Annotated in this window: 72 protein-coding genes and 1 pseudogene (2 of these 73 only partly in view); 52 read left to right on the top strand and 21 right to left on the bottom strand. The window is 32.4% G+C overall.

Going from position 1 to position 57,132, the window contains the following annotated elements:
* From F0362_RS14425 to F0362_RS30950, 9 genes are all read left to right on the top strand, one after another.
* On the top strand, window positions 1–273 hold the 3' end of the coding sequence (locus F0362_RS14425; RefSeq protein WP_000676697.1) for a phosphopantothenoylcysteine decarboxylase domain-containing protein. 417 nt of this gene lie to the left of the window's left edge; the window shows 273 of its 690 coding nt (coding positions 418–690); the start codon falls outside the window, past its left edge; the stop codon is at window positions 271–273.
* Window positions 274–415: 142 nt separating this feature from the next.
* Window positions 416–889: a tetratricopeptide repeat protein gene (locus tag F0362_RS14420; RefSeq protein WP_000400640.1), complete on the top strand. Its 474-nt coding sequence runs from the start codon at window positions 416–418 to the stop codon at window positions 887–889.
* Window positions 890–901: 12 nt separating this feature from the next.
* Window positions 902–1,966 (top strand): hypothetical protein, encoded by a 1,065-nt coding sequence (locus tag F0362_RS14415; protein WP_000117463.1) that lies wholly within the window; start codon window positions 902–904, stop codon window positions 1,964–1,966.
* 134 nt (window positions 1,967–2,100) lie between these two features.
* Complete coding sequence (locus F0362_RS14410; protein ID WP_149889843.1) at window positions 2,101–2,613, top strand: ribonuclease FAU-1 family protein; 513 nt, start codon at window positions 2,101–2,103, stop codon at window positions 2,611–2,613.
* Window positions 2,614–2,799: 186 nt separating this feature from the next.
* A complete protein-coding gene (locus tag F0362_RS14405; RefSeq protein ID WP_149889842.1) occupies window positions 2,800–3,555 on the top strand; it encodes an ABC transporter ATP-binding protein in 756 nt (251 codons plus the stop codon).
* A 17-nt stretch (window positions 3,556–3,572) separates the two neighbouring features.
* Window positions 3,573–4,559 carry an aliphatic sulfonate ABC transporter substrate-binding protein gene (locus F0362_RS14400; RefSeq protein WP_000276900.1) on the top strand — a complete coding sequence of 329 codons (987 nt, stop codon included), beginning with the start codon at window positions 3,573–3,575 and terminating at the stop codon, window positions 4,557–4,559.
* A gap of 16 nt (window positions 4,560–4,575) precedes the next feature.
* Complete coding sequence (locus F0362_RS14395; protein WP_000432143.1) at window positions 4,576–5,424, top strand: ABC transporter permease; 849 nt, start codon at window positions 4,576–4,578, stop codon at window positions 5,422–5,424.
* Window positions 5,425–5,500: 76 nt separating this feature from the next.
* Window positions 5,501–6,613: an FMNH2-dependent alkanesulfonate monooxygenase gene (ssuD, locus tag F0362_RS14390; protein WP_000404867.1), complete on the top strand. Its 1,113-nt coding sequence runs from the start codon at window positions 5,501–5,503 to the stop codon at window positions 6,611–6,613.
* Window positions 6,614–6,751: 138 nt separating this feature from the next.
* On the top strand, window positions 6,752–6,844 hold the full coding sequence (locus tag F0362_RS30950; RefSeq protein WP_001289320.1) for a putative holin-like toxin: 93 nt from the start codon (window positions 6,752–6,754) through the stop codon (window positions 6,842–6,844).
* A 228-nt stretch (window positions 6,845–7,072) separates the two neighbouring features.
* Here the strand turns inward: F0362_RS30950 and F0362_RS14385 are convergent, their stop codons facing one another.
* Window positions 7,073–7,894, bottom strand: coding sequence for an HNH endonuclease (locus tag F0362_RS14385; protein WP_000189690.1), 822 nt, complete (start codon window positions 7,892–7,894; stop codon window positions 7,073–7,075).
* A 149-nt stretch (window positions 7,895–8,043) separates the two neighbouring features.
* Here F0362_RS14385 and F0362_RS14380 point away from each other — a divergent pair, with 149 nt between their 5' ends.
* Entirely contained in the window at window positions 8,044–9,129 is a 1,086-nt protein-coding gene (locus tag F0362_RS14380; protein ID WP_000837897.1) for an AI-2E family transporter, read from the top strand.
* Window positions 9,130–9,366: 237 nt separating this feature from the next.
* On the opposite strand, the gene F0362_RS14375 is transcribed toward F0362_RS14380, so the two are convergent.
* From F0362_RS14375 to F0362_RS14350, 6 genes are read right to left on the bottom strand one after another with little or no spacing between them, the layout of a single operon-like run.
* Window positions 9,367–9,507, bottom strand: coding sequence for a YrzI family small protein (locus F0362_RS14375; protein WP_000668494.1), 141 nt, complete (start codon window positions 9,505–9,507; stop codon window positions 9,367–9,369).
* 27 nt (window positions 9,508–9,534) lie between these two features.
* The gene (locus F0362_RS14370) at window positions 9,535–9,675 is read right to left on the bottom strand and encodes a YrzI family small protein (protein ID WP_000669820.1); all 141 of its coding nucleotides are present in this window, start codon (window positions 9,673–9,675) and stop codon (window positions 9,535–9,537) included.
* 26 nt (window positions 9,676–9,701) lie between these two features.
* Window positions 9,702–9,845 carry a YrzI family small protein gene (locus F0362_RS14365; RefSeq protein WP_000668979.1) on the bottom strand — a complete coding sequence of 48 codons (144 nt, stop codon included), beginning with the start codon at window positions 9,843–9,845 and terminating at the stop codon, window positions 9,702–9,704.
* A gap of 26 nt (window positions 9,846–9,871) precedes the next feature.
* The gene (locus F0362_RS14360) at window positions 9,872–10,015 is read right to left on the bottom strand and encodes a YrzI family small protein (protein WP_000668979.1); all 144 of its coding nucleotides are present in this window, start codon (window positions 10,013–10,015) and stop codon (window positions 9,872–9,874) included.
* A gap of 28 nt (window positions 10,016–10,043) precedes the next feature.
* Window positions 10,044–10,187, bottom strand: coding sequence for a YrzI family small protein (locus tag F0362_RS14355; protein WP_000142746.1), 144 nt, complete (start codon window positions 10,185–10,187; stop codon window positions 10,044–10,046).
* 27 nt (window positions 10,188–10,214) lie between these two features.
* Window positions 10,215–10,355 carry a YrzI family small protein gene (locus tag F0362_RS14350; protein ID WP_000156182.1) on the bottom strand — a complete coding sequence of 47 codons (141 nt, stop codon included), beginning with the start codon at window positions 10,353–10,355 and terminating at the stop codon, window positions 10,215–10,217.
* A 440-nt stretch (window positions 10,356–10,795) separates the two neighbouring features.
* Here F0362_RS14350 and F0362_RS14345 point away from each other — a divergent pair, with 440 nt between their 5' ends.
* The 6 genes from F0362_RS14345 (at window position 10,796) to F0362_RS14320 (ending at window position 14,601) form a co-directional block, all read left to right on the top strand.
* Window positions 10,796–11,389, top strand: coding sequence for a DUF4825 domain-containing protein (locus F0362_RS14345; protein WP_000876550.1), 594 nt, complete (start codon window positions 10,796–10,798; stop codon window positions 11,387–11,389).
* 145 nt (window positions 11,390–11,534) lie between these two features.
* Window positions 11,535–11,912 carry a GntR family transcriptional regulator gene (locus F0362_RS14340; protein WP_000805198.1) on the top strand — a complete coding sequence of 126 codons (378 nt, stop codon included), beginning with the start codon at window positions 11,535–11,537 and terminating at the stop codon, window positions 11,910–11,912.
* Complete coding sequence (locus F0362_RS14335) at window positions 11,912–12,784, top strand: ATP-binding cassette domain-containing protein (RefSeq protein ID WP_000457684.1); 873 nt, start codon at window positions 11,912–11,914, stop codon at window positions 12,782–12,784. Before F0362_RS14340 ends, F0362_RS14335 begins: the two co-directional genes overlap by 1 nt.
* Entirely contained in the window at window positions 12,781–13,452 is a 672-nt protein-coding gene (locus tag F0362_RS14330) for a DUF4052 family protein (RefSeq protein ID WP_000177830.1), read from the top strand. Before F0362_RS14335 ends, F0362_RS14330 begins: the two co-directional genes overlap by 4 nt.
* 41 nt (window positions 13,453–13,493) lie before the next feature.
* Window positions 13,494–13,973 carry a CcdC family protein gene (locus F0362_RS14325; protein WP_149889841.1) on the top strand — a complete coding sequence of 160 codons (480 nt, stop codon included), beginning with the start codon at window positions 13,494–13,496 and terminating at the stop codon, window positions 13,971–13,973.
* A gap of 118 nt (window positions 13,974–14,091) precedes the next feature.
* Complete coding sequence (locus F0362_RS14320) at window positions 14,092–14,601, top strand: 2'-5' RNA ligase family protein (RefSeq protein WP_001259265.1); 510 nt, start codon at window positions 14,092–14,094, stop codon at window positions 14,599–14,601.
* 15 nt (window positions 14,602–14,616) lie between these two features.
* On the opposite strand, the gene coaW is transcribed toward F0362_RS14320, so the two are convergent.
* The 8 genes from coaW to F0362_RS14280 all read right to left on the bottom strand — a co-directional run bounded on the left by coaW (window position 14,617) and on the right by F0362_RS14280 (window position 20,806).
* A complete protein-coding gene (coaW, locus tag F0362_RS14315) occupies window positions 14,617–15,438 on the bottom strand; it encodes a type II pantothenate kinase (protein WP_000442513.1) in 822 nt (273 codons plus the stop codon).
* Window positions 15,439–15,521: 83 nt separating this feature from the next.
* Entirely contained in the window at window positions 15,522–15,920 is a 399-nt protein-coding gene (locus tag F0362_RS14310; protein WP_097979495.1) for a 3-hydroxyacyl-ACP dehydratase FabZ family protein, read from the bottom strand.
* 56 nt (window positions 15,921–15,976) lie between these two features.
* Window positions 15,977–17,176 carry an LL-diaminopimelate aminotransferase gene (locus F0362_RS14305; protein ID WP_149889840.1) on the bottom strand — a complete coding sequence of 400 codons (1,200 nt, stop codon included), beginning with the start codon at window positions 17,174–17,176 and terminating at the stop codon, window positions 15,977–15,979.
* 395 nt (window positions 17,177–17,571) lie between these two features.
* Entirely contained in the window at window positions 17,572–17,937 is a 366-nt protein-coding gene (locus tag F0362_RS14300) for a hypothetical protein (protein WP_000760383.1), read from the bottom strand.
* A gap of 185 nt (window positions 17,938–18,122) precedes the next feature.
* Window positions 18,123–18,416 carry a hypothetical protein gene (locus F0362_RS14295; protein ID WP_002093668.1) on the bottom strand — a complete coding sequence of 98 codons (294 nt, stop codon included), beginning with the start codon at window positions 18,414–18,416 and terminating at the stop codon, window positions 18,123–18,125.
* A 154-nt stretch (window positions 18,417–18,570) separates the two neighbouring features.
* A complete protein-coding gene (locus tag F0362_RS14290) occupies window positions 18,571–19,773 on the bottom strand; it encodes an MFS transporter (protein WP_000269231.1) in 1,203 nt (400 codons plus the stop codon).
* Window positions 19,774–20,055: 282 nt separating this feature from the next.
* Window positions 20,056–20,490, bottom strand: coding sequence for a hypothetical protein (locus F0362_RS14285; RefSeq protein ID WP_033657360.1), 435 nt, complete (start codon window positions 20,488–20,490; stop codon window positions 20,056–20,058).
* Between the two features lie 163 nt (window positions 20,491–20,653).
* Window positions 20,654–20,806, bottom strand: coding sequence for a YqbF domain-containing protein (locus tag F0362_RS14280; RefSeq protein ID WP_073990761.1), 153 nt, complete (start codon window positions 20,804–20,806; stop codon window positions 20,654–20,656).
* Between the two features lie 485 nt (window positions 20,807–21,291).
* Here F0362_RS14280 and F0362_RS14275 point away from each other — a divergent pair, with 485 nt between their 5' ends.
* From F0362_RS14275 to F0362_RS14235, 9 genes are all read left to right on the top strand, one after another.
* Window positions 21,292–21,660 (top strand): hypothetical protein, encoded by a 369-nt coding sequence (locus F0362_RS14275; protein ID WP_033657361.1) that lies wholly within the window; start codon window positions 21,292–21,294, stop codon window positions 21,658–21,660.
* A gap of 192 nt (window positions 21,661–21,852) precedes the next feature.
* Window positions 21,853–22,638: a class I SAM-dependent methyltransferase gene (locus tag F0362_RS14270; protein ID WP_000031294.1), complete on the top strand. Its 786-nt coding sequence runs from the start codon at window positions 21,853–21,855 to the stop codon at window positions 22,636–22,638.
* Window positions 22,639–22,707: 69 nt separating this feature from the next.
* Window positions 22,708–22,896: a DUF3970 family protein gene (locus F0362_RS14265; protein ID WP_000621879.1), complete on the top strand. Its 189-nt coding sequence runs from the start codon at window positions 22,708–22,710 to the stop codon at window positions 22,894–22,896.
* Window positions 22,897–22,973: 77 nt separating this feature from the next.
* Entirely contained in the window at window positions 22,974–23,939 is a 966-nt protein-coding gene (locus F0362_RS14260; protein ID WP_001223668.1) for a nucleoside hydrolase, read from the top strand.
* Between the two features lie 164 nt (window positions 23,940–24,103).
* Window positions 24,104–24,346, top strand: coding sequence for a GlsB/YeaQ/YmgE family stress response membrane protein (locus F0362_RS14255; protein ID WP_000638302.1), 243 nt, complete (start codon window positions 24,104–24,106; stop codon window positions 24,344–24,346).
* A gap of 92 nt (window positions 24,347–24,438) precedes the next feature.
* Window positions 24,439–24,834, top strand: coding sequence for a hypothetical protein (locus tag F0362_RS14250; protein ID WP_000844594.1), 396 nt, complete (start codon window positions 24,439–24,441; stop codon window positions 24,832–24,834).
* Window positions 24,835–25,018: 184 nt separating this feature from the next.
* Window positions 25,019–25,165: a hypothetical protein gene (locus F0362_RS14245; RefSeq protein WP_000959555.1), complete on the top strand. Its 147-nt coding sequence runs from the start codon at window positions 25,019–25,021 to the stop codon at window positions 25,163–25,165.
* A 169-nt stretch (window positions 25,166–25,334) separates the two neighbouring features.
* Entirely contained in the window at window positions 25,335–25,544 is a 210-nt protein-coding gene (locus tag F0362_RS14240) for a hypothetical protein (protein WP_000834516.1), read from the top strand.
* Window positions 25,545–25,807: 263 nt separating this feature from the next.
* A complete protein-coding gene (locus F0362_RS14235; RefSeq protein WP_000643632.1) occupies window positions 25,808–26,473 on the top strand; it encodes a YjgB family protein in 666 nt (221 codons plus the stop codon).
* A gap of 241 nt (window positions 26,474–26,714) precedes the next feature.
* Here F0362_RS14235 and F0362_RS14230 read toward each other — a convergent pair whose 3' ends face one another.
* Window positions 26,715–27,956, bottom strand: coding sequence for an MDR family MFS transporter (locus F0362_RS14230; RefSeq protein ID WP_001016147.1), 1,242 nt, complete (start codon window positions 27,954–27,956; stop codon window positions 26,715–26,717).
* A gap of 101 nt (window positions 27,957–28,057) precedes the next feature.
* On the opposite strand from F0362_RS14230, the gene F0362_RS14225 reads away from it, so the two are divergent.
* From F0362_RS14225 to F0362_RS14205, 5 genes are all read left to right on the top strand, one after another.
* Complete coding sequence (locus tag F0362_RS14225) at window positions 28,058–29,794, top strand: ABC transporter substrate-binding protein (protein ID WP_000470187.1); 1,737 nt, start codon at window positions 28,058–28,060, stop codon at window positions 29,792–29,794.
* Between the two features lie 159 nt (window positions 29,795–29,953).
* Window positions 29,954–30,577 carry a YhbD family protein gene (locus F0362_RS14220; RefSeq protein ID WP_000106212.1) on the top strand — a complete coding sequence of 208 codons (624 nt, stop codon included), beginning with the start codon at window positions 29,954–29,956 and terminating at the stop codon, window positions 30,575–30,577.
* A gap of 13 nt (window positions 30,578–30,590) precedes the next feature.
* Entirely contained in the window at window positions 30,591–31,301 is a 711-nt protein-coding gene (locus F0362_RS14215; protein ID WP_149889839.1) for a polymer-forming cytoskeletal protein, read from the top strand.
* Window positions 31,302–31,319: 18 nt separating this feature from the next.
* A complete protein-coding gene (locus F0362_RS14210; RefSeq protein WP_000401015.1) occupies window positions 31,320–32,027 on the top strand; it encodes a hypothetical protein in 708 nt (235 codons plus the stop codon).
* 24 nt (window positions 32,028–32,051) lie between these two features.
* On the top strand, window positions 32,052–33,587 hold the full coding sequence (locus F0362_RS14205) for an MDR family MFS transporter (protein ID WP_000229598.1): 1,536 nt from the start codon (window positions 32,052–32,054) through the stop codon (window positions 33,585–33,587).
* Between the two features lie 55 nt (window positions 33,588–33,642).
* Here F0362_RS14205 and F0362_RS14200 read toward each other — a convergent pair whose 3' ends face one another.
* A complete protein-coding gene (locus tag F0362_RS14200; protein ID WP_001062729.1) occupies window positions 33,643–33,963 on the bottom strand; it encodes a hypothetical protein in 321 nt (106 codons plus the stop codon).
* A gap of 255 nt (window positions 33,964–34,218) precedes the next feature.
* Here F0362_RS14200 and F0362_RS14195 point away from each other — a divergent pair, with 255 nt between their 5' ends.
* Window positions 34,219–34,998 (top strand): BC_2878 family exosporium-associated protein, encoded by a 780-nt coding sequence (locus F0362_RS14195; protein WP_000340387.1) that lies wholly within the window; start codon window positions 34,219–34,221, stop codon window positions 34,996–34,998.
* Between the two features lie 386 nt (window positions 34,999–35,384).
* Here the strand turns inward: F0362_RS14195 and F0362_RS14190 are convergent.
* Window positions 35,385–35,582: pseudogene (locus tag F0362_RS14190) on the bottom strand (isochorismatase hydrolase); the annotation flags it as partial.
* Window positions 35,583–35,922: 340 nt separating this feature from the next.
* On the opposite strand from F0362_RS14190, the gene F0362_RS14185 reads away from it, so the two are divergent.
* The 3 genes from F0362_RS14185 (at window position 35,923) to F0362_RS14170 (ending at window position 39,297) form a co-directional block, all read left to right on the top strand.
* Window positions 35,923–36,693 carry a GNAT family N-acetyltransferase gene (locus tag F0362_RS14185; protein WP_000638747.1) on the top strand — a complete coding sequence of 257 codons (771 nt, stop codon included), beginning with the start codon at window positions 35,923–35,925 and terminating at the stop codon, window positions 36,691–36,693.
* A gap of 548 nt (window positions 36,694–37,241) precedes the next feature.
* Window positions 37,242–37,937 (top strand): CsxC family protein, encoded by a 696-nt coding sequence (locus F0362_RS14180; protein WP_001295000.1) that lies wholly within the window; start codon window positions 37,242–37,244, stop codon window positions 37,935–37,937.
* 127 nt (window positions 37,938–38,064) lie between these two features.
* Entirely contained in the window at window positions 38,065–39,297 is a 1,233-nt protein-coding gene (locus F0362_RS14170; RefSeq protein WP_000795520.1) for a BC_2427 family protein, read from the top strand.
* 234 nt (window positions 39,298–39,531) lie between these two features.
* Here the strand turns inward: F0362_RS14170 and F0362_RS14160 are convergent, their stop codons facing one another.
* Window positions 39,532–39,963, bottom strand: a complete 432-nt coding sequence (locus F0362_RS14160) for a GNAT family N-acetyltransferase (protein ID WP_000027173.1) — start codon at window positions 39,961–39,963, stop codon at window positions 39,532–39,534.
* Between the two features lie 223 nt (window positions 39,964–40,186).
* Between F0362_RS14160 and F0362_RS14155 the strand changes: the two genes are divergently transcribed.
* The 6 genes from F0362_RS14155 (at window position 40,187) to F0362_RS14130 (ending at window position 45,713) form a co-directional block, all read left to right on the top strand.
* On the top strand, window positions 40,187–41,047 hold the full coding sequence (locus tag F0362_RS14155) for a DegV family protein (protein WP_000538271.1): 861 nt from the start codon (window positions 40,187–40,189) through the stop codon (window positions 41,045–41,047).
* Between the two features lie 304 nt (window positions 41,048–41,351).
* Window positions 41,352–41,912, top strand: a complete 561-nt coding sequence (locus tag F0362_RS14150; RefSeq protein ID WP_000282372.1) for a GNAT family N-acetyltransferase — start codon at window positions 41,352–41,354, stop codon at window positions 41,910–41,912.
* A 380-nt stretch (window positions 41,913–42,292) separates the two neighbouring features.
* Window positions 42,293–43,882 carry a M3 family metallopeptidase gene (locus F0362_RS14145; protein WP_000544325.1) on the top strand — a complete coding sequence of 530 codons (1,590 nt, stop codon included), beginning with the start codon at window positions 42,293–42,295 and terminating at the stop codon, window positions 43,880–43,882.
* A gap of 12 nt (window positions 43,883–43,894) precedes the next feature.
* Complete coding sequence (locus F0362_RS14140; RefSeq protein WP_000484700.1) at window positions 43,895–44,569, top strand: HAD family hydrolase; 675 nt, start codon at window positions 43,895–43,897, stop codon at window positions 44,567–44,569.
* Between the two features lie 83 nt (window positions 44,570–44,652).
* The gene (locus F0362_RS14135; RefSeq protein WP_000651690.1) at window positions 44,653–45,111 is read left to right on the top strand and encodes a GNAT family N-acetyltransferase; all 459 of its coding nucleotides are present in this window, start codon (window positions 44,653–44,655) and stop codon (window positions 45,109–45,111) included.
* 101 nt (window positions 45,112–45,212) lie between these two features.
* The gene (locus F0362_RS14130; RefSeq protein WP_000392137.1) at window positions 45,213–45,713 is read left to right on the top strand and encodes a DinB family protein; all 501 of its coding nucleotides are present in this window, start codon (window positions 45,213–45,215) and stop codon (window positions 45,711–45,713) included.
* 41 nt (window positions 45,714–45,754) lie between these two features.
* On the opposite strand, the gene F0362_RS14125 is transcribed toward F0362_RS14130, so the two are convergent.
* Window positions 45,755–46,171 (bottom strand): hypothetical protein, encoded by a 417-nt coding sequence (locus F0362_RS14125; RefSeq protein ID WP_000726753.1) that lies wholly within the window; start codon window positions 46,169–46,171, stop codon window positions 45,755–45,757.
* A 121-nt stretch (window positions 46,172–46,292) separates the two neighbouring features.
* Between F0362_RS14125 and F0362_RS14120 the strand changes: the two genes are divergently transcribed.
* The 3 genes from F0362_RS14120 (at window position 46,293) to F0362_RS14110 (ending at window position 50,310) form a co-directional block, all read left to right on the top strand.
* A complete protein-coding gene (locus F0362_RS14120; protein ID WP_000865955.1) occupies window positions 46,293–46,940 on the top strand; it encodes a response regulator transcription factor in 648 nt (215 codons plus the stop codon).
* Window positions 46,933–48,309: a HAMP domain-containing sensor histidine kinase gene (locus F0362_RS14115; protein WP_001037230.1), complete on the top strand. Its 1,377-nt coding sequence runs from the start codon at window positions 46,933–46,935 to the stop codon at window positions 48,307–48,309. The genes F0362_RS14120 and F0362_RS14115 overlap by 8 nt, the downstream gene beginning before the upstream one ends.
* 204 nt (window positions 48,310–48,513) lie before the next feature.
* A complete protein-coding gene (locus F0362_RS14110) occupies window positions 48,514–50,310 on the top strand; it encodes a Xaa-Pro dipeptidyl-peptidase (RefSeq protein ID WP_149889838.1) in 1,797 nt (598 codons plus the stop codon).
* A gap of 80 nt (window positions 50,311–50,390) precedes the next feature.
* Here the strand turns inward: F0362_RS14110 and F0362_RS14105 are convergent, their stop codons facing one another.
* On the bottom strand, window positions 50,391–50,660 hold the full coding sequence (locus F0362_RS14105; protein WP_001086637.1) for a hypothetical protein: 270 nt from the start codon (window positions 50,658–50,660) through the stop codon (window positions 50,391–50,393).
* Between the two features lie 204 nt (window positions 50,661–50,864).
* On the opposite strand from F0362_RS14105, the gene F0362_RS14100 reads away from it, so the two are divergent.
* From F0362_RS14100 to F0362_RS14060, 9 genes are all read left to right on the top strand, one after another.
* Window positions 50,865–51,626: a class I SAM-dependent methyltransferase gene (locus F0362_RS14100; RefSeq protein WP_000490896.1), complete on the top strand. Its 762-nt coding sequence runs from the start codon at window positions 50,865–50,867 to the stop codon at window positions 51,624–51,626.
* Between the two features lie 100 nt (window positions 51,627–51,726).
* Window positions 51,727–52,287 (top strand): AAA family ATPase, encoded by a 561-nt coding sequence (locus tag F0362_RS14095; protein WP_149889837.1) that lies wholly within the window; start codon window positions 51,727–51,729, stop codon window positions 52,285–52,287.
* A 143-nt stretch (window positions 52,288–52,430) separates the two neighbouring features.
* Window positions 52,431–52,694: a hypothetical protein gene (locus F0362_RS14090; protein ID WP_000426647.1), complete on the top strand. Its 264-nt coding sequence runs from the start codon at window positions 52,431–52,433 to the stop codon at window positions 52,692–52,694.
* 214 nt (window positions 52,695–52,908) lie between these two features.
* Window positions 52,909–53,409, top strand: coding sequence for a hypothetical protein (locus F0362_RS14085; RefSeq protein ID WP_002048324.1), 501 nt, complete (start codon window positions 52,909–52,911; stop codon window positions 53,407–53,409).
* A 161-nt stretch (window positions 53,410–53,570) separates the two neighbouring features.
* Window positions 53,571–53,801, top strand: a complete 231-nt coding sequence (locus F0362_RS14080) for a hypothetical protein (RefSeq protein ID WP_000789036.1) — start codon at window positions 53,571–53,573, stop codon at window positions 53,799–53,801.
* A 642-nt stretch (window positions 53,802–54,443) separates the two neighbouring features.
* Window positions 54,444–54,878, top strand: coding sequence for a DUF4279 domain-containing protein (locus F0362_RS14075; RefSeq protein WP_000344618.1), 435 nt, complete (start codon window positions 54,444–54,446; stop codon window positions 54,876–54,878).
* Window positions 54,879–55,114: 236 nt separating this feature from the next.
* On the top strand, window positions 55,115–55,471 hold the full coding sequence (locus F0362_RS14070) for an FtsB family cell division protein (protein ID WP_001228732.1): 357 nt from the start codon (window positions 55,115–55,117) through the stop codon (window positions 55,469–55,471).
* Between the two features lie 300 nt (window positions 55,472–55,771).
* Window positions 55,772–56,098: a DUF3870 domain-containing protein gene (locus F0362_RS14065; RefSeq protein WP_000271325.1), complete on the top strand. Its 327-nt coding sequence runs from the start codon at window positions 55,772–55,774 to the stop codon at window positions 56,096–56,098.
* Window positions 56,099–56,166: 68 nt separating this feature from the next.
* A protein-coding gene (locus F0362_RS14060) for a dipeptide epimerase (RefSeq protein WP_000704541.1) crosses the window boundary here: on the top strand, window positions 56,167–57,132 show its 5' portion. Its footprint extends 81 nt past the window's final position; the window shows 966 of its 1,047 coding nt (coding positions 1–966); its start codon is at window positions 56,167–56,169; the stop codon falls past the right edge of the window.

The following is a 57,132-nucleotide window of genomic DNA, read 5'->3' as shown; positions in this document are numbered from 1 at the left end:
AAACAATGGGATCCGGAAACAGTACTCGTTGGTTTTAAGCTTGAAAGTGATTTAAGTGAAGAAGAACTGTTTGAGAGAGCGAAAAATAGAATGAAAGAAGCAAAGGCGAATGTAATGATAGCAAATTCACCACATTCTTTATATTCGCGCGGGGCTGTACACTATGTAATTGGACAAGATGGTAAAGGAAAGTTATGTAAAGGGAAAGATGAAACAGCGAAAGAAATTGTCAAAAGCTTAGAGATATTATGTAATCGTATTACTGCTTTGTAAAATTAAGTTTTTAGATAAGAATGAATCCGCATAGTATATGGGTAAGCGAAACTTTAATTAGTGGGAATTTTACTTTTACACGAATGTAAAGCATAAACCAATCAAGAGCTATACGCAGAATAATTGGTGAGGAGTGGATTCTATGGAACATTTATTAAAGCAAGCTATTAAACTTAGAAATGAAAAGAAATATGCGCAGTCTAGAGAAATACTTATAGGATTAACAAACTTTACAAAAGATGCAGAAGTACTGTACCAATGTGCATGGATACACGATGTCATGGGATTAGAAACAGAAGCAGTTCCGTATTATGAGCAGGCGATCGCAAATGGACTTGATGGTGAATCCCTTTGCGGTGCCTATATCGGTTTAGGGAGTACATATCGTTGCATTGGAGAGTATGAAAAGGCAATTGTGGTACTAGAAGCTGGAGTAAAGAAATTCCCTGAGAACGATCCGATGAGAGTATTTTTATCATTAGCAAAGTATAATGTAAACGAACATGAATCCGCAATGAAATTATTACTTGAAACAGTCGTGAAAGTAGATGAAGTAAAAGAATTTGAACGTGCTATTTCATTTTATAAAGACCACTTAAACGAGGTGTTTAAATAAAGGAGTGAACGTATGAGTGTCACACTATCGCGAAGGCGAAAAGGCATTTGGATTGGACTCGTATCTTGCATTATGTTATCCAACTATTTATTGTATGCCCTTCCCATTGTACCAGCTGCTCCAAAAGAAGTAGTGCTTGGGTCATTATTAGATTGTATGTTTGTAATTCCAGTCATTACGTATTTCTTTATTATTCGAAAAAGATACTCGTTAACGTATATCTTTCCTGTCGTAATAGCTGGATATATATTTGCGAGATTTATAATTCCAAGCGACTATTTACAAGCTTTTTCATTCGTTTCTTATATAGTAGTGACGGGGGAAATTGCATTTGTAGCTTTACAATTGTTCCTTCTATATAAAATCGTGACAATGCTTCCTAAAATAATTAATAAATATAAAGCACATAAAAAAGAGTATTCTTCATTCTCTTATTCAATTGATGCAGCATTTGATGACACTATGAAAAGAAGTAAGGTTATAAATATCATGCTTACTGAGTGTAAGCTAATCTATTATGCGTTATTATCTTGGCGTGCAAAAGTACCAGATGACGAATTTACCTATTCTTACCATAAAAACACTGGTGCTATAGGTGTTTATAGCATGATAATTCACGCAACAGCAATTGAAAGTATCGGTTTTCATTATTTACTTCATCAATGGAATCCAGTAATAGCTTGGATTTTACTTATTTTAAACGTATATGCGATGATTTATTTTATAGCTGAAATACAAGCGATACGTAAAAATCCAATTATCATAACAGAAAAACAAGTAATGATTCAAATCGGATTAGGAAAGAAAATCGTTTTGCCATTTACACAAATTGATAATATTACGTTCTACAAGGGGGAATCACTAACAGCAAAAGAAGAGAAAGAGGTATTGGATGCAACTGTTATGGAGTTCATAAAAGAACCTGCTACTTTTGAAATAACGTTAAAAGAGCCAGTAAAAGCGCAGGTGTTATATGGTTTTTCTAAAACAGTAAATCGTGTGCACTTAAATGTTGATGAGGAACGGAAATTTTATAATGCGATTTCTGAAAGGTTAAAACTTATAAGTCATGAATAGTGAAAAACTCCTTCTAAAATAAGAGGGAGTTTTATTGTGTAATTGTAGACAACAATATAAACAACTATATACTTCTTAATTGCTATATAAATGGATATAATTAAGGATAGAAATAGCATAAGGGGAACAAAATAATGAATCAATTACGTACATCAAAAATTGAAATTACAGAAAGAAAAATTCGGTATAATTCGACAATAGTGGATTACGATTGCTTATTGCTGAAAAAACAATCGGAAAGTATCGTGTTATTTCACGAGGTCCAGTATTCATTTACAATGATGGCACACGATACAAAGTTAACTATTCAAAAAGGAAGTTACACAATTGCATACTACTGGGAAGATCGTCCTTACAATTTATACGTATGGAGAGATAAGGAAGGGAATTATGTAGGTGCCTATTTTAATATCGTAAAAAATACACAAATAACAGAAGAAGTAGTTTCCTTCGAAGATTTAATTATCGATATTATGGTACTTCCAAATGGAGAATATTTCATATTAGATGAGGATGAATTACCGGAGCCGATAGAAAACTTTGAAGATGGATTTGTAAAAGAAGCTCTTCATACATTGACGGATACCATTCAAGAGTTGCTTCCTAAAATTATAATAGAAACTGCTACTATCTTTAAAAATAAATAATGTTCATTAAAACCTAGTTGACTCATCGGAAATATTTGTATAATATGTAGTTAATTCTATAACAAGTGGCTGATTGGAGAAACCAAAGGCATTTTATCTATTGATAAAATGCCTTTGGTTTTTTTATTAGTTACATAACAGCATAATCAATTAATCCAAATGATTCATAGTAGGGAGGGTGAACGTGTGACAGTTTCAATTAAAGGGGTATCTAAGAAGTTTGCGAAAGCGGTAGGTAGTGTTCAAATATTAGAGAATATTAATTTTCAATTAGAGAAAGGGGATTTTGTTACAATAATTGGTCCGAGTGGGTGCGGAAAAAGTACATTATTAAAAATTGTTGCAGGTTTAGATAATGATTTTGAAGGGGAAGTTGCTATTGATGGCGAGCGCATCGTAAAACCAAGTAAGAAACAAGGTTTTATTTTTCAAGAACATAGGCTTTTTCCATGGTTAACAGTTGAAGAAAATATAGCGGCAGATTTGTCGTTAAAAGATAAGTATGTGAAAGATAAAGTGAGAGAATGGGTTGAAATCGTTCGGTTAGATGGCTTTGAAAAATCGTATCCGAAAGAAATTTCAGGTGGGATGTCACAACGTGTTGCGATAGCAAGAGCTTTGTTAAGAGATCCGAATGTATTATTACTTGATGAACCTTTTGGAGCGCTGGATGCGTTTACTCGAAGTCATTTACAAGAAGTATTGCTAAATATTTGGGAGCAGAAGAAAACAACAATGATATTCGTTACACATGATATAGATGAAGCGATATATCTTTCAAACCGAATCATCATTATGAGTGCAAAACCAGGGGAAATACATAAAGTGATTGAAAATAAGTTGCCTTATCCGCGAAATAAAACTTCACAATCGTTCCAACAACTTCGAACGAAAGTATTACAGCAGTTTGAATATGGGGGATTGATTCAAACAAGTATATAGGAAAAGGGTGATTTTATATGTATAAAAAATTTATAGTTCTTTCTTTTGCTTTAGCTATATCAGTATTTTTATTAGGATGCGAAAAAAGTACAGCAAGTAGTAAGAAAGAAGATGTAACAATACAAATTGGTATACAGCAAGGATTAAGTCCACTATTACTAGCAAAGAAAAAGGGGTGGTTTGAAGAGGAGTTTAAAAAAGAAGGAGTTAAAGTGAAATGGACAGAGTTCCAAAGTGGACCTCCTTATTTTGAAGCAATCGCATCAAACCGATTAGATTTTGGTGAAGTAGGGAATTCTCCAGTCATTTCAGCGCAAGCAGCAGGTATTGGATTTACCGAAATCGCCAATACAAGTTATGCGAGAAAAGGAACTGGAATTCTCGTTCAAAAAGATAGCAAGATTGCGAGTATAAAAGATTTAAAAGGTAAAAAAATTGCAGTAGCAAAAGGAAGTAGTGCCTTTAATTTATTATATCGAGCACTTGATAAAGAAGGTATTGATGCAAAAGATGTAAATGTCATTCAATTACAACCAGATGAAGCGCAGCCTGCATTCGAATCAGGATCAGTAGATGCATGGGCGATTTGGGATCCATTTATTTCGTTACATACGGTAAATAAGGGCGCGAAAGTGATTGCAGATGGTGAAACATTAGATGTCTCTTCACCAGAATTTTTAATTACGAGAACAAAATTTGCGAAAGAACATCCAGAATTAGTTGAGAAATTTCTCAAAGTTTATGAGAAAGCACGTGTATGGCAAGATGCTAACTTAGATGAAGCAATAAAAGTATACACTTCTGTAAAAAAGATAGATGCGGAAATCGTAAAAGAAGTTTTTAATCACGACAAACCAATTTTAGTTCCGGTAACGAAGGAAATAATAGCAGAGCAACAAAAGACAGCGAAATTTCAATATAAGCTCGGTTCTATAAAGAAAGAAATTAAGACGGAAAAAGTTGTAGATAATTCTTTCGTAGAAAAAGCGTTGAAAGCGAAGTGAAAAGAGGTTTTGTAAAGTGGAAAATACGAAAGCTGTTATGAAATCAGCGAGTATAATGATTGAGAAAAACAGCGTAAAGAAGGTGCGGAAGTTAAATATAAAAGTTTTAGTAAGGGCGATTACTATACCGGTTATTATATTAATAATTTGGCAGTTGGCTGGCGTATTCGGTCTTGTCACTAAAACAGTTTTACCAACACCATTAGATATTTTTCTAGCTTTCCAAGAGCTTATTAAAACAGGAGAGTTATTCGGCCATTTAAGTATTAGTGTATTCAGGGCCGCAGCTGGTTTTTTTATTGGCGGGGGCTTAGGGGTTATTTTAGGAACGATTGTTGGATTTTCAACGAGAAGTGAGCAATATTTAGATCCATCTGTGCAAATGTTAAGAACTGTACCTCATTTAGCTGTTGCGCCGCTTTTCGTATTATGGTTTGGTTTTGGCGAAACATCGAAAGTATTATTAATTGCGGACGGTGCATTTTTTCCTTTATACGTAAATGCGTTTTTAGGGATACGAGGTGTAGACTCAAAGTTATTTGATGTTGCGAGAGTATTAGAGTTTAATAAACGAAAATTAATTACGAAACTAATTTTACCAGCTGCATTGCCTAACCTTTTACTAGGAGCAAGGTTATCGTTAGGTGTTGCATGGGTGAGTTTAGTAGTAGCAGAACTTATGGGATCTACAGAAGGTATCGGTTATATGATTATGGATGCAAGGCAATTTTCAAATACAGATATCGTATTTGTCGGTATTATAATCTTTGCATTCGTCGGGAAGTTTTCTGATTCACTCGTCCGTTTACTAGAAGTGAAGTTTTTAAGGTGGCGAGATAGTTTTAAAGGTGAGACAGGGAATTAATATGTAAATTATTAGGGGTAATTTATATACAGATTTTTAGTTTGCGTTTCAAAATAAATAAGGGGTGTGCAAGAGTATGGAAATATTATGGTTTATTCCGGCTTATGGAGATGGTCGATATTTAGGAACGACAAAACGAGGAAGAGCAGCTGAGTATGGTTATTATAAACAAGTTGCTGAGGCGGCTGATTATTTAGGATATACGGGTGTTTTACTTCCAACTGGTCAAGGATGTGAAGACCCTTGGGTGTTAGCTTCAGCTCTTGCTGCTGAAACAGAAAAACTAAAATTTTTAGTAGCAGTGAGACCAGGATTAATGTCACCTACAGTTGCAGCGAGGATGGCATCTACATTTGATAGAATTTCAGATGGTCGATTACTTATTAATGTAGTAGCTGGAGGAGATCCCGTTGAACTACAAGGAGATGGATTGTATCTTGAACATGACGAAAGGTATGAAGCAGCGGATGAATTTTTAAAAGTTTGGAAATCGACCTTGCAAGGTGAAACGATCTCATTAGAAGGAAAACATATTAAAGTTACAGAAAGTAAAGTCGTGTTCCCGCCAGTCCAAACACCGTATCCTCCTATATATTTCGGAGGGTCATCAGCTGCTGGAAAAGAAGTTGCAGCTGAACATAGTGATGTATATTTAACGTGGGGAGAGCCACCTCAGCAAGTAAAAGAGAAAATAGAGGAAGTAAGAAAACTTGCAGAAGAGAAGGGGCGTACGGTACGATTCGGTATCAGGTTGCACGTAATTGTAAGAGAAACAGAAGAAGAAGCATGGGAAGAGGCAGAACGTTTAATTCAATATGTAGATAATCAAACGATTGAGCTTGCTCAAAAGACATTTGCAAGATATGATTCAGTTGGCCAAAAACGGATGACATATTTAAATAAAGGAACAAGGGAGTCGTTAGAGATAAGCCCAAACTTATGGGCTGGAATCGGACTTGTAAGAGGTGGTGCAGGCACTGCACTTGTAGGAGATCCGCAAACGGTAGCGGAAAGAATAAAAGAATATGAAGCGTTAGGAATTGATACATTTGTTTTATCGGGATATCCTCATTTAGAAGAGGCATATGAAGTGGCAGAACTGTTATTCCCTTTATTGAAAGATGAGAAGAAACAAGAAAATAAAATTGTTGGTGAAATGATAGCTGATGCATTTGCATTAAAAAAATAATGAGAAAAAACCCGCAAGCGATTCGCATGCGGGTTTTCATCGTAAACTATCAGAAAATATGGTAAAATTAAATAGTAACTTAAGGTACGGTTGGTTGTTCAATTATCACTTCTCCGAATAGGAGGGGGGTGATAATACATGAGTGAAATAGCGTTGCTACTGCAGGGTGGACTGTTTCTCGTTGCATTGTTAACGTTCGTCGTTGTTTTAATAGACAAGCTCAAAAAATAACAACCCACCTAAGCCAATAGAATGTGGGTTGTTTTGTTTGTAAGAAACAAATAGGATAAGTGAACAATCCAATCTGCTAAGTTACGTGGACTAGTGTGTAGCCGCACACTAGTCTTTTTTATTTATATACAATTTATAATTAGTTTATGTGATTGTATTGTTCTTTTCATACTCATTATAACACAGTGTCTTTTCATGAAGAAAGGAGACCGTATGTTCTGATTTTGATTAAATAGTAGATGATGTTTCTTTAAATAACCCATCCATATACTGTTTTAAAGTTTGGACATAAAATTCTTGCTTATTCACATTATTTACGCCGACAATTGGCGATGCAAGTTCATATCGCTTTTCTGATAAATGAACGACAACATCAAAGATGTCAAACAAACGAATGAAGCAGAATAGGCCGTCTTTATCGCTAAGTAAAATAAAGTAATGGTTTTCACTATTTGTATTTAATGTATTCCATAATGAACTTTTGCTTAAGTCACGAACAATACTCTTTTCTTTTAATTCCATGAAATCGGCATTTGATAGAATATTAGAAATATCAATTGCATCTGGATCTTCAAAGTAGCCATCAATTGTTTGTACAGCGAAAGCGTAAGCCATTTTTAATACGCTCATTTTGTATTTACGGTTATCTAAAAGTAATTCACGTTGAATAGAGCTAGCTACTTTCGTTACACGTTCTTCTTTCCAAATTTCATTATGTAGAGAAATATCGTGCTTTTTACATAGTTTCATAATTAATGCATTGGAATAAAGTATTTCATCACTTACTTCAACAACATCTGTTTCAGCCGCCGCAAGTTCCTCACCATGCTCATTTGTATAGAGAGGGGAGTCGATTTGTTTTTTCATTTGCTCAATCTTAAATTGACTTAATTTATGCCTAATTAAAGGGCGATCAATATTTGTTGTCATTTGTTCATGACAAGTATCACAAATTGAGTTTGTGAAATAATAGCCACATAATATTTCTGGGATGACATATTGTTCACTCAGTTCTTTCGTATCTTTTCTGCAAATGATGCATTGTGTCATTTTTATCACCTTTACCTGCAAATTTGTATGTATTCTCATTGTAGTGTATTTATTGGTATTTTGGAATATTGTAAAGGAAAATATTATGTGAAATTAAAGTTTAATTTGGTACAATAAAGAGAAGTGCTAGTTTAAAGGAGGACGTTTGTTTGAAATCGAAAGTGCACTTTTGGACATTAGAAGTGCTAATGGTTGTAGGAATCATATTTATTTGCACAAAAATATCGTTTCTATTTCAACCGATTGGTATCTTCATATCAACATTGTTTTTCCCAATCTTAATCGCGCTTTTTTTATACTTCATATTTAATCCTGTATTAGTCTTTTTGGAGAATAAAAAAGTACCTAGAAATTTAGCGATTCTACTGTTATATCTTTTTATCATCACATTAACTGCGGTTGGCGTTGGAGTAGTTGTTCCGACGATTTCACAACAGTTAATGGATTTAGTGAAAAATATGCCAGGGTATATAAAAGAGGGAAAAGTATACATACAAGATTTATCACATCACAGATTGTTTGAATGGTTATCTACACAAAATTACGTTTCCATTGAAACAATTGAAAAAAATGCAATTGAATACTTAAAGGATATACCAAATACAATTACGTCGAGTGCAACGGCTTTATTTGGTATCATCACGAACGTTGCGTTAGTTATCTTTACAGTACCGTTCATTTTATTTTACATGTTTAAAGATGGGCATGCCTTTCCAGGAAAAGCGGTTAGCTTATTACCAGAGTCTTACCGTGAAGAAGGACTTCGTATCATAAAGGAAACGAATGAAACGTTATCTGCATATATTCAAGGGCAAGCGCTCGTTTGTATATTTGTTGGTGCTTTTACTTTCATCGGTTATTTAATTATCGATTTACCGTACGCTTTTGTTTTAGGAATTATTGCAGCATTTACAAATATCATTCCTAACTTAGGTCCATTTATCGGTGCGGCACCAGCTGTTATTGTAGGTTTGTTCGTATCTCCGATGCAAGCATTGTACGTAATTATTATTGTTACAATAGTACAACAGTTTGAAAGTAATATTATTTCACCACGTATTATGAGTTCGAAATTAAATATTCACCCGTTAACAATTATTATCTTAATTTTAGGGGTAGGTAATTTCGCGGGAATTATCGGAATGATTTTAGCAGTACCAGTTTATGCAGTAACAAAAACAGTTGTTTCAAACTTAGTAAGATTGTTTAAAACGAAACGAAATAATCGAAAATAGTATATGTTGAGGAAGATACACCGCTTTTTAAGTGGTGTATCTTTCGTTTGTTAATCAATATAAAAAAGTGTATTAATGCGATTTTATTATATGTTTTTTATATATCAAATTTAACGGTAAACTTGTGGGATTTAAGGTCTATAAAACTATGTGGAATCCCTCTGAACTATCCAAATCATTTCTTTACACCGTACTATCAACATCATAATCGACTCCTTTCAAGTTAATTCATATAAACTATAGGTGAGTGTAATATTTACTTTTACAATCACGAATTTCATCAATAATTTGTTTATACTGTTGCTCTTGTTTTAATTCATTTTGAGAAATCGTTTCTTTTTGAATCGTAATAGTTAAAAAGAAAAGGTGAAACTTCATATGTGAATTCCTCCTTTCAAATGGGAATTACAAATGACTACAGTAATGACTCTGTCTTTCTTTTACATAATCCATAGCTTGATTAATTTGACGTTCGTGAAGCATTTCAGTTTCAGAAAAATTATGTTTTTGAATGGTAATGGTTAAATAGAATACTTTAAATTTCATTAGATTTTTACCCCTTTATAAGTTATTTAGAACAGACGATTGTAAAAAGAAGATTGAAGCTCTTTTACTTCGTCCATAGTAGTTTGAACGTGTTGATCGTGTAAAACCTCATTTTGTGAAAGTTTACGCTTTTGAATGGTAATGGTTAAAAAGAATGCTTTAAATTTCATTGAATTATTACCCCTTTAGGATTTATTTAGAACAGACGATTGTAAAAAGAAGATTGAAGCTCTTTTACTTCGTCCATAGTAGTTTGAACGTGTTGATCGTGTAAAACCTCATTTTGTGAAAGCTTACGTTTTTGAATGGTAATGGTTAAAAAGAATGCTTTAAATTTCATGAAGATATTGCTCCTTTAAAATATATTTTTAATACATTTGTGTATAGTATGAAATTTTAATGTCAGTTATTTTATCAGTTGTTTGTTTTACTTGTTGTTTACGAATGATTTCATCTTCAGATAAAGTGTTTTTCTGAAGTGCAGTCGTAAAAAAGAAAACATGAAAAGTCATAAATGAATTCCTCCTTTCGAAAAGGAATTACAGGTGATCACAATAAAGCACTTGGCGCTCCTTAACATCATCCATAGCTTTTTGAATTCGCGCATTATGAAGCAGTTCCGTATTGGAACGTCTATTTCTTTGAATCGTAATACTTAAAAACAATACGCTAATAGTCATTGAATGTTGCTCCTTTCTTTAAAAAATAATGTAAGAGACTAAAAAACCGCACAAAAAAACCACAGGAAGATACAGTTCTCCTACGGCTGGGCGTGAAAAAGCCACAGGAAAGTATGCGACCTCCTGTGGCGAATTTATGAATTAAAAGAAATAATATACGATCTTCAATTCTCCATTAGGGTGGTCGAATTCATATTCAATTGTCCGAAAAACAAAGGTGCAGCTAACGCAAAAGTTAATGCATGTAATTGTAATTTCATCATTTTCTTCGACCTCCTTTTAGAATTTTTTTCTTACGTTAGTAATTATATACAATTAATGGATAATTGTAAACCTAAAAATTGAAAATTTTTAATTTTGATTAAAATGCTTATATTTAAAAGGGATTTGAAAAGCAGTATAGTAAGTAACGAAATATCGATAAAAATGGGGGATGCTAAATGAAATATATGCATCGTAATGTGCTCGTTATGCTAACAATTTTTTTATTTATGACGGCTTGTTCTAACGGAGAAAGAATAAAAGATATATCTGATGTTAGGTCAGATGATTTTAAGAAATATACTGGAACGTACGTTGGTAATAATTCAGATGTGGTTGCAATTGTTAAAAATTTACCCGGTGGTGGAACAGTTCAAAGTATAAGTTTAGAAAATGAAAGTATAAAAGTGAACTATGGCGTAAAAGAGAGTGGGACTCTTACAGAAGAAATGATTGAGACGTATTGGTTTGATGGGAAGGATACGATGAAGAAGAATTTTCTCTTTAATGCTATATATCTAGTGATTTTAGTACCAAATGCAAAAGCGTATGAGTTTCAAATAGAAAATAAAAACTTTAAGATAACGAGGGAAGAAATGTTATCAATTTTGCATAGGAAATTCGATGATTTTCCAAAAGAAAAAGATATATGGGATAAAAATAAAGTTATAAAGTTTTTTAAGGGCAATGAAGAAAAAATTAAAATGCTTGTGAATGATAAAGATTTTAGGCAATCTTTATTTGCTAAATATCCAGTGAAGCAGTTGGAATAATTGTTGAAACTACGAGTTTTTTTAGGGAATCATTCTTAAATGAATGATTCCTTTTTATGTATAAGAAATTTATGGAAAAAACATTTGTAATGTGATATGGTTAATTACATAAGTAATGAACCTATGAACCTAAGGTGGTGAAATTGTGAAACCTACTCTAGAACAAAATAAGTTAATATACTTACAAATTGCGGAAACTATTGAATCTGATATTTTAAAAGATATATTGCTTGAAGAAGAACAAGTTCCATCGACAAATCAATTTGCAAAGATGTTACAAATAAATCCAGCTACTGCAGCTAAAGGGGTAAATGTATTAGTAGATGAGGGGATTCTATATAAAAAGAGAGGGATCGGGATGTTTGTTGCAAAGGGAGCAAAAGAAGTCGTACTAAAAAAAAGACAAAATACTTTTATGACAGAGTATTTACCTAAAGTGTGGGAAGAAGCAAAAGTACTAGAAATATCAAAAGGCGAATTGATGGATATGATACAAAAAATTACGAAGGAGGGGAAAGCGTAATGTTTGCACTTGAAACGAAAGATTTAACGAAAAAATATAAAAAGAAAATAGCTGTAAATGAAGTAACTATTTCATTGGAAGAGCATAAAATATATGGTTTGCTTGGAAGGAACGGAGCAGGGAAAACGACACTATTAAATTTACTCGCAGGACAAATTATTTCAAGTAGTGGAAATGTATCAATATTAGGTGAAAATGTATTTGAAAATAGTAAAGCGATGCAAAATATTTGTTTTGTTAGAGTGAAAGAAGAAGCTCATTTAAGTTATAAAGTAAGAGAAATTTTTAAGATGTGTAGCATGTTTTATAAAAATTGGGATGGAGAGTACGCTGAAAAACTTGCTGATAAGTTTCAGCTTAATATGACAGAGAAATACCATAAACTATCACATGGTATGCAAACAGTCGTTGGAATAATACAAGGACTAGCAAGTAGAGCACCAATTACTATTTTTGATGAACCAACTACAGGTTTAGACGCAGCGCATCGTGAGTTGTTTTATAGTTTACTATTAGAAGATTATGGTGAGCATCCTCGAACAATTATATTATCAACACATTTAGTAGAAGAAGTAACTCATGTAATTGAAGAGATAATCATCATAAAAGAAGGAAGATTAGTTGTTCAATCATCAGTGGAAGATTTATTACAACAAGGACATATTATTTCGGGGAAAAAAGATAAAGTGGATGAGTTCTCAATTAATAAAAAAGTTTTAAATCGAGAAGTTTATGGGAACAAAGGCATTACTGTTATATGGGAAGAGCTTTCTAATGAAGATTATTATTCTGTTGAAAAAGAGGGATTAGTAGTTGATAGAATTACATTACAAAAACTATTTATTCATATAACTGGTGGTGAAGTGAAATGACGATGATAATGAAGCAGTTAAAGTTACATATAAAATTTCATTATAAAGCAATTTTAATATTTTGGATTACAGCTTTACTTATAAAAGGAATCACAAGTGTAATGGAGTTAAAAGAAATAAGAGAAGGATTTTTACAACATATATTAAATAATCCTTCGATTGTAATTACATTGTTTATAGTAGTAAGTACTTTTATTATACAGGATGATGTGTTTCGTTTAGCAGTTTCATTTGGAGTAACGAGATTACAGTTTTTCATTGGATCAGTTTGCTATATCATATTACAAGCTGCGGTTTTCTCATTCCTTCAAGTGATTATTTTACAAAATACATTGTATAGAACAGTAAATATTAGTTTAGGAGAACACTCAGTTAAACAGTTTATTGTACAACTATTATTGTATGTTACAATTGCAACTTTTTTTCAAGTAGCAGTAGTGATTAAGAAACGTTTTAAGTGGATTGGTCTTATGATAGGCGGAACATTTTTTATATCATTGAATAGTGTACTTTATGCAGAAGTAGGAATACAGGATTTAAATTCTACATCTAATCTATCTTTAATAGATATCCCATACTTTATTGTCATTTCAATTGTTTTAACTATCGTCTATATCGTGACTAGCGGTATATTTATTCGAAAAGTATCATTTGAGCAAACCATTTAAAGTGTAATTAAATATATATTTTGGGAGAGTAGGAAAAACAAATGGGAGACACTTCTTCACTAATAACCGTCTTTGTATGCATTGCACTACTAATATTTTGGCGTCGTTACCGTTCTATGTACAAACCGATAAAAGGAATAGGAAAACGAATTTTGTGGCCATTACTATTTTTAACGCCAGGGATAATATGGTTTTTTGGTCCCGTACATCCAGCTATTTTACAAGTGGTTTTAGCAGCATGCATTGGGATTCTTTTCGCCGTACCACTTATAATTTTAACAAATTACGAACGAAGAGATGATGGGAATATTTATACGAAAAAAAGCACAGCTTTTCTAATTACTTTTATTGCACTTGTTGTTTTAAGATACGGTTCAAGGCAATATATTGTTGATTTGGATCCACAAACGATTGGTTTATTATTTTATGTCGTTGCCGTTTCGTATATTATTCCATGGAGAATTGCTTGTTATATAAAATTTAGGAAAGTTTGGCGGGAAAATAATAATCCTGCTATATGAAAACTTCTCATTTGAGAAGTTTTTTATTTTTAGATGTAAGCAAAACAATTTGTTGAAGTACAGGCTGCCATACAATATGATAAATATAAAAAATTAAGGGGAAGTAGGGGATATAAAAATGCGTACCATTGTACTTTTTCTAAACAACATGTCCATCCATGAAATAGAGGACATTAGACTAGAGCATAATCCTTTATTCGGATTAATCCCACCGCATGTTACAATTGTATTTCCGTTTGAAAGTCCTATTTCAAATGATGAGTTGAAATTACATATTTTGAATGTGTCAAAAAAGATATATAATATAGAAATTGAATTTGCGAATCAAATAACGAGTGAAGGAGCATATTTGTTTTTACGAGTTGAAAAAGGGAAAGAACAAATAGAAGATCTACGTAATATCCTGTATACAGGACCTTTATTACAGTTTTTGAAAGAAGACATTCCGTACATCCCGCATGTAACAGTCGGGAGAAAAGAAAGTGCTGAGCTAGCTGCTGAAGTAGTTAAAAGTATTCCTAGTTTTCATGAGAAATTAAATTGTGTGATTAATAGAATTAGTGTGGAGCGAATTGGAGAGAACGAAGAGTCAATTATTGAATTTGAAGTACCATTGCAAAAAAGCTGACAAAAGTCAGCCTCTTTATTTTGTAGCATGAAGTAAAGCGCCAATCGCACCACTATAACCATCATCTTGTAAAAAGATTGGTGTTTTATTTTGATATTTTGTGTAGCTACTAATAATATTTTGAAGGTGTACATTATTACATAGAGTCGAACCAATATAAATAATATGGTCAATGTTTTTTGCTTCGGCGAATTGAAGGCTTAATGCAGTAACGACTTCACCGACAAGTCCTTGTACAGTAGCGATTATATCTGAGCTATTATAATTTGAGTCTGTAATAGCGGCTTTACCAAAATTGCTTGCAGTTAAACTATTATCAATAGGAGAGAGAATACCACCATAAATATCTCCCACCGTAATATCTAGTTCTTTTCTAGAACCTATGTTTGTAAGAGGGATTACATCTTCAAAATGATCAATATTTGTTAATAATTTTGAAAGTCCCATAATAGTACCTCCGCCAACTCCAGTTCCTCCAGCTCGAATATAATGGTCATTATAAACGTAATGGATAGAAGTACCTGTACCGATATTGGTTAAAATAAAGTTGTTTATAGAATGTTTTTCTTCTTTTAATATGTATCGTACACCTGCAAGAGTAGCTTCAAATTCGTTTAGCTCTACTATTGTATATGCATCCGAAAGTAGTTGTTGTAATAGTTTCGCTTTACCACCTGTAATACATATTTGTTTCATTCTATTATTGCTCTGAAGCCAATCCATAATTTTATCTTGTTCATGTGAATAAAACTTTTCAAAAGCTAATTCCTTTTTTTCATTAATATAAGCAATTTTCGTTAATGTTCCTCCAGCATCGATACCGATAGTTCTTTCCATTTTCCTACTCCTAACTACGTAATATATTTATCTTATAAGCCCAATTGGCGTGGGATAGATATCCCGGGCGGATCAAATAGTGATTAATCTGCTTGATATATTAATAGTTTTTTTATAGTTACAATAGGGTGGCTGTTAACTGTTGCCGTACCTGTACCGAGAACAAACCCTCGACGGTTACGTGTTAGCTCATAATGTAAATCAAGTTTATCACCAGGGTATCCTTTCTCATGGAACTCAACTCCATCTAATGAGGAGAGAAAGCCTAATCCTTCAGAGTCACTTGTATTTACAAATGCACTAAGCTGCGCAAGTGCTTCTACAATTAACATATGAGGCATATGTTTTTGCGTATCATTTATAAACCATTCGTTATTTGTAATGAGTTTGTATCCTGTCACGGATTCACCTTGTTTTATACTTGTTACTTTATCAATCATTAAAAATGGATAACGATGGGGTAGTGTATCTTTAATGTGCATATGAAAGTACCTCCAATAAATAATACCCCTGCTAAAGTTAAGCAGGGGAGTAGTAACTAATTTTTAACTAATTCCTCTATTATTTCAAGAGAAAAAATGCCGCTATTTCTAATGTTTTCAACGACTTGTTGTAATACCGCATTATCTTGAACAAGAGCAATACGTACAAAGCCTTCTCCGTGAGGTCCGAATGCATGACCTGGTGTTACAACGACATTTGCACGATCCATTAATGCATAAGCGAATTCTAGAGAAGTCCATCCATTCGGTATTTCAGCCCATACGAACATACTGCCAGCTGGCTTATCGACATTCCAGCCAAACGTTCGGAACCCATTGACTAAAGTATCTCTACGTTCTTGATAAATGGTGCGGTTTTTCTCGCAAAACTCCGCACCATTTCTTAGTGCTGTAGATGCTGCTTTTTGAATAGGCAAAAATACACCGTAATCTGTATTAGACTTAAATTGCGTAAGCGCTCCGACAATTTCCTCATTTCCAATCATATAACCAATGCGGCTACCTGCTAAACTATAACTTTTTGATAAAGAGTTTATTTCTACGCCAACTTCTTTTGCACCAGGTAGAGAGAGGAAGCTAATTGGTTTGTTGCCATCGAAATAAAATTCAGCATAAGCAAAATCATGGACAACAATAATATTATGTTTTTTCGCGAATGCGATTACTTCTTTAAAGAAATTTTCATGTGCCATTGCTGGAACTGGATTCCCTGGGAAGTTCAAAATCATCATCTTTGCTTTATCGGCGATCTCTTCAGGGATAACTTGTAAGTTAGGTAAGAAATCATTCTCTTTCTTTAATGGCATGTAGTACGATGTTGCACCAGCCATTTGAATACCTGTTTCATAAGCTGTATATCCTGGATCAGGAACTAATATAATATCTCCTGGATTTGCATAAACCATCGGTAAATGAACGAGTCCATCCTGTGAACCCATTAATAATAAAATCTCTTTTTCAGCATTTAATATAACGTTATGAGTGTTATTGTAATATTCAGTTACAGCTTCGTGAAATTCTTGAATACCTGTTAATGTGTATCCATAGCTTTCTTTTTCACTTGCTGTATGTACCATTGCTTCTCTTACGAAATCAGCAGGAGGCATATCAGGATTTCCGATACTTAAATCAATCATTTTATGACCTGCTGCAATTTTCTCTTTTTTATAGGCCCCTAATTCACTAAATATAGAAGATTGGAATGCTTTCATTCTAGTTGCTAACGTGTAAGTCATCAAAACCCCTCCTAAAAACAGTGCTTTCTTTCTACGTATTTAATTATTCTGAAAACACATGTTTACATTTTATCACTTTTTTATGAAAATTAAAACGATTGACAAATTTAGAGGAAGGGTTAGTCTATTTTGAAAGAGGAAGCTGTATATAGGCTAGAATGGTTAATTGAAATGTCTATTATATCTTTCTACGCGGATTAGGATGACGGGACAAATTGTTGATATAAGTAAGGAACTTAAACTTCTCATAATAAGCACCTCACAGTGAAATTATTTAGATTATTAAGCAATTATACATTCAAATTAAAAGATTAAAAAGAGGGAAATGTTTTTGAGAAAGCTTTCTAAAGTGAAATAACGCAGAAAATATTTCCTGCGTCTCATCTGAAATGTAATCATTTCTTTTTATATGTACATAATTTTTCAGCTGTCAAAAAATATACATTTAATAATGTATCATCGACAACCTTTAAAGTTTGATCTGATGTAAATGAGTTGCCATAATCAATGTGATATACATTAGAATTTTTGACAAATGAACCTTTATATAAATCCTCTTTTTTATTTGTAGTTTGCATTTCTACTAAATTTTGAACAATTTCCTCTTTATTTTCTTTTTTGACAACTGTTTCAAATTTATAATATACAGGACATTCACCGTTTTTATTGTCAACGACTTCCCAAGAACCGTATATATCATTCTTGTTGCAGCCACTAAGTAAAACGATCAGTATAGGAAATATAAGTAGATATTTTTTCATTTTGTGCTCCTTTCTTATTATGGCTAATAAACGTGCGAATACGATAGAAATATTGTAATAAATAAAGTTTAAATTTTTTTAAAGAATTACTTAATTTCACATAAAAATTGGGAAAAGCATAGCAAAAATAAAAGACATGAATTTACCGTAATACTAGTTTTTCATGCCTATCAGTATAATTTTTGCTATGCCTTTTTGAGGATAAATGAGGAGGAAAGTAGGATGACTATTCCATTTAAAATATATACACTTGCAATAATAAAGGCTAACGTACCTACGCTAAATCCACTTTTATCGAATATAGAAGCGAATGCTGTAGTAGTCAAAAAGACAATGGGAGTTAACAATAAGAAAACGAAACCTGCCACAATTCGCCTTTTAAAGCTATGTTGAGAAAGGGAAATGGTTAAAAAGTTTAGGATGCTAAATATAACTATTACAAAAATAAAGATAATAAATAACTGCATGCCATCATACATTTTCGCAACTCCTTTATTTATTATTTATATACTATATTCGAAAGCGAAAGGGGGACTCCTTTAAATCGTTTCACTTAACATATTAAATGGTTTTTTATAAAACAAAAAGGCATGGCCCAGTATAAAACTGAATCCATGCCCAATAATGTTTACGTTATAAATTCGCAGATTGCGAAGGTTGTTTTTCATAATGTTTCTGTTTAGAAAGGGAAATAGAAATAATCAACAACGAAACGACTCCGAAGATGAGAACCATATATTGCAACCCAATCGTATCTAAGAAGAAGCCAGTTCCAAGTAAGACAATTTGGAACATAACTCTCTCAAACATATTACGGAATGAGAAGAGGCGGCCGTGATAGCTTTTTTCTACTTTCGTTTGGAAAATTGTCGACATAATAGGGAAGAAACAGCCGACACTAAAGCCAAACAAACCAAATGATGTAAGAGCCATCCATTTTATATCGCTAAAGAACAATGAAAGGTGTGCAAAAGCGGTACAAACTGCGAAGAAATATAGTAATTTTTCAGGTTTAAAATAATCAGATAAACGTTTAATAACGAAGGCACCTAACATAAATGCAACACCTTCAATTGTATATATGAATCCTTTAATCGTTGGATCATGTTGCATTTCACTAATGTTAATAACCATTAAATTAAAACCAGCAATAAATAATAGTGGGATGATACTTAATATAAGTGCTGTGAAAGCAATAGGAATTCCTTTTAAAATACGAAATACTTCCATAAAACTATTATCTTTTGCAGCCTGTTTACTTGGCACTGTTGATTTTTTATCTTCAAATTGTAGAAAGAAAGTTGAAAGGAACAATAGAGCATATGCAGCCATTGAGAAGGCATACATATATTGTAAACTCATTACAACTAAAAGAATTCCACCTAGTGAAGTACCTGCAATACGAGCAATTGTACCAACATTCATATGTACACCGTTCATTTGTAATAACTCATGTTCACGTACGATGAGTGGAATTACAGATTGTAATGCAGGGAAATAAAATGCGGCTGAAATTTGAAGTGCAACCATAAAGGCGATCATAAAGGCTATACTTTCAAATTGAATAGCGAAAAACATAAAAATAACACTTAAAACCCGACCAAACCCAGCATAAAGAAGAACTTTTTTCTTATCATACTGATCGATGACCCGACCAGCCATTGGACCAACGATAACACCTGCTAATAGTCCGATAAATAATATAACTGATTTCATAAAATCAGAAGGGACATATTTTTGCATAAATTCTAAGTTGCCAAGAATACCAAGCCATAAACCTAGACCAGCAATAAACTCCCCAATTAAAACGATCCAAACATTTTTATTACGCCACATAATGTAAAACCTCTCCGTCTTTTAAAGTGAAAAACTCGTATATAAAACCTCCTTATTTATGTAGTATTTTTTTACGAACTTTTTTAGAGTCAGAGTCTATATTACGTGTTTCATTAGTGGATTTCAATCTTTTTGATTTGGCGAAAATTGGATTTATGAGTTGATGAAATAAGCATTAAAAATAAAATGAACTTTGAATTAATTACATATAAAAAATAAAAAAAGCAAGAGCGTAATAGTACGTCTCACTTTTCTAAAATACACTATTGTAAATAGAGTTGCTTAATAACTATTATGACCTTGTCCAATTGCTAATGCACTAAAGGTGAGGGGGCCAATAACATCTGCACTTGCAGCACTTGTTAAATTTTCCACAGTTAAAGTGTATTCGTGAATCCCACAGCTTATATTTTTATTAATTGTTTGAAATGTTTCAACGTAATATTGTTCAGAATCTGTAGATCTAATACTTACTTGTGTGTTGAAAATTTCAATGTTGTTACGGAAAACCCTAAACAATATTTGTGATATATCAGTTATACCTTTAACTCCAACTGTAGCAATTAATTCTACTCGATTATCACGTGAATCTTTTATTGGAATTTTTAATTCAATATTTGCTAGAATTGCTTTGTTTGGGGAATCGGGAATTGTAAAAGTAGTTGCGTCAGTTTTATTTATTGGCTGAATAGCTTGGTAATCAATGATATGAGTTATGGTTGTCACCTCCTCATATATTAAAATATGAAGGTAATGACGGATTAGATTGGACGTATATTAGAAGATAGTAATAGAATAGGGTTGAATATAGGGGAATAATATAAAAGCATCAAGAAGAGAACCACGAGTATGTGGTTTATTTCTTGATGCCCTTCCTACATTAAGCAGAATATTCTTCTTTACGAACTTCGAAAAATTCATTACGTAGTAAGTAATTATAAATTTTTTCTGAAACCTCTTCTTCTTCAGACACTAAGTAACGATGATCAAACGCATAGAATGATTTTCCTTTAATTAATTTTACGTAATAGATTTTGCACGCCTCCTCTATCGAATGTATTACTTGCTTTATATTATGGTGGCCTATATACCTGTTAATCATACTTTGGGTTTCAAAAGGTAGAAGTAAAAATGTTAACATGTTGAAATAGCTTACAAATCTGTAATGTTTTTGTCACCTTTTCCGATAGTTAAAAATAACCAATCTCTTCTATACTACAAATAAGTTACATAAAATAAGGAGGGAAAAAGATGGATGAAGTAATTGGAGAAGTTGTAGCAGGTATTTGTGAATTTGTGGTAGAAGTAACGGCAGATGCTATAGGAAATTTAGTTTCTGGAAATGATGAGGAAAAGGAAACATTGTAATAGGTTGTAAAAGTATAAAGGTAACTAAAATATAAAGGCTGATTCCTAAAGGGAAGTCAGCTTTTTTATTTTTTACATTTTATTAACTTTATTTAAATATTCATTTGTTATGATATTAGTGAAGCTAATTAAGGGGGTGAAAAAATGAATATGCCGAATTTTGGGACTGATGTATCTGATTTTCGTTTGATTGTGGCGAATGTAGATGAAAGGGAATATCATTTTATTGTTCGGGAACATCCGATTTTAGGGAAAATTATATCGCTATTTGAAAATGGAAAAGAATATGGCTTAATAGACAAACAAATCGCTATTAAAGATACATTTATTAAATCGGAGCTTACTAAGTTAGATGGTTTTAATATCGATATACTTCATCATACACCTGGATGGATATGGATTGGCATGAATCAATTTGGTTTACATGCTCGAGAGGCTACTTATAATGAAGTAGAAGTTATTATGAAGTTGAAAGAGGATTTATATTACATAGATATATATGAGGAAATAAAAATGTAATAGATATTTAGTTGGGTTAGGGGATTAGTTCCCATAACCTTTTTTGTTTTAAAGTAATATTCATATCATTTTGACGATGGTCTGTCTGTATTACAAGAGGTGAGCTGAAAAGAGGATTTGAAAATACATAAAGAGAACTTTAATTATTATATGAATCATATATATTAATAACAATAGAAGGAAGATGATAAAATGAGTAAGGAAGAGCTTATGAAACAACAGTTTGGTAATAATGCAGAAAAGTATGTAAAAAGTAAAATTCATGCTAAAGGACTGGATTTACAATATGTAGTTCAACAAGTTGAACCTCGTCATAATAATCGTCTTCTTGATATTGCTACTGGTGGTGGACATGTTGCAAATTTATTAGCACCATTGTTTAAAGAAGTAGTTGCATTAGATTTAACTGAAAAAATGTTAGAGAATGCGAAAAAATTCATTTTAGGTAATGGGCATGACAATGTATCTTTTATCGTTGGACATGCTGAAAAATTGCCATTTGCTGATAAAGCATTTGATACAATTACATGCAGGATTGCAGCACATCATTTTACAAATCCGACGCGATTTATTTATGAAGTAAATCGAACGTTAGAAGATGATGGATTATTTATTTTAATAGATAATGTTTCGCCAGAAAATAATGAATATGATACATTTTATAATTTTATAGAAAAAAAGCGTGATCCGAGTCATGAAAGAGCTTTGAAAAAGACAGAATGGATTACTTTATTAGAAAAAAATGGTTTGCAAATGCAGTCATGCTTCACTTTCGATAAAAAGTTTGATTTCGACTGGTGGTGTGACATGCTGGAAGTACCTATGCAAAAGCGTGAAAAATTAACAGAGTGTATGATGAAAACACCAAACGAAATGAAGGAATACTTTCATATTCTATTTGAAAATAATAAAGTAAAGTCGTTCTATACTGAAATGGCTATGTTTATTTGTAAAAAAAGTACAACATTAAAAAGATAAATTTCTTGAAGTCTTTTCAAAGTGCGTTATACTTAGTACTGAGAAAATGAGAATTGAGGAATTGCAATAATGATTCGCGTACGTATTGAAGGAACTGAAGAAGAAATGCTTGAATTTATGGAGAAAATGCCGGACATTCCTGGATTTGAAAAAACGCATATGAGAGAACCGAGAAAAGGAAACAATCCAAAATACGATTCAAGTAAGAATGTATTAGCATATTTGTCTTATAAAAAGATTGAAGTCGCCAATAAATAGGCGGCTTTTTTAGTTTGCATCGTTTCACCGCCTTGTCTTTTTCACATAATAATAATAGTAGATTATGCTGAAGAGAGGTGAGGATTGTTAATAAGAAAATTATCTTTTTTGGAGACTTTGGTATTGACGATGCAGTTGCGTTAATTTATGCAAATAAAACTTGTAAATTAGATATTATAGGAATTGTCGCAGAGTATGGGAATGTATCGCGAGAAATCGTTACAGAGAATGTATATTTTTTAGAAAAATACTATGCTACAGAAGTGAAAATCATCGAAGGTGCAGCTAGACCAATGACAGCTGAAGAGCCTTTATTCTTCCCGGAAATTCATGGGGATCACGGTTTAGGGCCAATTATTCCACCTGAAATGAGAATTTGTAAACGGGAAAATTTTTGTGAATTAATTAAATTAATTGAGCCTTGTCCAGAAGATATAGTTATTGTGGCGACAGGAAGATTAACAACACTTGCAACGTTATTTTTATTATATCCAAATGTAATGAATCGTATTTGTTCTTATTATATTATGGGAGGCGCTTTCTTATTTCCAGGTAATGTTACACCCGTGTCTGAAGCGAATTTTTATGGCGATCCAATTGCGGCGAATATTGTTATGAAGTATGCGCAGAACGCTACTATATATCCGTTAAATGTAACACAGGCTGCGCTTATTACTCCTGAAATGCTTGATATTATTAATAAAGAAGGAACGGGGCAGGCGAAACTCATTAAACCAATGATCGATTTTTATTATGAGAACTTTTATAAAAAGGAATACCCGGGTATTACTGGGAGTCCTATTCATGATTTACTGCCGTTTATTTCGTTTATAAATGATGATATTTTTGAATATAAAAAATCAGCAGTTTGGATTAGTACGACGAATGATGTAACGAGAGGACAAAGTGTTGCGGATTTTAGAAAAATAGCTGAGCCAATCACGTTTGATAATAGGCCTGTACAAAAAATTGCGGTTGGTTTTAATTATCCAGTTTTTAAAGAAGAATTTATGAGGACGATATTAAAGCCTGATTGTCCCTAATATGTAAAATGTGAAGTTGTAAAATCATTTGTCCAGTGAGCTTCGTTCTCAAATAATCTAATAGTTGAGCTGTATGAATAACTTATGAAAAATGAAACATAACTAATGGTAAGCAATTGTTTCTGATTATAGTTTGATTGGTGAATTATAAAGGAGGTTATCATATGATTTGGTCTTTAATTGTCGGTGGTATATTAGGTTGGTTTGCAAGCTTAATTACTGGAAGGGATGTACCTGGCGGTGTAATTGGTAATATTATTGCTGGTATTGTCGGTTCTTGGCTTGGTACAGCGTTACTTGGTAAATTTGGACCTATTATAGGTGGATATGCGATTGTTCCAGCCTTAATAGGTGCGATTATTTTGATTTTCATCGTAAGCTTTATATTCCGGGCGATGCGAAAATGAATACAGGGGGCTGTTTACATTTGTAAGCAGTCCCTTTGAATTATATGGCCTAATCTGTTATGCTACTGTTATACAATCAGGAGGTGTCAGCATTGAAATCATATACAGTAAATTTCCATCAAGAAGATAATGCAAAAGCGACAACAGTACATAAATTAAGTGAAGAGGACTTCAATAAAGCAACAGAAAAAGGTACTCGTCATCTATTTGATTTAGATACAAACGTTGGTTTCTTCGTATTCTTTGACGCAGAAGATGCAGAAGGAAATGATCAATACTTAATGTTACAATATGAAGGAGATCACGAAGAGCCAAGTGCTTGCTACGGATTTGATTTGCAATTATACTATCAATTTTTAGCATTATACTTAAATGATCTTGAATTCCAAGGTGAAACAAATGAAGAAGAGGAAGAATATGGTCCAATTCATCATTTAGCGCACTTACTTTATCATATTGTAGAAGATGGTAAGTCAATCGAAGTGTAATATACATATTTGAAGCTGTCCAATATTGGACAGCTTTTTAATTATATAATAAAGGTACATGTATGTTGTGTGCTAAAAAGTTGAGGGGAAATGGAATTTTCCGAAGGGTTGTTTATTTCTTCCATGTTTCAATCGGAATACATCTGTTATAATAAGCATAATTAAATTCATGGGGGCTAATTCAATGCTTGTAGATGTAAAACATTTTATTAAAGCGGCAAGTTTAACATGTATAACGGCACTGAGTGGAGATAATACATTTGCTCATAATTTTGAAACTGTAAAAAGTACGATTTCTACATACGTAAAGAAAGTAAGGCTTACCTCTTAGTTTTGCTTTTAAAGCTTATCTACATATGTTATTTTGGAAAGAATCTGTATTATTTCAGGTTCTTTTTAATTTATACTAAAGTATAGATAAGTTCATCTGCTATTTGAAAATCTTTTTATATAAATGTATTATTATAAAGGTCATAAATTTTAGAAAAGAGGTGAATTTCGTGAAAAGTTTTGGCATGCTAGCAAGCTCTGCTTTGTTTTCTCTGTTTCTGTTATTATTTAATGTTCAATCGTTTTATAATAAATACACAGAAGAAAATACATATTATTGGATAAATGGTGTATTAGCAGTGATATTCCTTATATCGTTTATCATACATATAAAAGATATTATAAAGAAAAATTATACAACTTCATTAAAACAAGAGTAGAGAGAATCATATGTTTACTAATAAGAAATGATGTAATTAAATTTCAAACCTTAAAAATATGAGACCAGCAGGGAAATGTTACGTAGTTTCTGTTGGTTTTTTGCGTTTTTGTGACGTACTTTATTCAAGGTGATAGAAGAAGGATAAAGCATGTAAGAAGAGAAGGTGTATAGTAAGGAAAAACAACACATCTCAACCTGTTTGAAATCAATGTGAGATAAAAATCATGTTATAGAGTGTTTACGAATGGGAGGTAGTAAAATATGAAAGCGCATTTGAGAATATTGTTCACTTTAACATGTGTATTAACATTGATGGCTTGTACGAATAATGAGGAAAAGAAACAGACGAACCCAACATCTGAAAAAAATACGGAACAAAAGAATGAAGGAACTGCACCTCAAAAAGAGAACGAGTCAGCGAATAACCCCAAAAATCAAGATTCAACAAAACCTTCAACAGGGCCAGATTCAAAAAGTCCAACTCTTAACCAAAAATCAATTAACTATGTTAAAGAATTATTTGAACTAGCGAAAGATGGGAAAGTACCTAATGTTCCATTTGCTGCTCATACAGGAGATATCGAAGAAATAGAAAAAGCATGGGGGAAAGCAGATAAAACAGAACAAGCAGGGAGCGGAATGTACGCAACCTTTACAAATAAAAATGTTGTCTTCGGTTTTAATAAAGGATCACAAGTTTTTGATGTACGTTCATATCAAACAGAACTAAAGTCAATTACATTAAAAGAAATTGAAAAGGCGTTAGGAAAACCAACTTCAGTTAAAGTAAATGGTGAAGATCAAATATATGTATATAAAGTAAACAATCAGTTCGAGTTAAAATTCATCATTCCAAAATTGATCGGTAAGGTATATCATATTTCGGTATTTTCGCCAGAGGATAGTATTAATAAAATGGCAGGATAAAAAATCAAATAATCTCCAGAACACCTCAATTATTTTAAAAGTGAGGTGTATTCAATTGTAAACAAGGTATGTTTCCGACCTTATGATACATACTTTCATATGGCGAAATAATTCAATTATATTTTTGAAAAAAATACAAAGTAAGTAAAAAAACGCTATCTACCTATAGATTTATAGGGAAGGATAACGTTTTTTATAATTCATCCAATAAGAGATATCGATCTATTAAAAAAGTAGCATCCTATAAAACTTGAGGGGTATGTTGCGAATTATCTTTTTGGACATTTCCCTTTATTTTTTTACGTTCTAAATTTTGAACAAAAAGTGCCTGAACAATACCTCCAACTATTAAGAAACATGCACAAATATAAAATAGCATATTACCGTTTAGTTTACTTAATAATACTGCACCAATAACAGGACCGCACGTTCGAGATATATCCCAGTGTATGCCATAAATCGAAAAATACAATCCACGTTTATCTGTAGGAGCGATCTCTGAAACGAATCGCAATAAATGGTTTAAAGCAATACTTTCTCCAATGACTAAAAAGAGTAATGTGAAAAATAGTGACGAGATTGTTGCTGAAAGCCCGTAGCCAATTGCGGCTATCGTATAGCAGGCGTAAGAAATAAGGATGATTTTCGTCATGGAAAATCGTTCAGACCATTTTACGAGGAAAATTTGTAGAATGATTTCCAAAATGGCTTTACAAGTTGAAATAAATGCGAGTATGAATACGAAATTCGGAAATACATGTTCTGCGAAAATACGATAATTTGTTTCCGTTTGTGCATAGAAAAAGCTAATAGGAAGTGTAGAAGCCATAAGTCCAAATACAGCGTAATGTTTGCGTACAAATTGTTTTGGAGATGATGCTACTTCAAGTTTTTGTTTTGGCGTTGTAATTGCTGGAGCAGTTTCTGGGAGCTGCGTCCAAACAACTATTGCATATATCATAAGTGTAATACTTTGCATCATAAATAAATATTCAGGGTGAGTAGTATAAAAGATAGCACCAATTAAAGGACCGATTACGGATCCAATTGCTCCCATCGTTTGCAGGAGAGCAAAAATTTCTGCTTGCTGCTTTTGTTTTGTTAAATCGGCAATTTGCGCACGTTGAGCTGGAATGTATAAAGAACGACCAATACCATTAATGACGTATAACAGTGCAAATATAAAAATGGATTGAGCAAAAATAAAACTACCGATTGCAACACCTTGCAGCAATAGGCCGAGTAACATAATTTTTTTTCTCCCATATTTATCAGTAACGCCTCCAGCAATAAGTGTAAAGACAATGTCTGAAAGTGGTTGTAGTCCGAAAATAAGCATAGTCATCATTATATTGCCGTTTAACATCTTATTAACGTATATAATCATAATGAGGGTTAACATTGATTCCGTTGTTCGGGTTAATAATTCACCACACAGTCTAATGATAATAGGTTTATTGTAACGTAGTAAGAGATGGTTCAATTTGATTTCCTCCTTTCTATATTGAAATGATAAGATGAAAGGAGAAATGGAAAAAGGGTAGAAATAAAAGGGAGTATTTTTCACCTTTTAGGGGGATTATGATGTTTATTTTAGATCAATACATTGAATTATGGTTTGCCTATGGGAAAGGGAAACGAGAAGGAGAACAATTAGAGATAACAGTGCAAAATATATCTGAAACTTTATTTTGTACAGAGCGTAATAGTAAATTAATTATAAAAAAATTAGAAGAGTTACATTGGATCGCTTGGTTTCCAGGTCGCGGGAGAGGAAATCGTTCTAAATTAATATTTAAAAAGAATCCGGCACCATTGATTTTAGATAGAGGAAAAGAAATAACGAAAAAAGGGAATGTGAAAAGCGGGATCTCATTTGTGGAACGCTATAGCGCACATTTTCCATCAGTAAAGGGAGAATACCAGTCTTGGGTTGATTCTATGTTTGGTCATAAAATTGAAATGACTTCTGAAGGGAGAAAAGATGTACTCCGTTTACAAGTACAAATGAATCTGGACATCGCTTTAGATCCAGTTTACGCTACAATGCGCTCGGAATGTCATATGGTTAAACATATTTTTGATACACTCGTATATATCAATGAAGAAAGAACTGCTATTGAACCGAGACTTGCTTTTCACTGGGAATATAATGATGAAGAAAAAATATGGACATTTTATTTACGAAAAGGAGTTCACTTTCATAATGGAAAACGCCTTACTGCACATGATGTTATATATTCATTGAATCGATTTATGACAGCTGTAGACAACCCGCACGCATGGATGTTACAGCATGTGGAAAGTTTTCATGCAGTAGGTGAATATGTTTTAGAAATTAAATTACATACGGAAAATATGATGTTTTTACATATGCTAAGTTTAGAACAGTGTTCTATCGTAAGTGAAGATGAAGCAGGAAAATTAATGGGGACAGGACCTTTTCAGTTATACAAAAGTAATGAAGATCTGTTTATACTGGAAGCGCATCATTTATATTTTCGTGAGAGACCTTTTCTAGATCGCGTTGAGTTGTGGAATGTAGAACAAAGTGTAGATACATATGATGTTTTAGTAAAGGCACAGTATAAAGATAAAGAGAAACATAATAAAGAACTGTCTCGACTTGAGTCGAACGTGACTTATGTAACATGCAATCTTACGAAAGAAGGACCAATGCAAGATAAGTTATTTCGGAAAGCGTTATATAAAATCATTCATGGCGATATAATCGTTCAAGAACTCGGTGGAGAACGTGGAGAAGTGGCAAAGGAACTAATATCAGCAAAGGCCAGCATAGTAGAGATAGAGGAAGATATAGAAAGTTTAATGAAAAGAAGTATTTATCATAATGAAGTGCTACAACTGTATACATTTAAAGGACGAGATCACGTTGAAGATGCACAATGGATACAAAAAGAGTGCGCGAAGTATGGAATTTGTGTAGAGATTAATTTTCTTGAAATAGAAGAACTATTGCAAATAAGTACGATACAAAAAGCTGATATCATGCATGATAGCGCAACAATTAGTGAACGAATAGAAGATAGTTTGCTATATATGTTTCTGACAAAAAACAGTTTTATTCATGGGCATAGCAGCATGAACTTTCACGAAATCTTGTCCCCTTATTTTAAACAAGAACAAGTAGAGAAAAGAGTTACACTGTTACGCGATCTTGAGGACACATTGTTACGTCAAATTCATATTATTCCTTTATATCGTAACAAACAAGAGGTAAGTACTCATGAAAAAGTACAAAATATAATGATTAATTCGCAAGGTTGGATTGATTTTTATGAAATATGGTTTAAGTCTTGATATATATAGGTTCTTACGCATTTTTCAGAAGATGTGTCAGAGCCTTTTTTCTATGTGAAAGAAGTTTGTTTTACACATTGTTACGCTACTTGTAGTATAATTCCATTTACAGCGTAACAGTGTTATGTTACATTGTTATTAGGAAGGAGTGTTACACAGTTGAGTACAAATTTAATTTCAAAAAAAGAATTATTAGAGCTTACAGGTATTTCATACGGACAGTTATATAGGTGGAAGAGAAAAAATTTAATTCCGGAAGATTGGTTTGTACGAAAGTCAACATTTACTGGTCAAGAGACATTTTTTCCGAAAGAAAAGATTTTAGAGCGTATTGATAAAATCCAAACGATGAAAGAAGATTTATCACTAGATGAATTAGCAAATATGTTTTCACCGAGTGTGACAGAAATCCTTTTAACGAAAGAAGATCTCATCCGTAAAGGGATTACATCAGAACCTGTTTTACAATTTTTTATTGAGCAAACGAACAAAACGGCAGACTTTCGATTTGTAGATATTCTTTATGTGTATATGTTAGAAGAGTTACTACAATCAGGAGAAGTTAGTTTAGAAGAAGGTAAAATGGTTCTGCAAGTTTTACGAGAAAATTATGAAGCAATCAAACATAAAAATTGTGATTTAGTTATGATTCGAAAAATAGGGATTTCTACATGTTTCTTAGTATCGAATATTGAGGATTTAATTTTTGAAAAGGGAACGAAGATTATTTTACGAGAAGCGATTATGAAGTATACCGAAGCATTAAAAACTAAACTGTTGTAGTGGAGGAGAAATAATGCGTACAGAAAATTTAATTATAAATGGTTACGGTTCATCCAATGGCGGTGAATTTCATAAAGTACAACTAAATGGAAAAGGCACTGTGAACGGAAATGTTGAATGTGATGAATTTCAATGTAATGGTTATGGTGCAGTAACTGGTGATTTGAGCAGTAGCAACGCAAGAATTAGTGGATCAGGTAAAGTCGATGGTACAGTTAATACAGAAACGATGCGAATTGATGGGAAAGCAACAATTACACAAGATGTAAAGGCGAATAGTTTAAAAATTGCAGGAAAAGGTACGATAGGTGGAAACGTTAAGGGTGAAGAATTTAAAATCAACGGTCAAGCGACGATTGATGGGAATTGTGAAGTTGATATTTTTTCTTCAGAAGGACAATTTACAATCGGTGGTTTATTAAGCGCAGATGAGATTAATATAAATATTCACGGTACATGTAGAGCGAAAGAAATTGGTGGCCAAACGATTAAAGTAAGACATAGATTGAGTACATTTAGTAGACTATTTAAATCAGTATTTGGCTTGCAGTTAGAAGCTGAATTGTTAGAAGGTGACAATATCGATATTGATTATGCTCACATAAAAACAGTAAGAGGAAACAATGTAACAGTAGGACCGAACTGTGAGATTGAACTGATTGAATATAGCGGTGTTATTACTGTTGATAAAAGCGCAAATGTAAAAGAAATTAAGCAAGTTTAACGGAGGGGGGTAATCAGTATGGAACATCAACATAGTCTCACAGTAAATGGTTCTGGTAATTCAGCGGGCGGAGATTATAACAAAGTGAAGATTCGCGGTGAAGGGACAATTGCGAATGATATGAGTTGTAATGAGTTTAAAACATATGGCACAAGTGATGTGCGTGGCAATATGAAAGTTAAAAACTATGTCGTGTATGGAGATAGTGAAGTACAAGGAAATGTAGATGCAGCATATGTAAAAGTATATGGTAATACACAAATGCATGGTGATGCTCATATTGAAAAAACAAAAATTAGAGGTATGATTGATGTTACAGGGAAGTTTTCAGGTGATTTCGTAGATGTGAAAGGTGCTTTAAATGTGAAGGGAGATATTGAAGTAGAAGAATTATCACTAACTGGTGGTCTTGAAAGTGATGGTTTGCTTAATGCTGAACATATTGAAATCTCACTTCGTTATGAAGGAAGTAAAGTAAGAGAAATCGGTGGCAAAAAGATTACAGTGCGTAAGAAATCAAGATTTATTCCTTTTACTAGTCATGCTGGAAACCTCCAAACTTCAATTGTTGAAGGGGATGATATTTATTTAGAACATACAATTGCTGAAGTAGTAAGAGGAAACAACGTTACCATTGGTCCTGGCTGTGAAATTAGTGTTGTGGAATATCATACTAGTTTTAACCAAAAAGGTAATGCAGTCGTAAAAGAACATAAACAAATATAAGTAATGCGAGGGAGAGCAAGAGATATGGTTGAGAAGAATAATAAGCTTGGCTTTATTGTGGCGGGCTTATTGCTAGGTATTTTAATGGCATCAATGGATAATACCATTGTCGTAACAGCGATGGGAACGATCGTTGGTGACTTAGGAGGTCTTGAAAACTTTGTATGGGTCGTTTCTGCCTATATGGTCGCAGAAATGGCAGGTATGCCGATTTTCGGTAAACTATCAGATATGTATGGAAGAAAGAGATTCTTTATTTTCGGTTTAATCGTCTTTATGATTGGTTCGGCACTTTGTGGGACTGCTGAAAATATTACACAATTAGGCATTTATCGTGCCATTCAAGGTATTGGCGGCGGGGCATTAGTGCCGATCGCGTTTACTATCGTGTTTGATATTTTTCCACCTGAAAAGCGTGGGAAAATGGGTGGATTATTCGGAGCAGTATTTGGATTATCAAGTATTTTCGGGCCATTACTTGGCGCATATATTACAGATTATATTAGTTGGCACTGGGTATTTTATATTAACTTACCGCTTGGCATTTTAGCACTTATTTTTATTACATTCTTTTATAAAGAATCACGAGTTCATAAAAAACAAAAAATTGATTGGTTCGGCGCAATTACTTTAGTTGGTGCAGTAGTTTCTTTAATGTTTGCACTTGAACTTGGCGGACAAAAATATGATTGGGATTCTAGCTTTATTTTAAGTTTATTTGCTGGATTCGCTATTTTAATAATCGCATTTATTTATATCGAACGAAAAGTAGAAGAGCCAATCATTTCATTTGAGATGTTTAAACAACGTCTGTTTGGAATGAGTACAATTATTGCATTATGTTACGGAGCTGCATTTATGTCAGCAACTGTGTACATTCCGTTATTTATTCAAGGTGTATATGGTGGGACTGCAACAAACTCAGGATTGTTACTTTTACCGATGATGTTAGGATCAGTCGTAACAGCACAGTTAGGCGGATTTTTAACGACAAAGCTTAGCTACCGAAACATTATGATTATTTCTGCTGTTATTATGCTAATCGGATTATTCTTATTAAGCACGTTAACGCCAGAAACAAGTCGGGCATTATTAACGGTTTACATGATTATTATCGGATTCGGAGTTGGTTTCTCATTCTCTGTACTAAGCATGGCTTCAATTCACAACTTCGGTATGGAACAGCGCGGATCTGCGACCTCAACGAGTAACTTTATTCGTTCATTAGGTATGACACTTGGTATTACCATCTTCGGAATGATCCAAAGAACAGGTTTCCAAGATCAATTAGAAGAAGCATTTAAAGGTATGAGCGGGGGAATGAATTCAAATGCTGTAGGAGATTCAAGAGCCATTTTATCAGAATCGGCTAGATCTCAAATTCCGCCACAAATATTAGATAAAATTATTGACGCTCTTTCTAGTTCAATTGTTCAAACATTCATGTGGGCATTGGTACCAGCTGTTTTAGCATTCGTATTCATTTTCTTTATGGGAAATGAACGCATGGTATTTCAGAAAGAACAAAAGAATATAAAGAGTGAAGCATCAAAATCTTAATGAAAAAGCTCCTTTCAAATTTGAAAGGAGCTTTTGTCGTATGTACGGTGTTAGATTAGCCTTCGATGATTTCGTATTCTTCGTCTGCTAATAATAAAATTTGTGTTTTTTTACCTTTGTTTTGAACTTCGATTACATCATATGTACCTAAGTCTCTTAGTTTGCTTTGAGAAGCATTAACCATAACTTCCATAGAATCAATTAAGATATCTTCTTCAATGTATGATTCAGGCAATGCCATATCTTCAGTTTCTAATACACATGCGTATAGATTTTGTAAGTTTTCAGCAGTTGGGTTTTGTTCCTCAACATCAATGATGTTTTTTACTGCGTCCATATTTTCTTCTTTTGCTTGATATACTTTAATTTTAGCCATTGTTTTAATCTCCTTTATAACGTAATCGTAGAGGCTACACCTTATTATAACGTTTTTTTCATGAAAGATGAAATTGTTATATGTATTTATAGTAAAAAATATGTGTTATTACTTATTATTGGTGTAAATCCCTTATTAACCTAATGAGTAGCTAACTATCTCCTTACGTTAATATTATATTGTCCAACCTTTTCTTATCTTCCGCTCATATTATATGTATTAGATAAAAACATATAGGGAAAGGATTGAATGTAAGTGGATTGCGAGCCGAAACGAAATTGTGGGTGTTGCCAAAATAGTATATGTGAATTTTTACAAAGTCTAGAACCTTTTACTCAAGTTGAAAGTATCGTAATAGCTGGAAACGAAATCGATGTATCTTATTTTCTTTCATTTAACAAGAGGAAGGGCATTGTATCATTTGTACAAGAAGACAATGAGGTAATATTTGTAGACTGTTCAAAAATTGATGCGATTCGAATAGGAAAAGTGTGTAGTTGTAAAACGAAAGTTAAATTTATTGAAGAGGACTTTAGCTTGCTAGGAAATGTTTGCCCGCAATGTTTAACGGAGGGTAGTACAATCTTTTTTGATTTTAACAATCCTGAATTAAATGTGTCTTTCCAAGCAACCACAATTAATCCACCTAGATGTACTGAATTTACAGATGAACTCGGGAATGTAGTAAAGCAAATTACTATAGTAGGTGAGGCAATTGTTTCTAAAGATTTCGTTCAAGTGCCTGAACTGGTAGGTTTTCGACTGCTTTTATCACATCCAGCTGGAGATCCTTTAAACTACGGGTTGTTATTTATTAATTTTCCTGATACGATTTTTATTTTTATATTGGCATCAAGCGGATACCTTTCCATTTCGAACTGCTTAAAAATAGAGAGTGGAACTGGTAATGCTGAAATAGAAGAGCTAAAAAAAATGATAAACGATGATGATAACACGTACAAATCAGTTGTTAAATTGACTAAAGTATATAAAAATGGTGAGACGGAATCCTTTATTTCTAAGAAGGAGTTATAACGTATCTATTGATTAACCCTCTTAAAATACAGGAGGGTTTTTACATATAATAGGAGCGTTATAGCGGCGGGAAAATCACTTTTGTCGTATGTACGGTGTTAGAAGTAAATAGAGTGGTTAGTTGTACTATGATTTGTTATGGATAATCTCCTATAATGCGGTCTTTTGCAGCAAAATATGAAAGAAGCTATTACAGAAAAGCTAGGGGAATAGTATGTAATTGATTTAAATAAAGTGACGGAAGAGCATACAATATTGATAAAGCAATTAAGAAAAGGGCTATTGAAGCAGCCCTTTTCTTAATTATGTACATAGCTGTTGCTATTTTTATTGTGTTTACATAGTTATCCAAACTTGATAGCATGTTTAATCAAAAGTTGAGTAATTTATTTACTAAATTCCTTTTGAGCTCCCATATAGCTTCCTATGATATTTTGATAACTTGGAAGGTGTTTAGCAAGTAAAGCTCCAAAGCCTTCAACATCATTTCGCCAGTCACACTGTAATTCTGCTGCAATGCTAAACCAGTTCATTAGTTGAACCCCGCCATGAGCCATACGCATAAGAGCGACATCACTTTTTGAAAGACGAGAATAGAAATCAGTCGTTTTATAATCCCCCTTAAAAAGCTTATTTATAAATCAATCTTACAGTGATTCGACTGGATTGGGTATATGTTAAAATTTTATCAAAAAATATGTTTTATTTGGATAATAAGATATATATTTTAAAATTGAAAAAGTGAATTTTTATTTTTTGATTTGATGTTATAATGATTTTGTATTTGTGAATAATTTATAATTATATGAAAGTTAAGTCTAAGGGGTGTTTGCTTATATGCCGAATAAATGGATGTGTAAAAAGGGTATAAGTTACCTCATGAAAATGTAGAGTTATATTGATTTGTAGAAAGCAGGAATGTAAATGATATATGAAGCGAATATATATACTAGAAGAAAATTAGTTTCCATGTTCGAAGATTTTAATAATGTTATATTACTTTCTTATTTACAAGGACATATGGGAAGAGCCTGGGTAAACGATCTTGAAAATCCAACAGTAGCACAAGTTACAGTAGGGATTTTCACATTTTATACTGGAGATCCAAATGTGAAAGAAACAGAAGAGTTATTACGTAATATTCCTGAAAAAATGTTAGTAATCGTAAATAGTGAAGAATGGAAAAAGCGTTTAGAAACATTTTATGAAAGAAAAATAGATAAGTTTTTACGCTATAAATTCAAACGTAATTCGGAAGTTTTTGACCGTTCAAAATTACAATCTTTTATATCAACACTTCCAAAAGGATACGAGTTAAGAAGAATAGATGAGCATATTGCAAATAATTCTACACTACATAAGCTTTCTGAAGACTTTACAAGTCAATTTCAATCGGTAGAAGATTATTTAAATCGAGGTATAGGTTATAGCATTTTGTATAATGGAGAAGTTATATGCGGTGCATCCTCGTATAGTATTTACGATAAGGGGATAGAAATTGAAGTTGCGACGGATCTGAACCATAGAAGAAAAGGTTTGGCGACCGTAGTGAGTGCAGCGTTAATATTGGATTGTTTAGAAAAGGGAAAATACCCAAACTGGGATGCAGCGAATACGACATCTGCCAAACTAGCAGAAAAGCTAGGATATGTTTTTGATAAGGCGTATGATACTTATTTTGTGGATAATAGATGAATGAGCAGAGATTGTAAGAGTTGTACAAAATAAAGAATTTAAAAAGGGAAAGACAAATGACTGGAATGTTTCGATAGCATTGTTAAAAACTCCTATGGAAATATTAGGGGATAAAATGATTATTTCAATAATAAGGAGATTTTATAATCTATTGAGTACAAAAACCGGCTTTTTTAGCCGGTTTTTATTTTTTATAAAGGGGACAATAGTCGTGATGTTCTGTTTTGTGGATAGTATTAAGTTGGCAGATGGTTCTTATTAAATGTATTCTTTGTTAGATAGAATAAAAGACTCTTGAAAAATTAATTTTGGAACACCTATTAGCTTTATCATAAAAAAGTCGAGAAATTCTATTTTATATAGGTAGATATCAGTATAGGCTCCATATATTAATTTATGTATTTTTAACTATCAAGAGGAATTGAAGCTTTTACTATGCAATTGATAAAAGTGACTATGATACAAACCCACGCATTAATAGAAAAAGTACATATACAGTAAAGAGAGTTAAAAAACTCTAAATTTTATTATAAAGGAGATTATAAAATATGAGTGAACAATGTCCAATTAATGTACCATGTCAGGTAGTAGGACAAACCCAAACACCATTAAGTGATGCACCTGTAACGCCAATTACTACTCCGGGAGCGCCAATTGTAAAAATACCGGTTGTATTAGCAGAAAGAACAATTCAAATTGTTGTAGAATCTGATATTTCATTAGATCCTCCAGCGGTTGAAATTAAACGTATCTTAAAAAATGCATTTTTAACACAATGTAAGTTAGTTCCTGTAGCATTTACTCCAGTACCAGGTACACCTTACCGCCGAGTTACAAGAGCAAAATTATTTGTACAAGGATATATTCGTAAAAACATTGAATATGCAAATGACGAGTGTAATGGTGTGCTATATGACCGCATTGCTAATGTTCCATTTTCTGGTTTTGCTGATTTAACAGCTGGTGATTTTCTATCACAAGCTATAGTGGCTGCTTCCTCAGATACTACTTCTCACTTTATTAATCCTAAAAATGGTGATCTACCACGTTTAGACAAATACTTCTTCGAAAATACAGTTTTTTATAATGAACAACCGTATTGCGAATTAGTCAGCGCTCAATTTTTTGAATTAGACTTTTCACCTTGTCCAACAGACCTAAACGAACCATTTGATACTCTTCGTGAAAAAATTGTACTAGATCTTACTTTAAAAGTTTTACAAGTACAACAAGTACAAGTATAAAACTAAAAAAGCATTGTCTTTGATAAAAAGACAATGTCTTTTTTATTATTATAAAACATATATAATGATGAAATGGTCGCGTACAAAAAACATATTTTTATGAATTTCATTAGACGGGGGGATGGTGATGAAAAATCCATGGGTTGGTCAGGAAATATGGAACAAAGTTTATAAAGGGAAAAAGCTGAATGTTCAAGATGATGCACGCGAAATAAGAAAAAAGGAAAAAATTGAAGAAACAGAATCAGAGAAAGAAGATAAAGCAATTGAATTAAAGAAAGAAAGTAAAAAAACAGAATCAAAAAAGGGAGATAAAGCGATTGAATTAGAGAAAAAAAGTAAAAAAACAGAATCAAAAAAGGGAGATAAAGCGATTGAATTAGAGAAAAAAAGTAAAGAAACTGAGTCGAAAAAAGAAGAAGAAACAATTGAATTAGAGAAAGAAAGTAAAGAAACTGAGTCGGAAAAAGAAGAAGAAACAATTGAATCAGAGAAAGAAAGTAAAGAAACTGAGTCGAAAAAAGAAGAAGAAACAATTGAATCAGAGAAAGAAAGTAAAAAAACAAAGTCAAAAAAAGAAGAAGCAGTTAAATCCGAGAAAAAGAGTAAAGAAACAGAGTCACAGAAAAAACGTCAAGATTCAGAATCAAAAATAGAGACCTTAGTACGTTCAAAAGTAGTAAAAACCCCATTTTCTATTATTTCAGATGTGACTAGTTTTATAAAATTCCCTAATATGAATGTGAAAAATCAAGAAGTATTTGTATTTCGGAATCAAAAAGATGAAAGGGGTTGTGAATTGGATACTAAGTTATTAACTACAGTGCAACATTATCAAGGAGAAGTTAATTGTAATTTAGTTTCTTCAAACCTTTATGAAAAGAGAGTGCTTTTAGAACTTTCTAATCAAAAAATAAAAAGTAATATGGAAGAGAATTGGGTAGGAACATCTTCGTGGATTCCTATACACGGAATAATTTTAGATAAGGAGGATGAAGGAGGAGTAAATAATTATATACCTGCGAAATTACCAATAGAAATAGGGAAGTATAAAGGTGAAATTAATTTACGAGAAAAAGTGGTATTTAAAGAAAAAGTTATAGAAATAAAAGAGGTGTCACAGGAAATTATTTTAACAAAAAATGAGTTTTTATTACCAAAAATAATAAGGAAAGGAAATAATCCATCTAAAATTGAAAAAGGGAGCTTACTCGTAGAAGGTTATATTTTTCAATGTATTGAATTTATATCGGAACGAAGTACACCGCATGATAACGCGTATCAGTTAATACAAAACCTTGTATTGGAATTAACTGTGCAATTGTTACAAGAACAGGAAGTTTGGGTGCGGATTAGATAATTAATCATCTCTACATCAATTAGTTAAAAATTTCTTCAGGAAAATGTATTAGAGAAACTTAAAAATAATGCTAGCAAGTTTGTAAATGAGCTTGCTAATAAGCGTTTGGGAAAGATATGAAATACAATTGATGGATCGCTTTAAAAAACTAATTCTTTTAATAGATGAAATGGATAAATCTTTGTTAAAACATGAGGTGTAACACAAAGTGTATCCACCCCCATTATAGAAAACTTACAATTTAAACAGTAATACATGTTTATCATAATGTTTTAAACACCAATTATATTTTTTTAGAATAATTGGATGGACAACTTCTTTCGTAGTATCGACCTCAGTATAGCCATATTTCTTATAAAAGTTTTCTAGTTCCTCAAAAGGAAGACAATACACATTTTGTACTTGTAATTTTTTCGCAGTTTCTACTAAAAATGAAACAAGTTCCCCAGCTAATTGTAGACCTCTAAATTTTGGGAGAATAAAAATCCCACCCATTTCTATAGTATTATCATCTATTTTGACTAGTCGTCCAACACCTGCGTACTCATTGTTGTATGTAATGATTGCAACTTTATCTCGCTTTAAATCGCTCCGTACAAATCCTATTGATTCGTATTGATTATTAATCCATTCTAGATCATTATATGTAGCCAGTTGAATACTCATATGCATCCTCCTTCAGAAAACTTTTACTATTTCCATTATACATAATATATTTTCAGGAAAAAGTGGTTAAAATGGCATGATTTTTATTAACAGTTCAAGTTTTGGAGAATAGTGCATACAATATAAAGTGTTTTCCTTTCTTCATTTAAGTTTTACGTATATAATTTAAAAGTACTATTTTTATTTTATTATTTTATATTTATAACAGAATAGAGGTTTAAAAATGGGTGTTAAAATCATTACGGATAGTGCGGCGGATTTACCGGTAGAATTGCTGCAAGCATATGATATTGATTTAATTCCACTCCGTGTATATGATGAAGCAGAAACAGAGTATTTAGATGGAGTTACATTAGAGTCAGTTACATTATTGCAAAAAATGAGAGAAGGCGCTGTTTATAGAACATCATTGCCTTCACTTGAAACTTTCCAAGAAAAATTTGTTTCTTATGCAAAAGAAGGTAACCCTTGTATATATTTAGCTTTTTCATCTGAACTGTCTGGTACATATCAATCTTCAATTGTCATTAAAGAGGAAGTAAAAGAAACATATGCAGATTTAGATTTGGAGATTATTGATACGAAATGTGCTTCGCTTGGTCAAGGGCTTGTCGTTTTAGAAGCTGCTAAAATGGCGAAAGACGGCGCATCAAAAGAAGATATTTTAAAACGTGTCGTTTTTTTAATGAACCATATGGAACATATCTTCACTGTGGCTGACTTACAGTACCTTGTTAGAGGTGGACGTTTAAGTAAAGTAGCAGGTTTTATCGGCGGTTTATTAAACATTAAGCCGATCTTAAATGTGGAAGAAGGAAAACTTGTACCACTTGAAAAGGTAAGAGGGAAAAAGAAAGTACTTGGCCGAATTGTAGATATTATGGAAGAGCGTGGGAAAGAACTTAAAGGTCAAACAATCGCAATGACTCATGGCGACGACTTAGAAACAGCTGAAGCGTTAAAAGCATTAATTACGGAAAGATTCGGCTGTGAAGTATTTATCGTAAATACAATTGGAGCAGCAATCGGTGCACATACAGGACCTGGCGTTATAACATTATTTTTCTTAAATGAAGTAGAGTAAAGGATTGATTTTTTGATCAATCCTTTTTTATTTTTAATCTGTGATAATTGGTCGATATGGTATTGGTGAAGTGATACTTATATCAGTAATCGTGTACAGAGATAATAAAGTTGTTTAAAAACGCCAGTCATGTTATTCAACAATCGAACTATATAACGAAACGATTTCTTGTCAAAATTAAAAATATTTGAAATAATTGTTATTAAGTTAAAGGAGGGCGATTACAGAAAAGGTGATACGACTTTCTCTTACTTAAGAATTGTGGAATAGTTAAAGAATCCGATTAATTATATTCCGAAAGGGTGTGTATAATATATTATCAACTAATGTTTTTACTTATAAATTTAAGGATGGACAAACAGTAATAATTAGAGAAGCTAAAGAACAGGACGCAGAAAGAATGCTAAATGCTGCTTCAAAAGCTTTAATAAATGCTCCATACATGCTAAGTACGGTTGAAGGTGTAAAAAAGATGAGTGTTGATGCTATTCAAAAAACGTTAAAAGCTTATCATGAAAATCCAAATTATGTACAGTTTATTGCTGAAGTTGATGGTAAGTTAGTCGGTGCAATCGATTTTAAGAACGGAAACAAAGAAAAAATTAGTCATCAAGGGGCTTTTGCGATGACCATACTACCTGAATATCGAAATTATGGTATTGGAAGAGCTCTTCTAGAAACGTTAATCAATTGGGCTAAAAATAACAGTAAGATTGAAAAAGTTTGTCTTGAGGTAATGGAAGATAATCTAGGTGCAATCCAGTTATATAAGAATCTAGGATTTTTTGAAGAGGGTAGAAAAGCAAAGGGTGTAAAATTGGATGACGGCTATCAAAATTTAATATTAATGGCTTTATTCGTTTAAAATTGAACATTATTCAACAATAGGCGCTATTGTTGAATAAAAATTAGATTTTCAAACGACTTTATTGTTATATTTTTAAGTACAGTGAAGTATCTTATATCGAAAATTATACATCTATATTTTAACCCCGTCCTAAATTTAGAACGGGGTTATGCTTGTTTTAGGTTTAAAAGTAAATAACTTTATTGTCTTTTTTACACATCGTATCATTCATGTGTTTATGCTATTTGTGATTGAGTGGTGAAAGAAACGAATATAAATCTAGTCCTGCTCATCAAAAAACGAAATATTTAAAGATATTAAAAAATTGTAGTTTCATATATAATTGGGTAGGGAGAAATATCTGTAACTATTTGTAAAAATAGGAGGCGGCTATAAAAATGCATGAAATTGCTAGGTGGGATTTAGATCGATTATATTCGTGTGAAGATATTATATTTCCGATATTAGAGTTGAAAGAACAATATATAGTGACAAAGGATGTGGAAATCCTTTCAAAACTTATACAGGCTATTGAAAAGGCAGAATACTATTTGTATTGCCGATCGGCTGAAGAAAGTGTTTCATCTGACAATACTATATTGACTGTGAAAGTAAAGGAACTAAAAAGTGAAGTACAGCAAGTAATACAACAAAGTGAGGTGGCAATTTCTGATAATATTAATACTAGGTTCATAAAAGATGAACTAAATGCGTGGGAAAATATGTACATACAATTAAGAAATAAGATAGAAATAGAGCACAATAATAAACAATTATCATTTGGTCAAGCAAATCATATTGCAATGAATAGTGATAATGAAAAGGAAAGGTTAGAAGTATTCGAGTTACTTACAAGTGCTTTGCATAAGGAAAAAGAAATCTTTGCTACTGTATTAAATCAAATAGGGCGATTACGTAATACAAAAAGTAACGAAATAGGGGATAGAGAGATTTTAACACAATCTCTCCAAGCGAATGAAATCTCTGAAACTGTATTATTACAAATGTGGGATGCGACAGAAGAAAATCTAGATAAATTAGCCAGCGTTTTAAAAGTGTATAAGAACGGAAAAGCTTTCATTACATGGCATGAACTTATGACAGTAAAGAAAAATAATGAGGCTATTATTCCTTTTTCAGAAGCAGTACAAAACATATATGATGCATTAAAAGATATTAATGAAGAATTGGCAGAATTTGCACGTAATGCGATAGAAAGTGGATGGGTAGATGCTGAACCGAGAGAGAATAAACCACCAGGTGGTTTTTGTGCTCCATTTTTCATTGAGAAAGAATCACGAATCTCCATGCGTTATGATGGGAGTATAGATAGTGTAAGAGTACTTGCTCATGAGCTAGGACATGCTTGGCATTTTTATAATATGAGTTTTGAACACTCTACTTCTTTTTTAGATGATTATTTGCCAATGAGTACAGCTGAATCAGCGTCTATTTTCTTTGAAACAGTACTCATAAACTATTTAATCGAAACAACAAAGTGTATAGATATGAAAAAGTCATTACTTAGCTGGAAAATAAGAAATACTTTTAATTATGTTATGGCCATTCGAGCATCATTTCAATTTGAGAAGAATTTTTATGAAAAATGTAAAGAAGGTCCCATAAGTGCTGACGAAATTGAGAAGTTATCTATATTGGCACAAGAAGAAGCATATGGACATGCTTTAAGTGAATATCAGCCGTTCGTGTGGATTAAATATATTCAATTTTATATTGCGGATGTTCCTTTTTACAATTATCCGTACACATTTGGATATTTAGCAAGTTTTAGTTTATTAGAAATAGCGAAGCAAAACTCAAGTACATTCCATTTAAAGTATAAAGAATTTCTACGAGAAACAGGAAAAGCTCCAGTAGAAGAGCTCATGAAAAAACATTTTCAAATAGATATAACAAGCTATGAATTTTGGGATAAAGCTTTTATACAAATTTCTAAAGATATTGATGAATATTTGCAGCTTATGTAAGGAGAGGATGACATGTTTCAAGCACTAATTTTCGATATGGACGGAACGTTATTTCAAACAGATAAAATTTTAGAAGTATCGCTAGATGATACTTTTAATCATTTGCGGTCACTACAATTATGGGATGCAGTAACGCCAATTGATAAGTATCGTGAAATTATGGGTGTGCCGTTACCGAAAGTTTGGGAGACGTTATTACCAGACCATTCTATTGAAGTGAGAGAACAAACAGACGCATATTTTTTGGAAAGATTAATTGAAAACATAAAGAGCGGAAAAGGTGCTTTATATCCGAATGTAAAAGAAGTATTTACGCACATAAAAGAAAATAATTGTTCAATATACATTGCTAGTAATGGCTTAAAAGAATACTTACAAGCAATCGTATCTTATTATGCTTTGGATCAGTGGGTTACTGAAACATGTAGTATTGAACAAATACAATCGCTAAATAAAAGTGACTTAGTCAAAACCATTTTGAGCAAATATGATATAAAAGAGGCAGCCGTAGTTGGAGACCGACTATCTGATATAAATGCAGCGAAAGATAACGGTTTAATTGCGATTGGATGCAATTTTGATTTTGCACAAGAAGATGAACTGGCTCGTGCCGATATAGTAATAGATGATTTAATGGAGTTGAAGGGAATATTGTCTGAAGTGCAGAATACGCATGCTACGAATTGAATAAGGTAACAACCATAAAAATGCTCAGAATAAATGATTCTTGAGCATTTTTATATATTTTTATATTAAGGGAGGGAATTTACTTGAAAGATATACATATTCAACAAATAGAAAATTTAATGAAATATGAAATTAGTCATCTCGTTCAGGACAGTAAGGAAGGAGGTTTTAACTTCCTAATAAAATTAATAAATGAATATGAAAACAAAATAAATGTATTTAATAAAACTGGAGAATGTTTATATGGTATTTTTCAAAGGGAAAAGTTAATTGGAATAGGAGGGCTAAATGAGGATCCATATACAGAAAATAATAAGATTGGTAGGGTAAGAAGATTTTATATTGCAAAAGAATACCGAAGGAAAGGATTAGGGAGGTTACTGTTAGTGCGAATTTTAAGTGATGCTAAAAAATATTTTAATATCGTTGTCTTAAATACAGATACGGAACAGGGTGACAAATTTTATACTTCGGGTGGATTTGTGAAAGGGAAAAAATATGTAGGAGCGAGCCATTATTTGAACTTATATAAAAGGATGTAGTGAATTATTATTTATCCACTTTGACAGAACTTTTGTTCTATTTTTATGTGGATTGATGATATAATTCATTTGAATCTATTATTAGAATGGGGAATTGGATGATGGAAGAAAATAAAATTATTCATGATTTCAATGAATATTCAATTTGGTTAAATACATTGAAAGGTATGAAAGAAGAATTGTGGGTGGCATCAATATCAGAGGGGAAATGGACTATTGGTGAGATTGTATCTCATATTATGAATTGGGATGAATGTCTTTTAAGTAAGGTCTTACCATCAGTGAGAGAAGGACAGGGAGTGGAGTTCCCTGACTTTAATACATATAATAAAATAGCCTCTAGTTATGCCAAATCGGGTATATCTAAGATGAAACTTCTTGAAGAAGCAAAAACAAAAAGAGAGTTACTCGTAAAAGAACTTAGTTTATTGCCTGCTGGAAATCTAAAGAAACCTGTAACTGCCAATGGAGTATCACATTGTCCTCATACTGGAACGCCGTATTCTCTTATATATATTATTAAAGAATTTGTAGATCATGATAAACATCATAAAAGACAGGTTATGCATTTTTTTAATGAAAATCAAGTTGTTAACCGATAAAGAAAGATCCTGCAAATGATATTTGTGGGATCTTTCTTAAATTATAATGTAACATTCATTTGTTTCAATAATCTATTTGGATTACCTTTTACATAATAAAAATGCGGATTATTCTCATCATCATATAGCATAATATAAGGTTTTTCATTTTGTGGGAGCAGTATAAGTACTTCGTCTATTGTAGTATGTAACCATTGATTCGTAATAGAAATAGGTTTAGATAAAGGGATTTTTATCATATGTCCATCTTTCGGAACGACGTTTAAGTTTTTAAATGGTCCAGTTATTGCTTTAGCGTATTGAACTGCTTCTTTTTGGATTGCTGGATCTAAAGATTGTTTTTGAATGACCATTTCTTTTTTGCAATCAAACACTTCAATTTGTTGATTTGTATTTGCGAGCACATTTGTTGATAATAGGAAGAAAAGAAGAGAAATGAACCCGATTTTTTTTTTCATAATACAACACCTCATCTTTACTATACCCTCAAAAGGTTTAAATATTTTTCTGTCACATACATGTAACAAAGAAGTTGTATGATACAATTGGTTTTTGTTTAAAAGTAATGGAGGATAAATTATGAAAGTATTGATTGCAGATGATGAACAAGATATGTTGAAAATTTTAAAAGCTTATTTTGAAAAAGAAGGCTTCGAAGTTTTATTAGCAAAAGATGGAGAGGAAGCACTTCAAATTTTTTATGATGAGAAAATAGATTTAGCTATTTTAGATTGGATGATGCCGAAACATAGTGGTATTACAGTCTGTCAGGAAATAAAAAAGAATTCAAGTGTAAGAGTGTTAATGCTTACGGCAAAAAGTGAAAGTGAAGATGAATTAGCAGCGCTTCAAAGCGGGGCAGATGAATATGTGAAAAAACCATTTCATCCAGGAGTACTAATTACCCGAGCGAAAAAGCTTGTACAACAGGATGATGTAATTCAAGTGCAAGATGTAAAGATAAATTTCGCCAAAAATAAAGTATATAAAAATGATATAGAATTAGATATTACAAAAACAGAACTAGAATTAATAAAGTGCTTTTTAAATCATAAAGGAATGATTTTAACGCGTAAAAAATTGTTAGATATCGTATGGGGATTTGACTATTTTGGAGAAGAGAGAACGGTTGATACACATGTGAGGAGATTGCGTAAAAAAATCGGAGAGAATATTATAAAGACGCATCGTGGTTTAGGTTATAGTCTGGAGGAACAAAGTGAATAAACTTGGAAAAAAGCTATTTTTCAGCATTTCTTTAACGGTTATTCTTATTTTTATGATCTCTTTATTATTAATTAATTATCTTTTACCGAAATATAATATTTATAAAACACGTGAAAACTTAAATAAATTTACAATGCAAATACAAAATACATCAGTAAAAGATTTAGAAGATGTTATCCATACAATTGAAAATGAAAGTAATGTTTCAATTGTGTATACGCCAATCAACCAGTCAATAGTTGATATGAACGAAGCACTACACACAAAACTTATGAGAAAGAAGGTAACATTAAATAAACTGTGGATTACGAAAGACGAAGTCATAAAAGTGAAAACGGAAGGGCAATCGAATAAACTATATGATCAAGGAAAGGTAAAAGCAAGCTTTTTTGCTAAATATATTGCGAAAGATGATACGATAATTTTAATTGGGACTTCTATTGCAAATTCAAATGAAATTATTAATACGTTAAATACATTCTACTTATACATTTTGTGTTTCTCAATCCTTCTCATTATTTTACTTGTGTGGATACTTTCAAAAACAATCACGACACCATTGAAAGAATTAAGTGATGTCGCAGAAGAAATTTCACGTTTGAAGTTTAAAAGAACGAAAGTGAAAACGAACGATGAAATAGGAGACTTAGCCAATAGTATCAATATTATGAGTGATAAATTGCATGAAGCACATCAAGATTTAACAGATCGTAATGAACATTTAAAACAATTTATGGGTGATATGACTCATGAATTAAAAACACCTATCGCATTAGTAAAAGCATATTCTATGGGAATAAAAGATGGTTTAGATGATGGTACGTACGTAGATACAATTATTAAACAAACTGATCAAATTTCAAATCTAATTGAAGAGTTATTACGATTTTCTAAACTAGAAAGAGATATATTACAAAAAGAAGAATTCCCTATTGAGCCACTAGTCCAAAGTATAATAGATAAACATAAGATTGAACTGGAATCGAAAGAAATCAATTTGCAAGTGAACAATACTGTTGGTGATACAATCATTTATGCAGATTTAAATAAAATGGGAATGGTGTTTCAAAATTTAATTTCTAATGCGATTAAATATACAACGAATCAAAATGTGGAAATTTATTTACAAAATAGAAACGATGGTATATATTTTCAAATTCAAAATGGTATTCATGCTGAACAAATTAAAGATATCGATAAAATTTGGGAACCATTTTATGTATTAGAATCTTCTCGTAGTAAAGAAAAATCAGGTACAGGATTAGGATTAGCGATAGTGAAAAGTATTTTAGAAAGACATGGTTTTGAATATGGAGTCTCTACTATAGATGGAGAGATACAGTTTGATATTTATATGAAGAAGGGCTAATTAAAAACTAAAAAACATCGTCTATTTTCAATAGGAGACGATGCTTTTTTATGATTATAAGACAGTATTAAGTGGAACTATATAATTTTGAAAGCTCGTAGGGAGAATGTTCTACAAATTGCTCAAGTTATTGTATAAAATATAAACTGAATTTTCAGTAATTTTGTTGTATAGTAAGAAGAGAAGTATTGGGGAGGGAAGGGCATGGAGAAAAAGAAAATTGCAATTACACTATCAGCTATTTTATCTTTATCAATTACATCAGGAGTTTCTACTATCACTGCGTATGCAGAAAATAAGGAAACAAACACTAGAAATGAAAATGGCGTTAAGTTAAATGGAAAAGTTTCAGAAGCATTACATTCGAACACAAAAATTGAATTAGAAAATGGGATGACAAAACCTATTTACTCACTTGATGAAGCGATTATTGAAAATTTGTTTGTAGAAACAGAAGTTGATAGTGATCGCGATGGTAAAAAGGATCGTGTATCAGTAAAGGTTATGCGTCCAAAAACTGATCCGAATGTGAAAGTTCCTGTTATTTATGAAATGAGTCCATATCGAGCTGGATTAAAAGATGTTCCTGTATATAATGTAGATGAAGAATTGTATGCGTATGAAGGAAAACCGTATGGAGCGGTTAATCTTGGTTCGTACGGAAACTATTACGTGCCAAGAGGTTATGCAGTTATTTTAGGAGAAAGTATCGGTACTGGAAAATCAGATGGCTGTCCTACGACTGGAGACGAACAGGAAATATTGGGGACGAAGTCTGTCATTGATTGGGTAAATGGGCGTGCGAAAGCATATACAGAAGATGAAAAAGAAGTAAATGCAAATTGGTCTACTGGAAATGTAGGTATGACAGGGGTTTCTTATAATGGTACGTTACCAAATGCTGTTGCGACGACTGGAGTTGAAGGGTTAAAAACAATTATTCCAATCGCAGCGATTAGTAGTTGGTATGATTATTATCGTGCAAATGGCGCAGTCATTGCGCCAGGTGGGTATCAAGGGGAAGATACAGATAATATGGCAGAAGCAGTACTAACAAGGGAAAACCCTGAAGTTTGCGGACAAGTTATAAAAGAGCTCACTGATGGACAAGACCGGAAAACTGGTAATTATAATGATTTTTGGGATAAACGTAACTATGTGAAAGATGCTAAAAATGTAAAAGCGAGCGTATTTGTCGTTCACGGTTTAAACGATTGGAACGTAAAAACGAAGCAGTTCGCGCAATGGTGGGATGCACTTGGAGAAAATGATGTACCTCGTAAAATGTGGTTACATCAAGGTGGACACGGCGGAACATCAAGTAATAACTGGCAGCAAACACAAAATAAATGGTTAGATTATTGGTTGTACGGAATTGAAAATGGAATTATGGATGAACCAATGGTTGATGTACAACGAGAAAATAAAACATGGGAAAAGTTAAAAAATTGGCCAGATCCAGCGGCTGTGCCGTCAAAAATCCGAATGTATTTAAGTAATAAAGCAGTCAATTTGCCATTAAGTATGGGATCTGCTAATAAGACTTTCTCATTCGTAGATGATGCAAAAATGAAATCAAACCAATTAGTAGCAAACCCGGAATTAGAAGTAGCAAATCGATTAGTGTATACAATGCCAGTATTGCAAAAAGATACACGAATAAGCGGTACAGCACAAGTTTCATTCAAAGGAAATATTGACCGTTCTGTAGCGAATTTAACAGCTTTACTTGTTGATTACGGTGGAGCAAAGCCTGAAATCGTCACGAGAGGCTGGATGGACCCGCAAAACTTAAATAGTATAAAAAATTCAACAGCACTTCAACCTGGAAAAGATTATACATTTACATGGGACATGCAGCCAGATGAATATGTCTTTAAAGCGGGGCATCAAATTGGAGTGGTTTTAATTGCTAGCGACTATGATTATACAATTAGACCGAAAGCGGGTACGAAGCTTACAGTAAAATTAAGCGAAGTAATATTACCGATTGTGAAATAAATGATTTTTAATGAAGAGCTTACTATATAGTAAGCTCTTTAAATTTTGGGGTGTAATTGTTTATCAATACGAGGAGGCGATTATGAATTTCTATTAAAAATACTTACAACAAATAAAACAATTGCATTTAGGATTAAAATTCCACTAAAGATAAGCCCAGCAGCACCTCCAGCGAAACCATCTCCAACTTTTTCACCAATTACATGCATAGTCGCGAAGAAAATGATGGGGGAAGAAAGGATGAAAATGCCACTGGCAATTTTCCATATTCGCCTATACTTCTTTGCAATAAAGAAAATTAGAGCATTAAAAGTGATAAGAAGAAAAAGAAATCCAATTAATGAATTCATCATATCATCCTTTCGAAATAAGTCTGAATTTTCAATTTATATATATTCATTTTGAAGGAAATATTATACAATGTGATTATATTCTATGGAAAGCGAGTGATATAGTATGACAGTCAGCTCTTTCGAATTTTCATTAAAATTAAAGGTACAGGAAGATTAATTGAATTGAAATCTTCCGTACGTATAAAACGGAGGAGAAAATAAATGTTTAGTTTTTATAGTACACTTTGTACGGAACTTTATGATTACACAAAGCCTGTCGGTTATTCTTTAAATGGTGATATTGAGTATTATGAAGAACGTTTAAAAAATTGTAGAGGAAGAATTCTCGAAGCAGCGGTAGGATCAGGGCGTGTCATCATCCCACTTCTAGAGGCTGGATTTAAAGTAGATGGGATAGACTATTCACCTGAAATGCTAGAATCGTGCCGTATACGATGTAAAGAGAGAGGATTACATCCTAATCTATATGAAGGAAGCTTACAAAAATTTTCACTGCCACATAAATATGAGGCAATTATCATTCCTACTGGATCTTTTTGTTTAATTGAAAATCGTGTGGATTCTATAAACGCATTGAAATGTTTTTATGAGCACCTTAAGCTAGGTGGTCGGTTAATCGTCGATATTATGCTTCCGCATGACTGGAAGACTGGAGAGATTCATACATCAAATTTTTCTTTGCCGAGTGGTGACGGAATTACATTAGAAAATAAATCAATTGAAATAGATTGGCTGAACCAAATTACTGTATCATATTTAAAATATGAAAAGTGGAGTAAAGGACAGTTAACGCAAACAGAACTACAACGTTTTGCAATGCGGTGGTATGGTATAGAAGAGTTTAAACTCCTTTTAGAAAGTATTGGTTTCTCTAACATTACTTGCTCTGCTGACTATGTATATGAAAAAGAGCCGTCAAATGCAAATCAAATGGTTACATTTGAAGCTGTGCGAAAAAAATAGTACAGAAACTATTAATAAAAATAAGGCAATCGATACGAAATCGACTGCCTTATTTTCTATTTTGTGTAATTGTTTATAGAGAGCGATAGGAGGGAAATAAATGAAATTCATATTAATATTTGGCCCACAAGCAGTTGGGAAAATGACAGTGGGGCAAGAATTAGCAACATTAACCGGTTTAAAACTTTTTCATAACCATATGACAATTGATTTAGTAAGTCTAATTTTTGATTACAGTACGAAAGAAGCAAAAAGACTAGTAAGTTTATTTCGTAATGAAATATTTGAAGAAGTATCTAAAAGTGATTTATCTGGAATGATTTTTACTTATGTATGGGCATTTGACCTCCAATCCGATTTGGATTATATACATCATGTAGTAAGTATTTTTGAATCAAAAGGTGGGACGGTGTATTTTGTAGAGCTGGAAGCGGAATTAGATGAAAGGTTAGAACGGAATAAAAGCCCGCATAGATTAGAACATAAACCGAAAAAAAGAGATATTGAATGGTCTGAAAATAATTTAAAAGAAACGATGAAAAAGCATAGATTAAACTCTCTTCATGGTGAAATTGAAAAAGAAGAGTATATAAAAATTAATAATACTTACTTGAGTGCAAAAGAAGTAGCGGAAATGATTAAAGAGAAGTTTCGATTGTAAAATTTTTAAATGCTGATACGTTTTCATTGTCCAAGCATTCTCCTACTACCTACATATACTATTTATGTTAAAATCGGTCACTATTTTAAACAGGACTGCTATTTTAATATATACAACTATTCAAGGAAGAGGGGAGAATAAATTTGGAAAACGAAGAACAAGGAAGAATTGAAAATCAAGTGTATTCTAATCGGGTAGTTAGATCAGAATTTGATGAGAATTGGGAAACGTGTATTTCAAAAAGCGGTTATGTAATCTATGTAGCTACAAGTGATCATGCGGAAGTAATAGTACTTCTTGCAGATGGTTCAAGTAAATTATTAATCTTTGGAAAAGGCGGTAAAGTAGTAGTAGGTGGCGGCGGAACGAGTCATTACAGCAAACCACATATTGCAAGAAATATATAAGGTAGAACGTGTTAATTAAAAAGACACTTGAAAACGGTTAGTCACTCATGTTTAAAACATGATAGACGAACCGTTTTTATTTGTTTAAGTGATTTTAGAAAAACTTAATTTATTATTAACTTATGCATCATTCATATCATTTCGTCAAATGAATGTCACATAAAGGTTTTATAGTGTGAGTAGGAAGTGAAACATACACAAAGCAGGAGATGAAATGATGAAAAAAGCGTTGCAATATATATTCATATTACTTACGTTAGTAACAGTAACGAATGCCCTTTATTCAAAATATGAGAAGTATAAAGAGATTGACAATAATAAACAAATAATTGGTGAAGTTGCTAAGAGGTATGGTATTCCAGATTGGATTCCACTATCTATCGCAGACCACGAAACAAAATTGAATCGAAAAGCGATAGGGGATAATGGCACATCATTTGGATTATTCCAATTGCATCGGGGCGGATTAGCACCAGCCTCGTTATCTGAAGAAAGTTTAATGGATTCACAAATCAATGCAAAAATAGCAATCACTAATATGGTCAAATCATATGAGCGCGGTGTGAAAAAAGGATTAAAAGATTGGGAGTTATTAAAATATGTCGCTAATACATCAGGATGGCCAGGTAATTTAGGAGAAGACTGGACGGATAAAAACACGAAATATAATATAGGTTTGGAACAATCATATAAGCAATATAAGAAAGTGAATTAAGAAAAGCATTTCCTATTTTGGGAAATGCTTTTTCTATGTTATAGTATAATAGTGTTTTAAAATGATGTTATTTTAGTATACTTCAAATTTTGTTATGTATTATTTTTATATTAAATAATCATTTAAAGTATTTTTTTATATAAGGAGCAATAATTAGAGAAATGAAAAATATAGACTTTATACTAGAAAGTGATGAGACATTAAAACCGTCAGAACGATTAGTACTATTATTATTAGAGAAGCATAGAATGTTATATACAAACGATCTATTGGCATTGTCTAATTTATCATATAAAACATTAACGGATTCATTAACTGCCCTTGTTTTAAAATCATATGTGTTAAAGGAAACAGGTAAGGGGAGAAGGCAAAATTGTTATAGATTAGTATGATAAGTCTGCTCATTTTAGAGGGTTTATACGTATTTTTTTCAAATGAAAGGTTAAAATACATTTTAACTTTCAAATGATAAATGTTTATTAGGCAGCTATTTTTTGATATGCATAATGTGCTCGGTTTTTTAATATATATTTTTATTTCATTATTATAAATCAAATTCAGTTAAGGTAAAAACGATGAAATTATTTAAAGAATTATAAAAATGAAACATAAAAAACAATCCATCTAACAAATGGATTGTTTTTTTTATTGGGATAATAAATTATAAAAATAATAGTATTATGTAAACAATTTTAAATGGAGAAGTAATGCGCCGTTAGTAATAGAGTTTATCACGCTATTTGCCGGGAAGTAAAACTCCCACCTCAAAACTCGGCTGGGGCAAAGAAGTTAGGTGGGAGTGGGGCTGGACCGATTGGTGAGGGCTGATAATCAGTGGGGGTGAACATAACCCACATTGATTAAAGTTTTACTTTATAAAAATAAAAATGTTATATCTTAATAAAAAGATGTAATTGTAGAATGATTCATATTAATATTAGTTATAGGTTGGCATAAAATTCAACTTGTAGTCTGTAGTAAAATGGAACGATTGAATTAAATAATAATTTATTTTTAATAAAGGTGTGAGATTAATGGATGAAACGCAAGTAATGGTTTATTTCAATCTGTCCGGAGATGAATTTCCAGTAGAGGTTGTTTCTGAAAGATTGCAAGTAAGCCCAACTATAAGTTATAAAAAAGGGGACATAATTAGAAAAACAAACGAAACTGAAAACATAACAAGAAACTATACATCTTGGCAAATAAGTACAGGATATCAGGAATCATTAGATGTAGGAGATGTAATGGAGCAAGTAATTCTAAAACTAAAAGATAAGTCAGCCATTATTAATGAACTAAAAAGAGAATTTGGATTAGAATGTAGATTCACTATTGTAATTAAAATAAATGATGGCCATACACCAGCTGTTCATTTAGATAATCCAGTAATTGATTTTGCTAACAGTATTAAAGCTGATTTTGATATTGATTTATATGCGAATCCTTATGTTGAGGAGATAAAATAAAGTGCTAATTAAAAAAACTCTTCTACAATAGTAGAAAAAGAATAACATAAACTACTATTTTATTGCAGCATACATAAAAAATTTCGATGTAAATATGGAAATGTCGTCGAATGCTATCTTTAATTGGTTAATTTGTGAGATATTTTTGTGAAGGAACTTATTTTATAAGAATAGAATTTAGTTTAGTAAGAAAACGTGCCTATGGTAGTGAAAAATATGGGTTGGGGGGACTTGAAATGAGGAAACTCAAAAGAGTAAATGTTCCTAATATACCAGAGCAACTATCACAACCTAGTGACAATCGTACTATAAACAAAAAGAAGTTAAGACGACTTATTTTAATGGTTCTTTTTATTGCAGCGACTACTTTGTATGTTCAATATATTTTAACGAAACAGCAAGAGATAATAATGAATAAAAAAGATACGATTACAAATCAAAAGAAACAATTAGTTACATTAAAGAAGGATCAATCGTTTCTAAAGACTAACATTGAGAATTTAACGGATAATGAAGAGGAAATTTTGAAGTTTGCGAGAAAAGAGTACCAATTTTCTAAGTCAAATGAAACGATTTTCGTATTACCAAAGTAATGAAACAGTTAGCGTTGGCTAACTGTTTTTTATTTGTAAATGAAGTACGAAAACAAAAAAGCTAAATTTTTGCATGGTACAAGGAGTTCTAACATAATGTAAGATGTACAGTTGAAGCCATTACATCAATGGAATTCAATTATCCATAATTATGAAATATGTGTAAAGATAAATGTTGTTAAAATTCTGATAATTTTATATAATATTCGTAAGCGGATACATTTTTTAATGAATGTTGAGTTTATCGCTCGTACGACTATTAAGAAACCCGTTATCCTTGTATAAGAAAGGAAGATAGCTGTGTATGCTTCAAATACAATTTATGTCGTAGGGGATGCGAAAGCGCCTCAAAATAATCCCATTACGGAAAAGTTTAAAAGCTATTTTGTAGCTTTTGTACTTGTGAAGGAGACAGGGGAAATTGTAGATGCAGATTGCTCAGCGACAATTGCATTAACATCTCAATTCGTTAAATATTTATTTCTACATAAAAATATTAATGATCCAGCGCTAGTAACAGAAATAAAAGATCGTTATTTCGGTTCATCTCAAAAGGCATTATTAGTAGCGCTAAAAGATGCGAAAAAAAAATATAATCAGATTGCTGCTTTGTCTACTCAATCATAGACAAAATCCAGCCGTAAGGAAGTTCTTGCGGCTGGATTTTTTTATTGGACAACGAAAGGATGAGCGAAATGAAAATTACGGATATAAAGGTGAAGCGTCGTTGTGTAAAGCTTCATACTCCATTTAAAACCGCACTTCGTACCGTAACTGAAATTGAAAGTATTGATGTGTTTATTCATACAGATGAAGGAATTGTTGGAAAAGGAGCTGCGGCCGCAACACCGGTTATTACGGGAGATTTCGCTAGTGGGATTGAGGAAGCTATATTAGGGCCGCTGCGTTCATGCTTAATTGGTCAAGATATAATTCAATTTCAGCAGTTATTACAGCATATCCAAATGAGTTGTATAGGAAATGCAAGTGCGAAAGCGGCGGTTGATATCGCTTTATATGATGTGTATTGCCAATATCAAAACGTCCCACTTTACGCATTATTAGGCGGTAAGAAAGAAATCTATACAGATATTACAGTAAGTGTAGATGATCCTATTATTATGGCAAAAGAGGCAAAGCAACATATAGAAAAAGGATTTCAAACTTTAAAAATTAAAGTTGGTAAATCTGTGCATTTAGATTTAGAGCGTATTGAGGCGATTCGAAATAGCGTACCAAAAAATACAACGTTACGATTAGATGCAAACCAAGGATGGAATCCAAAAGAAGCGGTTTCTATTGTTAAAGAGATGGAAAATCGTAATTTAAATATAGAATTCATTGAACAACCAGTTCACGCGAAAGATTTGGATGGATTAAAGTACGTAAAAGAAAATGTACAAACGCCTATTATGGCTGATGAAAGTATATTTTCAGCAAGTGACGCATTAAAACTCGTGCAAGGAAGCTATGCGGACTTAATCAATATTAAATTAATGAAATGCGGTGGTATACGTGAAGCGTGGCGTATTGCAGATATTGCAGAAGCGGCAGGTGTGAAATGTATGGTTGGCAGCATGATGGAATCTTCACTTTCCGTTAGTGCTGTAGCACACTTAGCTGCTGCACATCCAAATATTTATTATTTCGATCTTGATGCA

The sequence above is a fragment of the Bacillus sp. BS98 genome (genome assembly GCF_008432245.1).
In the GTDB taxonomy this organism is placed as follows: Bacteria; Bacillota; Bacilli; order Bacillales; family Bacillaceae_G; genus Bacillus_A; species Bacillus_A toyonensis.
Note: the sequence above shows the minus strand (reverse complement) of the source record. Positions and strands in the feature narration are given on the sequence as shown.

Bases quoted from the DNA above. Each gene is read 5' to 3' on its own strand.
- F0362_RS14325 (WP_149889841.1), top strand. From the start codon at position 13,494: ATGGGAGACACTTCTTCACTAATAACCGTCTTTGTATGCATTGCACTA.
- coaW (WP_000442513.1), bottom strand. From the start codon at position 15,438: ATGGAAAGAACTATCGGTATCGATGCTGGAGGAACATTAACGAAAATT.
- F0362_RS14410 (WP_149889843.1), top strand. From the start codon at position 2,101: ATGAATCAATTACGTACATCAAAAATTGAAATTACAGAAAGAAAAATT.
- F0362_RS14110 (WP_149889838.1), top strand. From the start codon at position 48,514: ATGGAGAAAAAGAAAATTGCAATTACACTATCAGCTATTTTATCTTTA.
- F0362_RS14080 (WP_000789036.1), top strand. From the start codon at position 53,571: ATGAAAAATATAGACTTTATACTAGAAAGTGATGAGACATTAAAACCG.
- F0362_RS14420 (WP_000400640.1), top strand. From the start codon at position 416: ATGGAACATTTATTAAAGCAAGCTATTAAACTTAGAAATGAAAAGAAA.
- F0362_RS14365 (WP_000668979.1), bottom strand. From the start codon at position 9,845: ATGAAATTTAAAGCATTCTTTTTAACCATTACCATTCAAAAGCGTAAA.
- F0362_RS14290 (WP_000269231.1), bottom strand. From the start codon at position 19,773: ATGTGGCGTAATAAAAATGTTTGGATCGTTTTAATTGGGGAGTTTATT.
- F0362_RS14360 (WP_000668979.1), bottom strand. From the start codon at position 10,015: ATGAAATTTAAAGCATTCTTTTTAACCATTACCATTCAAAAACGTAAG.
- F0362_RS14335 (WP_000457684.1), top strand. From the start codon at position 11,912: ATGTTTGCACTTGAAACGAAAGATTTAACGAAAAAATATAAAAAGAAA.
- F0362_RS14310 (WP_097979495.1), bottom strand. From the start codon at position 15,920: ATGCACATTAAAGATACACTACCCCATCGTTATCCATTTTTAATGATT.
- F0362_RS14355 (WP_000142746.1), bottom strand. From the start codon at position 10,187: ATGACTTTTCATGTTTTCTTTTTTACGACTGCACTTCAGAAAAACACT.
- F0362_RS14235 (WP_000643632.1), top strand. From the start codon at position 25,808: ATGAAAGCGCATTTGAGAATATTGTTCACTTTAACATGTGTATTAACA.
- F0362_RS14385 (WP_000189690.1), bottom strand. From the start codon at position 7,894: ATGACACAATGCATCATTTGCAGAAAAGATACGAAAGAACTGAGTGAA.
- F0362_RS14415 (WP_000117463.1), top strand. From the start codon at position 902: ATGAGTGTCACACTATCGCGAAGGCGAAAAGGCATTTGGATTGGACTC.
- F0362_RS14105 (WP_001086637.1), bottom strand. From the start codon at position 50,660: ATGAATTCATTAATTGGATTTCTTTTTCTTCTTATCACTTTTAATGCT.
- F0362_RS14125 (WP_000726753.1), bottom strand. From the start codon at position 46,171: ATGAAAAAAAAAATCGGGTTCATTTCTCTTCTTTTCTTCCTATTATCA.
- F0362_RS14205 (WP_000229598.1), top strand. From the start codon at position 32,052: ATGGTTGAGAAGAATAATAAGCTTGGCTTTATTGTGGCGGGCTTATTG.
- F0362_RS14320 (WP_001259265.1), top strand. From the start codon at position 14,092: ATGCGTACCATTGTACTTTTTCTAAACAACATGTCCATCCATGAAATA.
- F0362_RS14085 (WP_002048324.1), top strand. From the start codon at position 52,909: ATGATGAAAAAAGCGTTGCAATATATATTCATATTACTTACGTTAGTA.
- F0362_RS14270 (WP_000031294.1), top strand. From the start codon at position 21,853: ATGAGTAAGGAAGAGCTTATGAAACAACAGTTTGGTAATAATGCAGAA.
- F0362_RS14130 (WP_000392137.1), top strand. From the start codon at position 45,213: ATGGAAGAAAATAAAATTATTCATGATTTCAATGAATATTCAATTTGG.
- F0362_RS14155 (WP_000538271.1), top strand. From the start codon at position 40,187: ATGGGTGTTAAAATCATTACGGATAGTGCGGCGGATTTACCGGTAGAA.
- F0362_RS14275 (WP_033657361.1), top strand. From the start codon at position 21,292: ATGCCGAATTTTGGGACTGATGTATCTGATTTTCGTTTGATTGTGGCG.
- F0362_RS14185 (WP_000638747.1), top strand. From the start codon at position 35,923: ATGATATATGAAGCGAATATATATACTAGAAGAAAATTAGTTTCCATG.
- F0362_RS14375 (WP_000668494.1), bottom strand. From the start codon at position 9,507: ATGAAGTTTCACCTTTTCTTTTTAACTATTACGATTCAAAAAGAAACG.
- ssuD (WP_000404867.1), top strand. From the start codon at position 5,501: ATGGAAATATTATGGTTTATTCCGGCTTATGGAGATGGTCGATATTTA.
- F0362_RS14350 (WP_000156182.1), bottom strand. From the start codon at position 10,355: ATGACTATTAGCGTATTGTTTTTAAGTATTACGATTCAAAGAAATAGA.
- F0362_RS14140 (WP_000484700.1), top strand. From the start codon at position 43,895: ATGTTTCAAGCACTAATTTTCGATATGGACGGAACGTTATTTCAAACA.
- F0362_RS14225 (WP_000470187.1), top strand. From the start codon at position 28,058: ATGTTTATTTTAGATCAATACATTGAATTATGGTTTGCCTATGGGAAA.
- F0362_RS14400 (WP_000276900.1), top strand. From the start codon at position 3,573: ATGTATAAAAAATTTATAGTTCTTTCTTTTGCTTTAGCTATATCAGTA.
- F0362_RS14305 (WP_149889840.1), bottom strand. From the start codon at position 17,176: ATGACTTACACGTTAGCAACTAGAATGAAAGCATTCCAATCTTCTATA.
- F0362_RS14255 (WP_000638302.1), top strand. From the start codon at position 24,104: ATGATTTGGTCTTTAATTGTCGGTGGTATATTAGGTTGGTTTGCAAGC.
- F0362_RS14120 (WP_000865955.1), top strand. From the start codon at position 46,293: ATGAAAGTATTGATTGCAGATGATGAACAAGATATGTTGAAAATTTTA.
- F0362_RS14215 (WP_149889839.1), top strand. From the start codon at position 30,591: ATGCGTACAGAAAATTTAATTATAAATGGTTACGGTTCATCCAATGGC.
- F0362_RS14095 (WP_149889837.1), top strand. From the start codon at position 51,727: ATGAAATTCATATTAATATTTGGCCCACAAGCAGTTGGGAAAATGACA.
- F0362_RS14265 (WP_000621879.1), top strand. From the start codon at position 22,708: ATGATTCGCGTACGTATTGAAGGAACTGAAGAAGAAATGCTTGAATTT.
- F0362_RS14200 (WP_001062729.1), bottom strand. From the start codon at position 33,963: ATGGCTAAAATTAAAGTATATCAAGCAAAAGAAGAAAATATGGACGCA.
- F0362_RS14170 (WP_000795520.1), top strand. From the start codon at position 38,065: ATGAAAAATCCATGGGTTGGTCAGGAAATATGGAACAAAGTTTATAAA.
- F0362_RS14160 (WP_000027173.1), bottom strand. From the start codon at position 39,963: ATGAGTATTCAACTGGCTACATATAATGATCTAGAATGGATTAATAAT.
- F0362_RS30950 (WP_001289320.1), top strand. From the start codon at position 6,752: ATGAGTGAAATAGCGTTGCTACTGCAGGGTGGACTGTTTCTCGTTGCA.
- F0362_RS14370 (WP_000669820.1), bottom strand. From the start codon at position 9,675: ATGAAATTTAAAGTATTCTATTTAACCATTACCATTCAAAAACATAAT.
- F0362_RS14300 (WP_000760383.1), bottom strand. From the start codon at position 17,937: ATGAAAAAATATCTACTTATATTTCCTATACTGATCGTTTTACTTAGT.
- F0362_RS14075 (WP_000344618.1), top strand. From the start codon at position 54,444: ATGGATGAAACGCAAGTAATGGTTTATTTCAATCTGTCCGGAGATGAA.
- F0362_RS14145 (WP_000544325.1), top strand. From the start codon at position 42,293: ATGCATGAAATTGCTAGGTGGGATTTAGATCGATTATATTCGTGTGAA.
- F0362_RS14295 (WP_002093668.1), bottom strand. From the start codon at position 18,416: ATGTATGATGGCATGCAGTTATTTATTATCTTTATTTTTGTAATAGTT.
- F0362_RS14245 (WP_000959555.1), top strand. From the start codon at position 25,019: ATGCTTGTAGATGTAAAACATTTTATTAAAGCGGCAAGTTTAACATGT.
- F0362_RS14345 (WP_000876550.1), top strand. From the start codon at position 10,796: ATGAAATATATGCATCGTAATGTGCTCGTTATGCTAACAATTTTTTTA.
- F0362_RS14100 (WP_000490896.1), top strand. From the start codon at position 50,865: ATGTTTAGTTTTTATAGTACACTTTGTACGGAACTTTATGATTACACA.
- F0362_RS14210 (WP_000401015.1), top strand. From the start codon at position 31,320: ATGGAACATCAACATAGTCTCACAGTAAATGGTTCTGGTAATTCAGCG.
- F0362_RS14330 (WP_000177830.1), top strand. From the start codon at position 12,781: ATGACGATGATAATGAAGCAGTTAAAGTTACATATAAAATTTCATTAT.
- F0362_RS14180 (WP_001295000.1), top strand. From the start codon at position 37,242: ATGAGTGAACAATGTCCAATTAATGTACCATGTCAGGTAGTAGGACAA.
- F0362_RS14070 (WP_001228732.1), top strand. From the start codon at position 55,115: ATGAGGAAACTCAAAAGAGTAAATGTTCCTAATATACCAGAGCAACTA.